The following is a 55,815-nucleotide window of genomic DNA, read 5'->3' as shown; positions in this document are numbered from 1 at the left end:
GAAGAACGGACCCGCGCCCAGCGAGAGCCAATATGCCAGTGCGGCGTCATAATCGGCGGGGCAGTAGGAAAGCTGCATGATCGGCCCCAGCGCGGCGAGGCTGTCCGACTGCGTGGGGATCATGCCCGGCCCTCCGGCACCCAGGCGGCCTGCACGCCGAAGACCACCGTTTCGCGCTCGATCGCGGCGGCAAGTTGCTGGGCGATGTCAGCAAATCGCGCGTGGCTGCGCAGGGCGGCCAGGCCGCGCTGATAGGCGCCGAGATCGGGCAGGGTCCATACATCGATGGCGGTATGAAGTCGTCCGCTGATCTGCTGGATGGCGGTGACGAGATGCCAGCCCTCGGCCTCGACGATGCCGACCAGTTCGGTCATCGCGGCTTCGAAATGGGTGGTATCGATCGCGCGGAGTTCCAGCGTCGATTGCATATAGACAGTCATGCTTGTTCTTCTCCGTGGTCCAGCCGCAGGAGCTGCTTGCCGACGTTCGCGCCGGAAAACAGGCGCATCAGCGTGCGCGGTGCGTTGTCGAAGCCGTGCTGCACATCCTCGCGCGCGATCAGACGCCCTTCGGCCAGCCAGCCGGCCATGCGCCGGCGCCCCTCGTCGAACAGCGCTTCGTGATCGTGGAGGATGAAGCCGCGCATCGTGGCGCGCTTGAACACAAGGTTGAAGTAGTTTTCCGGCCCGACCGGCATGCCCCCGGTTTTCGAACGCGAGATCCCACCGCAGATCACCACGCGCGCGCGCATCGCCAGATGGCCTAGCAGGGTGTTGAGGATCGTGCCGCCAACATTGTCCCACACCACATCGATGCCGTTGGGGGCATGGGCCGCGACCTGCGCCGCGAAGTCCGCCGCGCGGTAGTCGATCGCGGCGTCCAACCCGTATTCCTCGACCAGCATCCGGCACTTTTCCGGGCCACCGGCCACGCCGATCACCTGGCAGCCGCCTATCCGCGCAATTTGCGCCACGACCGATCCGACCGCGCCCGCGGCACCGGTGATCATCACCGTGTCGCCGGGAAATGGCTGCCCGATGGCCTTGAACCCGCAGTAGGCGGTCAGCCCGACGAGACCGAGCACGCCGAGATCATCCGAAGGCCGTGCGGGGTTGCTGACCGGCCGCAGGTCCGAAGCGGGGAGGGCGGCATAGTCCTGCCAGCCGAGCGGTCCGACGACCTGCATTCCCGGCGAAAAGCCGTCCGCACGGCTTTCGATGACCGTGCCCACGGCGGTGCCGCGCATCACATCGCCGATCTCTGTCCGCGCGACATAGCCGCCGATGTTCTCCATCCAGCCCTTCATCGCCGGCTCGAATGCCAGCAGGTCCACGCGCACCAGCACTTCGCCCGCCTCCGGTGCGCGCGCCGGAACCTCGTCACTGGCGAAGTCGGCCTCGGTAACGTCGCGCCCCACCGGACGTCCGGCGATTTTCCACTGCCGGTTACGCAGTTGCATTGGCTGTCTTTCCTTCGCTCATCGTCAGATCCTCTGTCCGTGCGGCGGCTTCGCGCCCGGCGACCCGTCCGAAGAACGATCCCGGTCCAAGGCTCAGCCCGCTGGCGTATTCCTTGCCCGAGCGCGGGATGTGCGCGGCGCAAGCCCCTGCCGCATAGAGACCGGGGATCGGCCGGCCATCCGCATCGAGCACGCGCGCGTGGGCGTCGGTGTCGATCCCGCCAAGCGAGATGTAGCGATAGGTCGACCGGTCGAACGAGATGTCGAACACGGCATAAGGCGCCTTGTCGAGCGGCTTCAGCCACGGCGGCTGCTTGTGGAAGGCGCTGTCCTCGCCTTGTGCGGTATCGTGGTTGTACTGCGCTATCGTCCGGTCCAACGCCCCTTCGGGCAGGCCCAGCGCAGGACCGATGTCCCCGATCGTCTCGAAACCGTCGACAAGGGTGTGGCCTGTGCTTTCGCCGGGGTAGGCGAAGATCTCGCTGTCGACGATCAGCCACGCCTTCTGGTCGGGCTGTTCCATGATGAAGCCTGCGAGCCGGCCATGATAGGAATCCTCAGCCACGAAACGCTCTCCGCGCGCATTGACCACGATGCCCTTGATGAGGTCCTCTGGCGGGTAGAGCGACGCGGTGGCGATCACGCCGTCCATCGCCGCCAGCGCGCCGCCCACCGCTTCCGCCAGCGCCAGCCCCGCGCCATCGTTGGAGGGAATGCCGAGCGGCTCGCTCGTTGCACTTAGCCGCGTGAGCCACCGGCGGACCAACGCGGGATTGTTGGTGAAGCTGCCGGTGGCGACGATCACGCCGCGCCGCGCGGCAATGCGCTGTTTCGGTGCGTCGGCTGCCTTGGCTACCACGCCCACGACAGTGCCCGATGCGTCGGTGATGAGTTCGCTCACCGCGGTATCGAACTCTGCTGCAATGCCTTCAGCCTCGCACTGCGCCAGCAGCGCGCGCATAGCGGACAGGCCGCCGTTGACCTCGTCGCTGCGCGCCTGGTGACCGCGCGGCACGGGCTTTGCCTCGTCCTTGAACGGCCAGATCTTCTCGTTGCCGGTGGTCAGCAGGCAATCGGCGTTCTGGAGATAGACGGCCTTGCCCGAAAATCCGGTGCGGGTGAAAGGCACGCCCTGCGCCTCTAGCCAGTCGAAATGGTCGCGTGCGCCCTCGGCGAACGTGCGGATCACGGCATCGTCGGGGTGCGAGGTGCTGGCCCTGAGGAAGCGATACAGGTTCTCGGCGGTGTCGGTATACCCGCACGCCTCCTGCACCGGCGTGCTGCCGCCAAGGTAGAAGATTCCCTGCGATAGGGCGCTCGCCCCGCCGCCGGCGGACGCACGCTCCAACACCAGAACATCGGCGCCCGCACGCTTTGCCTCGAGCGCGGCGCAAGCGCCAGCAATGCCCAGGCCGATGACGATGACATCGACCTGCCTATCCCAATTGGCCATGGTTCTCTCCCGGTTGGCCCGGCGATTGTTGCCGTTGTGGTATGGCTGCGGTGGCCCGATAAGGCCCCCGCGCGCCGTTCATTCCGCGGCGTGTTCCAGGGCCATTTCCTCGAGCCGCGGATCATTGGGCATGATCCATTCGGGGCCGATGGCAGGCGCCACGCGCAGTTCGGGAGGGATGTTCTCGCTACCGATCAGCGCGTCTGCCGCCTGGTGCCAGTGATAGATGCGCGCTTCCTGGTAGCTCAGCGGTACGCCGGCGAAACCATAGGATTCCTGGCTCTTCTGGATCCACACGCCAAACTCGGTGTCCTCGCGCAGGACGCTGTCGAGATAGGTGATGGTCTTGTCCCAGTAGTCCGGCCGTGGTCCTTCGCCCCAATCGGGGCCGAACCACCAGACTTCCATTTTCGAGCGGTTCAGACCGTTGGGCCAGAAGTTGAGCACGAAATACCCGGTGGGGGAAAGGGGCGAAACCCAGTTCGGAAACAGATTGTAGGACTGCGTGCAGGTCCGGCCGATCTCGCCCACGCTGTCGAATTGCAGCTTCTCGACGCCGTCGACCTTCGCGGCCTTGTAGCTCGATCCTTCGCTGCCGTCCCAGCCCGGCGCCACCATGCGGCCATGGCCGTGCGGGTAGAACGAATTGACATTGCGGCGATGATCGAGGCCCACCGCGACCGTCGTGGGATGGATGTTGGGAACATGGTACACTTCCATGTTCGCCTCCATTGCGATCTTCCAGTTGCAGTCCAGGTCCCACACCTGGCGATCGACCAGGCGGATCGCATCGAAGCGGAACTCTTCCCATTCGCCGGCAATCGTGCCGATCCATTCTGCAAGGCTTGGTCCGTCTTCGGAGAAGTTGACGAAAACCAGCTTGCCGAAGCGTTCGCAGCGCACGCGCCGCAGCGAGCGGCACGACATGTCGAGGTCGGCGAAATCCTCGGGATCGCGTATCGAGCGCAGCTCGCCTTCGTCGTCATAGACCCAGCCGTGGTACTTGCACGCCAACCGCGCGCTGCGCCCACTTTCCTTGGTGACGACGGGCGCGCCGCGATGGCTGCACGTGTTGTAGAAGGCGTTGATCTCGCCCGAGCGGGCGTGGACGAGCACGATCGGCTGGCCGGCCATTTCCCACAGCTTGAAGCAGCCGTGGCGTGGGATTTCGTCCATGTGCGCGGCCAGCAACCAGCTCTTGCGCCAGAGATGCTCGCGTTCCAGCGCGGCAAAGCGCGGGTCGGTGTAACGGCCACCGGGAAGGTCGGGCAGGGCGGGAAAGTCGCGGGGCGGCGCCTTGCGCCCCGCTTCATATTCCATCAGCGCCCTGAGCTTGGCGATTTCGGCGTGCTCCATGGACTTTCCCCCTTGCGATCAGGCGACGGCTTCGGCGCGGGCCGGGAACAGCGAGGACAATTCGTCGTCAGAGGCGGCAATGATCCGGTCGGTCCACTTGTGGAAGGCCTGCGCGCCGCCCTCGTTGCGGCCGAACAGGACATGGTCGAGCGTGCCGTGGTCGAGTGCTCGCTGCTGGCGCAGGCCGGTGTCGTAGTCCTCATCGCGGACCACGACTTCGAGGAAGGCGAACTGCTCGTGCGCGGCGGCTTCCTGTTCGGCGCTCGGCTTCTTCTCCATCAGGTAGATCTGCCGGGTCCAGGATTCGCCCACCGTTTCGCCCGGCAGCAGTTGGGAGATCATCACCCCGCGGCCACCGCCGTTGAAGCTGGCGATCGAGATGCAGGGGAAGATCGTCCAGACCCCGTTGAGCACAAGGTCGTCGGTCCATTGCTCCTCGGGCTTCGAGCCCAGTTCGCGCGCGGCGCGATCGGGCGCGACAAGGCGCTGGTGCGGACCCCAGGCGTGATAGTGCGCGCGGTTGCCAAGCTGGCCCGACGCATTGAGCGTGTCCTTGTGCAGCACCGGCAGGTGATAGAAATCGAGATAGCCGTCGTAGGCGATCTTCCAGTTGGGACCGCGCAGGACCCGGCTGGAAAACAAATGCCAGTCCTTGAAGTTGAAAGCTTCGAGAAGGGCATCGTAGCCGCACAGGAAGTCATCGATGTCGAGCTTGAGATCGGGATCGACGCTTCCGAAGATCAGCCCGGCGCGCTCGGCCACCGGCAGGGCCTTGAGGCTGAGGCAGGACTTGTCGACCTCGCCGAAGTCTGCCGCGCTGGCAATGGCGAGCAGTTCGCCGTTCTGGCCGAACGTCCACCCATGATACGGGCAGGTGAAGCGCCGTGCGTTGCCGGTGGGGGCGGTGGCGACGTTGGTGCCGCGATGGGTGCAGCTGTTGATGAACGAGCGCACCTTTCCATCCTGGCCGCGCGTCAGCAGCACGGGCACGCCGGCCACATCCATGGTCTTGAAATCGCCGGGGTTGGGCAGTTCGCACGAAGGCGCGAGCATCAGCGGCAGCCGGTGGAAGATGCGGTCCACCTCAAGCTTGAATCGTCCCGGGTCGGTATAGTTGGATGCGGGTACCTTCAGAACCTCGTCGACGAGTTCGTAGGTGTTATCGCGCGCGTGCTGCACACTGTGACGCATGATCCGCGCGATGTCGGGGTTTGCCATGGCTGTCATCGCTATCTCCCAAAAGTAGTTCGCGTGATACGTTGTTTGCCGACGGGCCGTCAATGGATTCTTGGCGCGGGCAGTGATGAGCGACTCCGTGTCAATTTTGGGGATTGCAGCCGTGGTGAATGTCGGCGGGGGGCAGGCCTTCGATCAGCAGGCCATGCCGCTGGCGGGCTGACAATGCGATCAGCGCGACATGAGAGGGTGGGCACCGGAACTGTGTGCAAGACAGAGCCGAGCCGCCATCCTCGTGCAATTCAAAAGCAATAGTATTGCCTGCGGGCACCTAAGGCGGCGGCGCCCTTCGATGGGCGCTGTTGTCCGCTCGTTGGCAGTCGGAGGCAGGATACCTGCCGAGGCTGGAATGGGTATCTACCCGCAACGGGGGGCGTTTCACCTGCCTTGGGCAGGCACGTGATAAGGGGGCGAGGCAAATGCGCCCAGCCTGATCTTCCGCGTGAAAGCCGCGGGATCGCCAATAAAAAACCCCGCCGAAGCGGGGTTTTCGATGGTGGGCGTAGCAAGGATTGAACTTGCGACCCCTACGATGTCAACATAGTGCTCTACCACTGAGCTATACGCCCGCACCATCGAACGTCCCGATCGGGAAGGTTGCCCTTTCCGCTGCGGGAGGCAGCCCATTAGCCGGGGCTTGCCCCCTCCGCAAGAGGGCTTTTTCGGTTTTTATGCTGTCGGCTTTCGCGCGTTCAAACCAGCGGCCGGCCGCCCCCGGCCATCGGCGTGTCGGCGAAGACGCGCTCCACTTCCAGCACCAGGTCGCGCAGGTGGAATGGCTTCGACAGGACGCGGGCCTGCGGGGCCTCGCGATTCGCCTTGAGCGTCACCGCGGCAAAGCCGGTGATGAACATGACTTTGGTGCGGGGGCTGATTTCGGCGCAACGCTGGGCCAGTTCGATGCCGTCCATCTCGGGCATCACGATGTCGGACAGAAGCAGGTCGAAATGCTGCGATTCGAGCAGCGGAATCGCAGCCGTACCGCGATCGACCGAGGCCACCTCGTAACCCGCATTTTCAAGCGCGCGCGCGAGGTAGGTGCGCATCGCCTCTTCGTCTTCGGCCAGCAGGATCCGGATCATGGTCACCTTCAGTTGTGCATCTTGCGGTTCGTCCGCCCGGTCGGGGGCGGATGGCTCGAACGGCAGTCCATACACTGCATCCGGTTAAGAATCTTCGGCGATTCCCGTTCCCACTTTCCTGCCGGGTGACGCATTTTTGACATGGCGGGCAAACCCATGCAGCGTGAGCGGATGCACGAGGCGGGAGCACCATCGGCTGATTCGATGATCGTCGAGGGGGGCGAAGTCCCCGGCCACCCCGGCACTCCGGCGTTCACGCTGACCCGGCCGGAACCCACGGCCATTCCCGTGGTGATTGCGGTGCCGCACGCGGGCCGTGCCTATGCCAACACGCTGCTGGAACGGATGCGCCACCCCACGTTTGCCGCGCCGAGGCTGGAGGATCGCTACGTCGATCTGCTGGCGACCGACGCCGCGCGGCGGACCGGGGCAGCGCTGCTGATCGCCCACGCGCCGCGCGCGATGATCGACCTCAACCGCGCGCCTGACGATGTCGACTGGGAGATGGTGGGCAGCCCCCCGCCGGACGCCTCGGCCCATCGTGGCGGCGGTGTGATGCGCCGCGCGCGCAGCGGGCTGGGACTGGTGCCGCGGCGCCTGCCGGGCCTTGGCGAGCTGTGGAAGCGCCGGCTGGAGCGACACGAACTCGACGACCGCATCGCCTCGGTCCACGTTCCCTATCATGCGATGCTCGCGCAGACGCTGGCCGACGTGCGTGACCGGTGGGGTGTGGCGCTGCTGATCGACCTGCACTCGATGCCGCCGCTCTCCGCACGCAGCGCGGGGGAAGTGCCGCCCGAATACGTGATCGGCGACCGCTTCGGCGCGGCGTGCGACGGTGGGCTGGTTTCCACCGTGTTTTCCTATTTCGCGCAGTGCGGGCGGCAGGCGGCGCACAACCGGCCCTATGCCGGCGGCTATGTGCTGGAACGCCACGCGCGCCGCTCGGACGGCATCCATTGCCTCCAGATCGAGATCGACCGCACCAGCTATCTCGATTCGCGCATGGCCGAGCCGGGACCGGGCTTTGGCGCGACGGCGGACATCGTCACCGGGCTTGTCCGGCGCATAGCCGACGATGTTGCGGAGATGGGGCGCGACCGCCAGCGCTGGCGCGCGGCCGCCGAATAACCGCCCTTTTCCGGGCGATTGCCTCAGGCCCAAGAAAAAACCACCTGGAGACGAACTCCAGGTGGCCAAGGTTCAGGGAGGAGGTGCACGAAGTGCACCAGTCACACCGGGCCATGAGGGGAGCACCGGCGCAACAAACAAAAGATAGGTTAGCCTCTGAAACCGCGCAAGAGGTTTCGCATGAAATTTGCGACACCTGCTCTTAAGGTCAGCGCATATGGAAAAGGGCGCCCCGGCATGGCCGGAGCGCCCTTTTCGATAGTTGGCAGCGGGGTTCGATCAGGCCGGGGTCGGGATCGGACCCTTGCCCTGCTCAACCTGCATCCCGAACACGACGCTCATCAGGTCGAGCGAGAAGATGTGCGCATAGAGTAGCGGCAGCAACCCGCTCTGCGCCCAGCCGCGCAGCACGTCGCCGCGCACGTCGCGCAGCTTGTTCTGGTCGATCATCTGGAAACCGCGATAGACATACGGCTGCTCGACGCCGGGCTGCTGGATGGCAGCTTCGCCTTCCATCAGCAGGCCGTGCTTGACGATTTCGTCGATGAACTGCTGGGTGCGCTGGCCGGCCTGCTCGAACTGCTCGCAGAACTGCAGCACGCCCTTGGTGGTCTCGGTCGGCTGGTCTTCGGCGAACAGCGGGCCGCCTTCCTCGAACTCACCGATCAGCTCGCTCGACGGATCGAAGCACAGCGAAAGCTCTTCGCTCTGCGGGTTGAGCTTGGCCAGCATGAACGGATAGCGGCGTGCGTAGGCGGGCAGGTACACGGTCGGCGAGACATTGCCTTCCGCATCGACGAACACGTTGATGCCCTCGTTCAGGCCCATCAGCGCCAGCGGCACGGGGTTTTCGCCGGAGGCGAACACGATCGGGTAGTGGCGCGCCGCCTGCGGGAATTCCTCGGCGGTCAGCGGAACTGCGTGCTGGCGCGAAAGCCACGGCGCCTTGCCGGTGCCGCGCACGTGCCAGCCGGCATGATCGCGCGTGTTGAGCGGCATCAGGTCGTTGTAGAACAGGGGCAGGTTGGCTTGCGGCGCGCTGGCCATTGTCACTCTCCGAAAAACTGGGTCGCATCAGCGCGCGCTGGGCGTGCTTTCCACGGGAACCGCGGCTTTAGGGATTCGGCAAAAGGGTGGCAAGGCCACCTGCAACACGGCTGTCACACTGGAGGCAATCTTCTTGCCCGTTCCGGTCAGATCCTTTTGCGGGTGCCGGTCAGATCAGCTTTCCGGGATTCAGCAGCCCCTGGGGATCGAGCGCGTGCTTGACCGTGCGCAGGATGCCCAGCGCCACCGGATCGCCCAGCCGTGCCAGTTCGTCGCGCTTCAGCTGGCCGATGCCGTGTTCGGCCGAGATCGAGCCGCCCCACTGCGTGACGAGATCGTGGACCATGCGGCTGATCGCCTTGCCGTCGCCTTCCTGCCAGGCCTGCGCATCCACGCCTTGGGGCGCGATGACGTGGAAATGGATGTTGCCGTCGCCCAGGTGGCCGAAGCCGACTGCGCTGGTGCCGGGCCACGCGGCCTCGATCACGGGCACGCTGGTTTCGACGAAATCGGGCATCTTCTCGACCGCGACCGAAATGTCGTGCTGCACGGCAGGGCCGCGCGCGCGTTCGGCCGACGGGACCGTCTCGCGGATCTGCCAGAACTTTTCGGCCTGCGCCTCACTCGCGGCGATTGCGGCATCTGCGACAAGGCTCTGCTCAAACGCACTTTCCAGCAGTTCCTGCGCGAGGCCGGGCAGGGCCTCCGCTCCGCAAGCATCGGCGACCAGTTCGATCAGCACATGCCAGGGATGAGTGCCTTCCACCGGCACGCGGATGCTGGGCAGGTAGTCGCGCGTGGCCGTCACTGCGTGATGAGGCATCACCTCGAAGCCCTCCAGCGCTTCACCCGCGACCCGCTCGGCATGGAGCAGCAGCGCGCGCGCGGCATGGAGCGAGGCGACGCCCGCCCACAGCACCTGGCGCGCCGCCACCGCCGGTTCCAGCTTGAGCGTGGCGCCGGTGACGACGCCGATGGTGCCTTCCGATCCGATCAGCAACTGCTTGAGATCGAAGCCCCGGTTGTCTTTCTTCAGCGGGGTGAGCTGGTTCAGCACCTGCCCGTTGGCCATCACCGCTTCCAGCCCCAGCACCAGCGCGCGCATGGATCCGTGGCGCAGCACCTGCGTGCCGCCGGCATTGGTGGAGATCAGCCCGCCGATGGTGGCCGAACCCTTGCCTCCGAGTGACAGGGGGAAGCGCAAGGCCTCGCGCTCGGCCGCCTCATGAAGCACTTGCAGGATCACGCCGGCCTCGCAGGTGGCGGTGCGGCCTTCGGCGTCGATGCGGCGAATCGCGTTCATCCGGCGGAGCGTGAGCAGCACGGCGTCACCGCTTTCATCGGGCGTGGCGCCGCCCGACATCCCGCTGTTGCCGCCCTGCGGCACGATCGGCACCCCATGCTGGCTGCAGAGCTTCACCAGTGCTGCGACTTCGGCCGTGCTGGCCGGCGACGCCATCGCCAGCGCGCGGCCGGTAAAGCGCCCGCGCCAGTCTGTGAGCCACGGTGCCATCGTGTCCGTGTCGCTTGTCAGTCCCTTGGAGCCAAGGATGTCGGCGGCGGCGGCGAGGAAGGCGGAGCGGTCGATCGGCATGGTGTTTCGGCTATGCCCCGCCACGGCCCAGGGCAATTCATTTTTACGCAAAGTCGGGTTAAGCGGGCGTTCAACCGCTGCCGCTAACGGGAGAGGGGACTGGCGGTCGTGTCTGGCGCACGGGGCGGGCAGGCGGCATCAGGGATAGGACAAGCAGGCATTCGCGTGTGATGAGCAACCTTGCCACATTCCTGACCGCGATCGCGCTGGCCATGCCGGGGGCGGTGCCGCCGGCCGCGTCTCCGCTATTGCCGGGCGCCGCGCAGGATGAGCTGTGGCAAGCCGCCGTCGAGCCCGAGGGCGTGCCCCTGCTGCCCAAGATGATGGGCGAGGGCGCTTTGGCCGATATGAGCGACCCGCTGTCGGACGATACCTGGAATCAGGTGCGGATCGAGCAGCGGCTCGTCATCCGCATTCTGCCGCCGCGCCCCGCGGGGCGGGATACCCTGCAGATCCCTCCGCAGCCGAACACCATCCGGTTCCGCGAACGGAAGATGGCCAACTGCCTGCCGGTGCTGGGCATCGCCGGGGTCCAGCCCACCACCGACAGCCGCCTGCTGCTGTTCATGCGCGACCGGCGGATCGTGGGTGCCAGCCTCGACAAGCAATGCAGCCCGCGCGATTTCTACATGGGTTTCTATGTTCAGCAGACGCAGGACGGGATGCTCTGCGTGGGGCGCGATTCGATCCATTCCCGCTCCGGATCGACCTGCACCGTCAGCCGCATGCGTGAACTGATCCCCGGCGAGTAGATTCGCTGCGCGGTGAGTGCGGATCCTGCGCGCATTCCTTGACTTGGCGGCCCATTCGGCATAGCGGCTGCGCGGTAGCCAGCGCGCCAAATGTGCCGGCAGTTGTGCGCGATCGTTTTTAGCGTCGCCTATTTCGGAACAAGCCCTGCATGAAGTTTGCCGACCTCGGCCTCTCTGACGAATTGCTGAAGTCGGTGACGGATGCTGGCTACGATGAGCCGACTCCGATCCAGGCGCAGGCAATTCCCTCGGTTCTGATGATGCGCGACCTGATCGGCATCGCCCAGACCGGCACCGGCAAGACCGCCGGCTTCGTGCTCCCGATGATCGACATTCTCGCGCACGGCCGCCGCCGTGCGCTGATGCCGCGCTCGCTGATCCTCGAACCGACGCGCGAACTCGCGGCGCAGGTGGCCGAGAACTTCGAGAAGTACGGCAAGAACCACGACCTCAAGATGGCGCTGCTGATCGGCGGCGTGCAGATGGGCGACCAGATCAAGGCGCTGCAGGACGGCGTCGACGTGCTGATCGCCACGCCGGGCCGGCTGATGGACCTGTTCGAGCGGGGCAAGATCCTGCTCACGGGTTGCGAACTGCTGGTGATCGACGAGGCCGACCGGATGCTCGACATGGGGTTCATCCCCGATATCGAGACGATCTGTTCCAAGCTGCCCACCACGCGCCAGACGCTGCTGTTTTCGGCGACGATGCCGGCGCCGATCAAGAAGCTGGCCGACCGCTTCCTGTCGAACCCGAAGTACATCGAGGTGGCGCGTCCGGCTTCGGCCAACATCAATATCGTGCAGCACAAGGTGCGCGTCCCCAGCCGCGCCAAGCGCGAGATGCTGCGCCATCTGCTGCGCACCGACAACGTGACCACCGCCATCGTCTTCGCCAACCGCAAGACGACCGTGCGCGAGCTGGCCAAGAGCCTGAAGAGCCACGGCTTCTCGGCGGGCGAAATCCATGGCGACATGGACCAGTCGGCCCGCAACGCCGAACTGCAGAAGTTCAAGGACGGCGAAATCAACATCCTTTGCGCTTCCGACGTCGCCGCGCGCGGCCTCGACGTGAAGGGCGTCAGCCACGTGTTCAACTTCGACACGCCGTGGCACCCGGATGACTACGTCCACCGCATCGGCCGTACCGGCCGCGGCGGGGCGACCGGCCGTGCTTTCACGCTGGTGTCCGACGAGGACGCCGAGGCGATCTCCAATGTCGAGAAGCTTACCGGCGGCAAGATCCCCGAGTTGAAGGTCGATCTCGACTCGCGCGACGATCGTCCCAAGCGCGGCAGCCCGCGCAGGGATGAAGCCGGCGAAGAAGATCAGGCCGAGCGCAAGCCCCGCGCCCGGAGACAATCGCGCGAGGAGCCGGCACCCCGCAAGGAGCGCGCTCCGCGCAAGCCTCGCGAGGAACAGGCTCCCCGCGACGAGCAGGCTCCGCAGGAGGAGCAGGCACCGCGTGAGGAACGTGCCCCGCGTGAGGCGCGCGCACCCCGCGAGCCGCGTGCCCCCCGTGAGGAACGCGCTCCGCGTGAAGAACGCACGCCTCGTGAAGAACGTGCTCCGCGTGAAGAACGTGCTCCGCGTGAAGAGCGTGCTCCGCGCGAGGAACGTGCGCCGCGTGAAGATCGCCGGCCGCGTCCGGAGCGTTTTGTGGAAACCCACAGCGAGCTTCCCGCCGAACCAGGCGCGTGGAATGGTCCCATTCCAGGGTTCCTCCACGTTTCCGCCCTGGTCGACTGACGCCGTGGGCGCGGTCGCGCCCTAGGCCGGATAGAGCGCCGCGTGCTGCTCGGCGTAGAGCGGGTATGATTCCTTCATGATCGCCGAGTTGAGCAGCATTTCCGCGACGGCGGCGGTGCTGCCGGGGCGATAGACGCGGCTCTTGACCCACATCGATTCGGTACGCCGGCTTCCCGAAAGTCCCACGATCTCGCGCTCGATCTCGTAATCGGCGCCAACTTCCAGCGGGCCGTCGATAAGGCGGATTTCCTGGTCGGCGAACAGCCCCACGTGCGGCCCGCGCACCGCAAATCGATCCTCGCCCGCCTTGTGCTGGATCAGCACGCTGATCATTTCGAGCGGGATCGCCGTCTCGAAGCGCGGTGATGGCTCGGTCATCCGCAAGCGCTTCTGGGCCAGCGTGAAGGGGTAATACTGCCCCATGTGATCGTCCGCGGCCATGCGCACCGGGATGCGCGGGGACACCATGCCAACGTGGACATCGCGCAGGATCACGGGGTCGGCCAGCCGGGAAAGGCCGGCAAGGCGCGCTTCGAGCGCCGTCGGTCCGTTGTCCCGGCCCACCTCGATGCTGCCGACGAGGATCTCGGTGCCGTCCTCGCGCTCCATCCGCACGGCGGCGCGGTCCGGCGTGGCCGGATCTGTCACGATGAGTGCGCGCACCTGCTCTCCCTCGAACACCGGCGCGCGGAAATGGACCGAGATGCAGCCCTCGCGGAACCAGCGCTCGCCCCACAGTTCGTAGGCGAGCGGCTCGAACTGGGTGAAATGGGTGGGGCCTTCGATCGTGCCGCCCTTGAAGCCCAGTTTCTGCGCGGTGGCGTCGTCATGGATCGAGGCGTGGCCGTCGTAGCTCTGTTCCGAGAGCATCTGGCGCGGTGACCGCCATGGCCCCGCGAGCGTGGCGCCGTCGCGCGTGACGGGCGTGTCGAAAGGGTGGGTCATCGCTAGCCTCTCCATCTTTCGGGAGAGGCTAGGGCGCGGATGCGATGTTGGGAAGGGGGCGGTTCAGCCCGCCGCGCGCAGCAGGGTGATCCGCGCCTTGCCCACCTTGCGGTCGGCATCGACGTCGCAGGTGCGCACCTGCGGCACCTCGTTGGCGGCCGTTTCGAGGCAGATCCAGGTCGCCGGGCCGATCCAGCCGAGGCGCATCAGCTTCTCGATGGCGACGGCACCCGCCCCGGTCAGGTAGGGCGGGTCGAGGAACACGAGATCGAGCGCTTCCTTCACCGGTCCCAGCGACAGCACCGACGAGGCGCGCACGTCGCAGCGGTCCTGCGCCTGCAGTGCCGCGATGTTGGCGCGGATGGCGCGCACCGCTGCCGGATCCTGTTCGACGAACATGGCGCTCGCCGCCCCGCGTGACAGCGCTTCAAGGCCGAGCGCGCCCGATCCTGCGAACAGATCGGCCACTTTCAGCCCCTCGAAGCTGCCAAGCCGGCTGACCAGCATCGAGAACAGCGTCTCGCGCGTGCGATCGGCGGTGGGGCGCGTCGTGTCACCCTGGGGCGCCTGCAACTTGCGGCCGCGCCATTCGCCAGCGATGATCCGCAGCATCAGGCGGGCTTCCTCGGCTTGCGCGGGCCGGTCGGTTTGCCCGGACCCGTCGGCTTGCGAGGCCCTGTGGGCCGCGCACCGGCTGGCTTGCGACCTTCGGGCCGTGTGCCACCGGGCCTCCCGTGATCGGGTCTATCGCCGCGTGGCCTGTCGCCATCGGGCTTGCGGGCGTCCGATCGCGGACCACCGGCGCGAGGCGTGCTCGGCCGCTCGTCGGGCCGGCCACCGCGTCCCCGGCGACCGCCGGGCCGGCGGGTATCCAGTTCCTCGCGTTCCTCGCGGATGCGGGTCGCAGGCTTCCGCGGACCCGCCTTGTGGGGAGCGGCGTTGCTGCCGGGCGTTTCGGCGCGGGCCGGGCGCGGGGCACCCGTTCGGGAAGAATCCGCGCGGCCAGTGTCCCGTGAGGTGGGGGCGCGGCGGCCGGTATCCCGAAAACCGGCATCACGGCGGCTCGCTTCCGGTCGGCCGGCGGCCTCTGGGCGATCACCCTCGGGGCGAGCGGTGCGCACCGCGGTGGTGCGAGGCGCCTTCGGCACCACCGGCTTGTCCAGCTTGAAGTCCTTGAGGAAACGCTCGACGATCTTGTGCGGCACTTCCTCGGCCGCGCCGCGCGGCAGTTCGCCAAGGTGGAACGGGCCGTAGGCGAGGCGCAGCAGGCGCGAGACCTGCAAGCCGAGGTGTTCGAGCACGCGACGCACTTCGCGGTTCTTGCCCTCGGTCAGGCTCATTTCGATCCACTGGTTGCGCCCGGTGCGGCGCTCCATGTTGGCGTTGATCGAACCGTAGCGGATGCCCTCGATCTCGATGCCCTCGCTCAGCGCTTCAAGCCGGTCCTGCGAGATGTCGCCGAAGGTGCGCGCGCGGTAGGTGCGCGGGATGCCGGTGGAAGGCAGCTCCAGCGCGCGCTTCAGCTCGCCATCGTTGGTCAGCAGCAGCAGGCCCTCGGTGTTGAGGTCGAGCCGGCCGACGGGCATCATCCGGGGCGTGCCTTCGGGCAGCGCATTGCGCAGCGCGGTGTAGATCGTGGGGCGGCCCGTGGGATCGCGCTCTGCTGTGATCAGGCCGGAAGGCTTGTGGAACATGAAGATGCGCGTGGCCTGCGCTGCGCCGATGGGCTTGCCGTCCACGGTCACGCCGGCCAGCGTTGTCAGCACCGTGGCGGGGGTGGTGAGCACCTCGCCGTTCAGGGAGACGCGGCCCTCTTCGATCAGGCGTTCGACTTCACGGCGCGAGGCGACGCCTGCGCGCGCGAGAAGCTTGGCAATGCGGTCGCCTTCGCGGGGGCTGTCGGTGGTGTTTTCGGGGGGCATTCCTGGGCCTTTACGCGAGGGCGGGGCATCCGTCACCCCACCATGTCAGGCGCTTTCGGCCATCTGTTCCGCGCAGATTTCATGGAAGGCGCGGATGCCCGCTTCCAGGGTGCCGAGCGTGAGATCGTGGACCGCGCCGCTGGCAAGGCCCTGCTGCCCCAGCGCCGCCGCGCGGAAGTCCTCCGTGCCGAACACGCGGCCGTCCAGAAGATCCCAGCTGCGCTGCCAGTGATCGCGTGCCTTGTCGTCCGCCGGTGCTTCGGGGATCAGCATGAAATCCTCGACCAGCGTGTGGTCGACCGCGCGCGGCATGATCGTCATCAGGTTCACGTAATCCGGGCTGACCACCACCACCGTCGCCGGAAACAGCTGGTAGGCGAACGTACCCAGCCGGCGCAGCTGGGCCCAATCCGTCAGGTCTACGCCTTCGAGTTCGGCGGCGCGGCAGACCAGCGAGCGTTGATGCGGGCCGATGCGGTCGCCGGCGGTCACCCCGTCCTTGAAGAACGGGCCGATCGACCCCGCGTGAAGGCGCGCGACGTGGTAGCTTTCCAGGAAGGCGTCCATGATCAGCTTCCAGTTCGCGGCCACGGTGTGCGTGCGGCGCGCGAACAGGTGATGACCGGCAAGGCCGATGGCGGCGAAGTCCTTGCCCACCGCGGTCGCATCGGTGAAATCGGCGGCGATGGGAGAAAACCAGATCAGCCCGCCCGATTCGTGGCTGGGCAGCTCCATCAGATTGTGCGCTTCCTTGTGGAGTCCGGGGAAAGTCTCGGGCCGGGGAAGGGCGAGCAGGCGTCCGTCGGTGGCATATGTCCAGGCGTGATAGGGGCAGACCATGCGCGGAGCGCACACCATGTCCGCGCCTTCGACCAGTCGCGTGCCGCGATGGCGGCACGCGTTCATGAATACATGGGCCTTGCCCTCGCTGTCGCGCGTGAGCAGAAGCGGGCGGCCACTGGCATCGTGCGGCAGCACCATGTTGCATTCCGGAAGCAAGGCTGACGGCGCAATCACCTGCGGCAACCTGTCGAACAAGCACGATTTCTCGCGCGCCCAGTGCAGCGGATCGACATAGGCTGCGGCCGGCACATGCGTTATCGTCGTGGTCTCGCGCACTTCGCCATTGGCGATCCGCTGCGCGAGCGCGAGCTGCCCCTTCGTGGGGTGGGAGGCGATGGTGCCAGACATCGGGCGATCCTCTCGATCTTGTTTTCTTGGGGCTAGGCATACCCCAAAAGACCGCTACTCTCATCGGTTAATTGGACGAAGGAAGGGTTCGCATGGGATCGACCGCCAGCGCCGGGGCAGAGCCACCGGTGCGCCCGAAGGGCTGGCGTCTGCTGAAACTGGCGTTGCAGACGCGCAAATCGGCGACCATGCTGGGCTTCGGGTTCTCGTCCGGCCTGCCTTATGCGCTGCTGATCGGCACGCTCAACGCCTGGCTGGGCGAGGAGAAGATCGATCTTGCCACCATCGGCGTGCTGTCGTGGATCGGTCTCAGCTACTCGTTCAAGTTCCTGTGGTCGCCGCTTGTGGACCGCCTGCCGCTGCCGGGGCTGGACAGGCTGGGCCGGCGCAAAAGCTGGATCCTGCTGTGCCAGGCGGTGCTCGTGCTGGGCTTCGGCGGGCTGGCCGCGACCGATCCTGCGACATCCATCGGCACGTTCGCCCTGTTCGCCTTCGTCGCCGCGCTCGCCTCTGCGACGCAGGACGTGGCGGTGGATGCCTGGCGGATCGAAGTGGCGGACGAGCGTACGCCGGTCGAGCTGCTCTCCTCGATCTACCAGTTCGGTTACCGCATCGCCTCGATCGTGGGCGGTGCGCTGGCGCTGGTCATGGCCGGCCGGATGAGCTGGCCGCTGGTCTACCTGTGCATGGCCGGCGGGATCGTGCTGATCATGCTGGCAACGCTGCGCGCGCCCGATACGCCGCGCCCTGAGCAGGGCGCACTGCACGCCGCGTTGGCGCAGCCGGGCGAACTGGCGCCCGCCGCGCGCTGGACCGCGCTGGCGGTGGTCGGGGTCAGCTGGGCCTGGGCGATCGGCACCATCGGGCATTTCATGGTGGGGATGCTGGCACCGGCTCTCCCGAACCAGCCGCACCCCTCGGTCGGCGATTTTACCCGCACCTACGGGCCATGGATCGTGGCGGCGACGGTGGTGGTGCCGCTGTTCGTCGCGGCGATGACGAACTGGCTGAAGGCGCACGCGCATTCGGTGCTGACCGCGCCGGACACGCGCGTCTCGCCGCTGCGCACGGCGGCGAACCATCTCTACGTTGCGCTTGTCTCACCGCTGGCGGAGCTTTCGGCGCGGCTGCGCTGGGGCGTGCTCGTGGTGATCGGCATGATCCTGACCTACACGCTCTGCTACAATATCTGGTCCAGCTTCGCTTTCCCGTTCTACCTCGAATACCTGCACTACACGAAGGACGAGGTCGCTTTCGCGTCCAAGCTGTTCGGCATCTTCATGACGATTTTCGGCATCAGTCTGGGCGGCTACCTGTTCCTGCGGCTGGGGCGGATGCCCACCATCCTGATCGGGGCGATCCTGCCGATCTTCGGCAATTTCGTGTATGCCGACCTCGCCGAAGGTGCCCGCCACATCGATGCTGTAGGCAATGCCACAGGGCTCAATGCGCTGTTCGGGCTGTTCGGCTTCGACGCGCGCATGGTGCGGCTGCTGCTGGCGATCAGCTTCGAGAACGTGTCCACCGGCATCGCCGGGGCGGCTTTCGTCGCCTATATGTCTGGCATCGTCAGCAAGAGCTACACCGCCGTGCAATACGCGCTGCTGTCCTCGCTCACGTTCCTGATCGGCTCACTGGGGCGCGGCATCGCGGGCGAGGCGTTCGACACCTATGGCTATGCCACGGTTTTCCGCTGGACGGCGGCGGCGGGCGGCGCGGCCGTGGTGTTCGTGCTGCTGGAATGGGCTCGGGTAAGCCGCGAGGCCCGCATCGCCGCGCGCGAGGTTCAGGGCTAGTCCGGAATCTCGTTGTTCAGCCGCAGCACTTCGCCGGCAAGGTAAAGCGAGCCGGCGACCAGCACGTCGCCGTCGGCCGGCAGCGCGGCGAGGGCGGCGGGCACATCGGCGAAGCTGCGCACGGGCAGGGTGGTGAAGGGCGCGAAGTCCTCCGGCCGGTGCGCGTCATGGCCGGGGGCGGGGACGATGGACACCGACAGCACCCGGTCGGCCAGCGGCCGCAGCAGCGCGGCGGGGTCCTTGCTCGCCAGCATTCCCATCACGAGGTGGACCGGCGGCTGGCCGGCGAGGTGGCGCGCGATGGCGGCGCCCGCATCGGGGTTGTGGCCCCCGTCGAGCCACACCGTGCGGTTTTGCACCACGTCGGTCAGCGGGCCGTGGCCCAGCCGCTGCAGCCGCGCGGGCCAGCGGGCATCGACGATGCCCTTGCCCATCGCGACGTGACTGACCGGCACCTGGCTCTGGTGGCGCAGCATGGCCACGGCGAGCGCGGCGTTGTCCACCTGGTGCGCGCCAAGCAGCGCAGGGAGCGGCAGCGCCAGCTCGCCCTGTTCGTCGCGGTAGGCGATCGATCCTTCGGCACTGGCATCCCACGCCCGCCCGCGCATTAGCAGCGGGGCGCCATGGCGGGCGGCGGTCGCTTCGACTTCGGCTGCGGCCAGCGCGGGATAGGCCTGCGTCACCAGCGGCACGCCCGGCTTGGCGATGCTGGCCTTCTCGAACGCGATCCGCGCCAGCGGCTCCGCCGGCACCCCGTCCTCGGGCGCGAGCAGGAACGCCTCGTGGTCGAGGCCCAGCGTTGCGATCCCGCAGGCAGCGGCGGTGGTGAGCACGTTGGTCGCATCGAGACGGCCGCCAAGGCCGGTCTCGATCACGCAGGCGTCGGCCGGTTCGCGGTGGAAGGCGAGGAAGGTTGCGACGGTGGTCACCTCGAAGAACGAGGGCGCGAGATCCTCGCCCGCATCGAGCACTTCCTTGAGCAGTTCGGCCAGCAGCTCGTTCGCGATCAGGCGTCCGGCGATGCGGATGCGTTCGTTGTAGCGCACCAGATGCGGCTTGGTCGCGGTGTGGACGCGGTATCCTTCCGCTTCCAGCATGGCGCGCAGGAATGTGCAGGTCGATCCCTTGCCGTTGGTGCCGGCGACGTGGAACACGGGCGGCAAGGCGTCCTGAGGGTTGCCCACGCGGGCGAGCAGGGCGCGCACGGTGTCCAGTCCGAACCGGCCCTGCGGCAGCGATAGAGCGCCAAGGCGGTCAAGCTGGGCCTGGACCGCCGGATCGTCGGAAATCGCGAAGTCGCGCACCTTCAGGTCGCTTTCGGTGCCGTTCAGGCCGCCTTCGCTGCCGTCAGGTAATCGATCACCTTGGCAAGCTGCGCCCGAAGATCGCGGCGATGGACGACCATGTCGAGCATTCCGTGATCGTGCAGGTATTCGGCGCGCTGGAAGCCTTCGGGCAGCTGTTCACGGATCGTATCCTGGATCACGCGCTGGCCGGCAAAGCCGATAAGCGCGGCCGGCTCGGCGATCTGCACGTCGCCCAGCATGGCGTAGCTGGCCGTGACGCCGCCCGTGGTGGGATCGGTGAGGACGACGATATACGGCTGCCCCGCCGCGTGCAGCCGGGCGATGCCCACGGTGGTGCGCGGCATCTGCATCAGGCTGAGGATGCCTTCCTGCATCCGCGCGCCGCCGGCTGCGGTCACGGCCACATAGGGGCACTTTTCCTTCACTGCGCGTTCGATGCCGGCAATGAAGGCATTGCCCACGGCCATGCCCATCGACCCGCCCATGAAGGCGAATTCCTGCACGCCGACCACGGCCTTATGCCCCTCGATCGTACCGAAGGCGTTGGTCAGCGCATCGGGATGCGGGTTAGCGGCTCGGGCCGCCTTGATCCGGTCGGTGTACTTCTTGCTGTCGCGGAACTTGAGCGGGTCTTCCTTGACCTTGGGCGCGGGCAGCAGTTCGAAGCCGGGATCGAGCAACTGGCCCAGCCGCGCGTCGGCGCCGATGCGGCCGTGATGCTCGCAGCGCGGGCAGACCGAGAGGTTTTCCTCATACTCCTTCGTGAACAGCATCTCACTGCACGAAGGGCACTTGATCCACAGGTTGTCGGGCGTGTCGCGCTTGGGCGCGAAGGGCAGCGAGTTGCGGACGCGGTTCAGCCAGCTCATGCCACTTCCTTTCGCGCCGAATGGACCGCCTCGGCAAGGGCGGAAACGAGCTTGCGCACAGGTTCGGCGGCATTGACGCCATGCTCTGCGACAAGATCTACCAGCGCGGAGCCGACCACGACGCCATCGGCGACGCGCGCGATCGGGCCGGCCTGTTCGGGCGTGCGGACGCCGAAGCCGACCGCGACGGGGATCGTCGCGGTGGCCTTGATCCGGGTCATCGCCTGCTCGATCGAATCGAGCGCGGCGGACTGCTTGCCCGTGATACCCGCGACCGAGACGTAATAGAGGAAGCCCGACGAACCATCGAGCACTGCGGGAAGCCGCGCGGCATCGGTGGTGGGGGTGGCGAGGCGGATCGGCGAAATGCCCTTGGCGCGCAGCCACGGGCCGAGTTCGGCGTCTTCTTCCGGCGGAATGTCGACGCAGATGACACCGTCGATCCCGGCGTCGGCGCAGGCATCAGCGAACCATTCGGGCCCGCGCGTGGTCATCGGGTTGGCATAGCCCATCAGCACCAGCGGGGTATCCGGGTGGCGCGCGCGGAAGTCCTTGGCAATGCGCAGGATGTCCGCCGTCCTGGTGCCCGCGCCCAAGCTGCGCAGGTTGGCCAGCTGGATCGCCGGGCCATCGGCCATCGGATCGGTGAAGGGCATGCCCAGCTCGATCACGTCGGCCCCGCCTTCGACCAGCGCATCAAGGATGGCGGACGTGGCGTCGGGCGTGGGATCGCCCGCGGTGACAAAACAGACGAGAGCGGCGTGGCCCTTGGCGAAGGCGGCGGAAAGGCGGGCGCTCACAGCGAGACTCCCAGATGTTCCGCCACCGCGAAGATGTCCTTGTCGCCCCGGCCGCAGAGGTTGGCGAGGAGGATCGCATCCTTCGGCATGGTCGGCGCGATCTTCTTGACCGCGGCGATGGCATGGCTGGGCTCCAGCGCGGGGATGATGCCTTCGGTGCGGCACAGCAGCTGGAAGGCGTCGAGCGCCTCGGTATCGGTTACCGAGGTGTATTCCACCCGGCCCGATTCCTTGAGCCACGCGTGCTCGGGGCCGATGCCGGGATAGTCGAGGCCAGCCGAGATCGAGTGGCCTTCGAGAATCTGGCCGTCCTCGTCCTGCAGCAGGTAGGTCTTGTTGCCGTGGAGAATGCCGGGACGCCCGCCCGCGAGCGAAGCGGCGTGTTCCTTGTCCAGCCCGTGGCCGGCTGCTTCCACGCCCAGCATCTTCACGCTGGGATCATCGAGGAAGGGATGGAACAGGCCGATGGCGTTGGACCCGCCACCGATCGCGGCGACCAGCAGGTCAGGCAGGCGGCCGGTGCGCGACAGCATCTGCGCGCGCGCTTCCTTGCCGATCACGCTCTGGAAATCGCGGACGAGTTCCGGATAGGGGTGCGGACCAGCGGCGGTGCCGATGATGTAGAACGTGTCGTGCACGTTGGCGACCCAGTCGCGCAGCGCCTCGTTCATCGCGTCCTTGAGCGTGGCGGCCCCGGCGGTGACCGGCACGACTTCCGCGCCCAGCAGCTTCATGCGGAACACGTTGGGCGCCTGGCGCGCCACGTCGGTCGCGCCCATGAAGATCACGCAGGGCAGGCCGAAGCGCGCGCAGACCGTGGCCGTGGCGACGCCATGCTGGCCCGCGCCGGTTTCCGCGATGATCCGCGTCTTGCCCATGCGGATGGCGAGCAGGATCTGGCCGATGCAGTTGTTGATCTTGTGCGCGCCGGTGTGGTTGAGCTCGTCGCGCTTGAACCAGACCTGTGCGCCGCCCAGTTCTTCCGTCAGCCGCGGCGCGAAATAGAGCGGGCTGGGACGGCCGACATAGTGTTCGAGCAAATCGTCGAATTCGGCCTGGAATGCCGGGTCGGCTTTCGCCCTGCGGTATTCCTGCTCGAGATCGAGGATCAGCGGCATCAGCGTTTCCGCCACGTAGCGCCCGCCGAACTGGCCGAAGTGGCCGCGGTCGTCGGGCTGGTTGCGGTAGCTGTTGGGGTTCTGCGCGGTCATCGGGCGCGCTTGGCAGAGGGCGCGGCGAATGTCCAGATTCGCGCTTTTTCCCCTTGGAGCGATCCGTTCATGTGAGTGAAATGTGAGCGGGCTAAATCAGCCCCGCAACGTCGTGAAGGCGGCTCCGCTCGCCGGGGTCGCCTTTTCGCTTTCCCGGGTCTCGATATCCTGCAGTTGCAATTTTCAAACAACCTGTTGGCGTTTTGTGCAACTATGTGTTGCACAACAGACACAAGCATTCAAAAGTTTGCATTTTTGTGACGGCGAAGCGTTGCGCGCCCTCCGGCGCAGGCCTAGCTCCCGCCTCGCCCCCGCTCAAGAAGGGGCCTCAAGTCAGGAGTTTACATCATGCGTACCATCATTCTCGCCGCTGCGGCCTCGCTCGTCGCCGCCACCCCGGCTCTCGCCAACGAAGCGCGCATCGAAGCGCGTGGCGGCGTCTACTGGACCGATGGCTACACCAAGGGCACCGCCGGTCTCGCCGCGGGCTACGACTACGACCTCGGCAGCCAGGCTTTCGTCGGCGCCGAAGTTTCGGGCGACAAGATCCTCGCTTCGGGCACCAAGGTTGCCTTCGGCTTCACCGGCCGTGGCGGCGCCAAGCTCGGCGGCGGCAAGCTCTACGTCGACGGCGGCTACACCACCAAGCCCTGCGACCTGTGCGACGGTTCGTGGCACGCTGGTGCCGGCTACGAGCGCACCATCGTCGGCCAGACCTACGGCAAGCTGGCCTACCGCCACTACTTCACCAAGAACGGCGCGCCCGACGCGAACGCCGTTGTGGTTGGCGTTGGCTACAAGTTCTGATCCTGCGCGGGGCTTCCCCGCACAGGCTTGAACACGGGGCGGCCTCCTTCGGGAGGCCGCCTTTTTTTCGATGTCAGCCGGGGAGGCCGCGCACGGCCAGCGCAAAGGCGGCAATGCGGGCTTCGTCCTTGACGCCGGGCGTGGATTCGACGCCCGAGGACACATCGACCAGCGGGGCGCCTGTTTCGCGGATCGCCTCCGCAACGTTCTCAGGCGCGAGGCCGCCGGCAAGGCCCCATGCGATCAGCGCGCGAAAGCCGGACAGCAGCGACCAGTCGAACGTGAGGCCAAGTCCGCCCGGCAGGTTTGCCCCCTTGGGCGCCTTGGCATCGAACAGCACGAGATCGGCCGCGCCGGCATAGATGGCCGCGCGCGCGACATCCTCGCGGCTGGCCACGGACAGCGCCTTCCACACCGGCAGACCGAAGCGCGCGCGCAGCGCGGCGGCACGCTCGGGCGTTTCCTTGCCGTGGAGTTGCAGGACATCCAGTTTCGCAGCCGCGACCGCCTCGGCGATTACCGCATCGTCGGCATCCACAAACAGGCCCACCGCTTTCGCCCGCCCGGCCAGCCGGGCACTCAGTGCGGCGGCATCCGCCGGACTGACGTTGCGGGGCGATTTCGCGAAGAACACGAAGCCGAGATAGTCGGTGCGGTGCCGCACGGCGGCATCGAGCGCGGCCGGGGTGTTGACGCCGCAGATCTTGATTTCGGGAATGGCCATGGCCGCAGCCGATAAGCTGGCTGCGGCCATCACGTCAAATCGGTCGGCTGGTCAAATCACGGCGCGAGTTCGTAGGTCACAGTCACATTGGCGCGGATTTCCAGTTCGCCTGCGGCAACCGGGCTGGGCGCGGGCGGGGCAGCGTCCATCATCTTTTCGGCGCGGGCGAACATTACCGGCTGCGGGCTCCAGCCACCGCTCTCGCTGATGGTCAGCACGCGCACCACGCGCAGGCCGGCAGCGCGGGCATAGAGATCGGCGCGGGCGCGGACCTTCTTCATCGCCTCGACGCGGGCTTCGTCCATCGCGGCGTCGCTGTCGTCCAACTGGAACGAGGGGCCATTGACCTGATTCGCACCAGAGGTGACGAGCGTGTCGATCACCTTGCCGTACTGGTCGAGCTTGCGCTGGCGCACCTGCACCTGGTTGGTCGCCTGATAGCCGATGATGACCGGCTCGTTCTCCACCGAGCCATCGGGCAGGCGGCGGGGCTGGCCATAGACCGGGTTCACCGACAGGTTGCTCGTCTGGATGTCGCGGTCGGCGATACCGGCCTTCTTCAGTGCGACGATCACTGCGTTCATCTTGGCGGCATTCTCGGTCAACGCGGCGCTGGCGGTCTTGGCCTGGGTGGTGACGCCCCCGTTGAACACGGCAAGATCGGGCGCGCGGGTGGAGCGGCCATCGGCGGACACGGTCAGCATGGCATTGCCGGCTGCGACCACCGGGCCGGACGAAGCCTGCTGGGCGTGGGCGGTGAACGGCAGGGCAGCAAGTGGCAGCGCGGCGAGCGCGGAGGCAAGGATCAGGCGCTTCATGGACGGTCTCCCTCAGATCGTGCCGCCGGTGTGGCTGGAACGAGCTTACGGCGCGATGAACCGTTCAGACGAGCAAGCGTTCCAGAACGACCATGTGGAAAGGGAAGTCGCCGGGGACCGGGAAGGGGCGGGTCTCGCTGGTCAGGCGGTAGCCGCGGCGCTGATACCATGCGATCAGCTCTGCGCGGCGGTCGATGACAGTCATTTCCATCGTGGTGGCTGCGAAATCGCGCATGGCGCAGGATTCAGCTGCCTCGATCAGCGCGCGGCCCAGTCCTCCGGCCTGAATCGACGGATCGACGCACAGCATCCCTAGATAGGCTCGGCTCTGTTCAAGGCTGGCGACGGTGACGGTTCCGGTCAGGATGCCATCCGCCTCGCTGACCAGCACGCGCTTGTCCGTCGCGGCGATGGCGGCGGCAAGCTCGGCCTCGCTGGTGCGCTCGTCGCCGAGCAGGTCCGCCTCGTGCGTCCAGCCACCGCGCGCGCTGTCACCGCGATAGGCGGCTTCGACCAGTGCGCGCAGGGCAGGGACATCGGCGAGGGTTGCGCGCCGGACCCGGGACATAAAGCTCAGAGCGTGCCTTCGATCGCGCGCGCGGCAGCGACCGGATCTTCGGCGCGGCTGATCGGACGGCCGATCACCAGCACGCTGGCGCCGGCATCGCGCGCGGCGCGCGGCGTCACTGCGCGCTTCTGGTCGCCCAGCGCAGCATCGGCGGGGCGCAGCCCCGGCACGACGAAGTAGCCGTTCTTCCAGCGCTTGTGCACGTCGCCCACCTCGTGCCCCGAACAGACGATGCCGTCCAGACCGGCTTCCTGCGCCAAGTCGGCAAGGCGCAGCACCTGGTCGTGCGGGCTGCCCGCGACGCCGGCAGAGGCGAGGTCGCCCCCGTCGAGGCTGGTCAGCACGGTCACCGCGACCACCTTGCAGTGTTCGCCCGCCGCGGCCTTGGCATCTTCCATCATCGCGCGCCCGCCGGCGGCGTGGATGGTGACGATCGACGGCTGGAGCACGTGGATCGACTGCATCGCCGCGGCGACCGTGTTCGGAATGTCATGCAGCTTGAGGTCGAGGAAGATCGGCAGGCCGATCTTCGCCACTTCGTGCACGCCGTGGTGACCGTGGGCGCAGAAGAATTCCAGCCCCAGCTTCAGGCCGCCGACGTGGCCGCGCACCTTCTGGGCAAGTGCCACCGCAGCGTCGAGGCGGGGAAGGTCGAGGGCGAGATAGATCGGGTTGCTCACGGTGTCTCTGTCACAGGAGGGGGGGCGGCAGCATCGAGCTGCGTGGAAGTGAGGGACGCGCCCGAACGGCCGGCCAGCGTTGTTTCAAGCGCGACGAGCCGCTTGGCCATGCGCCAGCGGCTGGTGCGATAGACCAGCCACGTCGGCAGAAAGCCGAGCAGGAAGGCGCCGAGCACGAGTGCGGGCAGCTTCGTGTCGAGCACGAGTCCTTCCCAGATGCGGACTTCCACCGGCTGCCAGTTGGCGACCGTGAAGGCGGCGAGCAGTGCCACCACCAGCACCCAGAATATCGTGCGCAGGACCTTCATCCTCGTCCTTCCCCGGTCACCCTTCCGTCCGACGCAACACTATGTCGCTTCGGCGCGGAAGGCGAGTCCCGGTTGGCGGAGCGTGTCCGGCTTATTCGCCGAAGACGCGGGCGAAGATCGTGTCGATCGCCTTGAAGTGATAATCGAGGTTGAACTTGTCCTCGATCTGCTCCGTCGTCAGCGCCGCGGCCACTTCGGGATCGGCCTTGAGCAGTTCCATGAGATTGAGCTGCCCGTCGCTTTCCCAAACCTTCATCGCGTTGCGCTGGACAAGGCGGTAGGCGGTGTCGCGCTCCAGCCCGGCCTGCGTCAGCGCCAGCAGCACGCGCTGCGAGTGGACAAGGCCGCCCATCTTGTCGAGGTTCTTCTGCATCCGCTCCGGATAGACGAGCAGCTTGTCGACCACCGAGGTGAGGCGGGCGAGCGCAAAGTCGAGAGTGATCGTGGCGTCGGGGCCGATGAAGCGTTCGACCGACGAGTGCGAGATGTCGCGCTCGTGCCACAGCGCCACGTTTTCCAGCGCCGGGGTGACGGCCGAGCGGACCATGCGGGCCAGGCCCGTGAGGTTCTCGGTCAGCACCGGGTTGCGCTTGTGCGGCATCGCCGACGAGCCCTTCTGGCCCGGCGCGAAGTATTCCTCGGCTTCGAGCACTTCGGTGCGCTGAAGGTGGCGCACTTCGACGGCGAGGCGCTCGATCGAGCTGGCGATCACGCCCAGCGTGGCGAAGAACATCGCGTGGCGATCGCGCGGGATCACCTGCGTGCTCACCGGCTCGACCGCGAGGCCCAGCTTCTCGGCGACGTATTCCTCCACCGACGGGTCGATGTTGGCGAACGTGCCCACCGCGCCCGAGATGGCGCAAGTGGCGATTTCGGCGCGCGCGGCCAGCAGGCGCGTCTTGCAGCGGCTGAACTCGGCATAGGCTTCGGCGAGCTTCTTGCCGAAGGTGGTCGGCTCGGCGTGGATGCCGTGGCTGCGACCGATGGTGGGGGTGTACTTGTGCTCCACCGCGCGGCGCTTGATCGCGGCGAGCAGCTGGTCGAGATCTTCGAGCAGGAGGTCCGCCGCGCGGGCGAGCTGCACCGCGAACGTGGTATCCAGCACGTCGGAGCTGGTCATGCCCTGGTGCATGAAGCGCGCTTCGGGGCCAACCTGCTGCGCCACCCAGTCAAGGAAAGCGATCACGTCGTGCTTGGTCACCGCCTCGATCGCATCGATGGCGGCGACGTCGATGGTGGGGTTCGTCGCCCACCAGTCCCACAGCGCCTTGGCGCCCGAGGGGGGGACGACGCCCAGCTCGCCGAGCTTCTCGGTGGCGTGCGCTTCGATCTCGAACCAGATGCGATAGCGGGCTTCAGGTTCCCAGATCGCGGTCATCGCGGGGCGGGCGTAACGGGGGACCATGGTTCGACTCCGATTGCTGCTTTGCCCGCGCCGCTACGGGCAGGGGGCGCAGGATGCAAGCGGTTGGGGTGCGGCGGTTGATAACGGACGCGTCAGTTATCCGCGTGTGGAGGCTTTAATAACGGGCGCGTCAGTTATTTTGCCGATCCCGCCCGCCAAGGAAGCGCTCTTTCCGGCGTCACCATCGTTCCCTAGTCGAGCAACCACTCTTCCGTCATCGCACCACGGCGGCGGACAATCTCGCCCGCCTGTCTGCGCCGCGAAACTGAAGCACGTTCGCGGGCTTTGGGCGAGTGGAAATCGACGGGCGCGTAATACATGTCGCAGGCTTGGCAGTTCGAGTTCAGCGACGGAGTGCCGAACGACTGGCGCAGGGCCTGCAGCCGCTCGCCTTGCCAGATTTCCGCCAAACTTGATTCGAGGATGTGTCCCACCACAAGTGCCTCGTCCGCGTTGACGGCGGATTCGCAGCCGCAGACCTGCACATCGCCGTTGGAGCGCACGACGAGGCCGGCGTAAATCTGGAAACAGGGCTTGCGCTTGGGGCCCGGGTAGGGGGGCTCGAAAACCATTCCGGGCGGCAGGTCCTTGATGAGGCCGCCGGAGTTCGCATAGGTATAGTTGAAGCTGATGGCCGGATTGTGCGTGCGCAGCGGCGCGAAATCCGGGTCGGCGAGAACCTGCTCCAGCGGCTTGTCCGCACGGATCGCCAGCACGAGTTGGACCGGATCTGCGCGCAAGGCATTCGCCTCGTAGAGCGCGTAGATATTGTCGCGCACTTTCCGATACATCGCATTGCGGTAGATGCGCCGGTACATGGCCTCTTCAAAACCGGCGGTGCTGATGTTGATGCGCGAAAAGCCGGCATCGAGCACCGCGTCGATCCCTTCCCGGGCGAGGAGGATGCCATTTGTCGTCATCGCGATGCGGTCGACTTGCGGTGTCGCACGCAAGCGCCTGACCCATTCCAGCGCCTTGGGATGGATCAAGGCATCGCCGACCACCGGCGTTATATCGACCGGGCCGCCACCCACCGCGACAAAATCCGACAGGGATTTTGCAAATATCTCGTCCGTCATGAAGGCGTGCGGACGGTTTTGTTGACTGTAAGGGCAAAATACACAGTCCGCGTTGCACAGATTGGTAAATTCGAGATGCAACTCGTACGGCCGCTCGGAAAATATCGCCGGGTCCGATCCCGGCAGGATCTTCCAGAATCCATCTTGGCAGGACTGGATCGCGGCACGAATGGTTTTCTTCAAGGGCATTCGTTACCTGCGCAATGAGGGCGGGCCGCTCTTATCGTAGGCGCCCGGCAGTGTCGATACGACCACGCCGCCCTTTCACGCCGCCCCTTCCGGCAGTCATGCCGCGTCGACCAAAGGCATGGGGCTGCAACGGGATTTTCAGCGTCGCAGAGCACGATCCTGCGTCGACAGTATGGCCGTGGCCGCGGCCAGTGCGGGCGGTACCATGGCGAACAGGCCGGCGATCAGGCTGGCCTCGGCAATGTCGGCGACAAGAAAGTTGCGGCCGGCCACGTTGGCCATGCCGCCGGGGCCGCGCAGCAGGTCGATCGCGAATTGCAGGCCGATCAGCGCCCATGCAAGCGCGGGGACAAGGCGCAGCGCGGTCGAAGGGTGCGCCCTCCGCTCGGCCCGCAGCACCAGCGCCTCCACCAGCGCATAGGCCTGAATCATCGTCCACGAAGTGACGATCCAGCCCAGGAAATTGCTCAGCGGCACGCCGAAGTAACCCGATGGATGGGCGTAGCTCCATGTGTGGGCGACGGTGGCGCCCATGGGATCGACGACCAGGTCGAAGCCGGGGATGACGAACGCTGCCAGCAGCGGCGCGCCCAGCAGGCGCAGCGCCGAAGGGCCGGCGTCCTCGCAGCGCAGGATTGCGCAGGCCACGCGCCATCCCAGATAGCCATGGACCGCATAGCTCGGTGGGACGATCAGCGGGACGCCCAGGGGGCGGGGCATGGCCATATGGTGGACGAACAGGCCGAAGGGGAACCCGGTGGCGATGCTCAGCGCCTCAAGCAGGAACGAGACCAGCATGGTGACCACGAAGAAGGTGGCGATGCCGCGCAGGCCCAGCGTGGCCGTGCCGTGGACGACCACCGCGAGCAGCAGGATGAAGAACGACGGGCCCGCGCTGCCGGTCGATTTCTCGATCACGAAAGCCAGCGCCCACAAGGCTGCCAGCGACACAGCGATGGCGCTGGTTCTGCTCGTTCCCGGTGAATGTCTGACGTCGTCCAGTCGTGTCATGGTATGTTGCCCCTCCTGCCCGGCAGGGGTCATGCCCGGGGCGTGAGGGGCTGTCCACCGCCGCTTTCAGATCAGGCCCTGGGCCTTGAGCGAGACATGCCCTTCACGGCCGATGATGACGTGATCGTGGACGACCACGCCCAGCAGCCGTCCTGCCTCGATGATCTTCTGCGTAATCTGGATGTCCGCGCGGCTTGGCTGGGGGGACCCCGACGGATGGTTGTGGACAAGGATCAGCGCTGCGGCGCCGATGTCCATCGCCTTGTGGATGACGCGGCGCGGGTGGATGGCGGCTTCGTCGATATCGCCGTCGGCCACCTTTTCGTCCAGTATCAGGCGATTCTGGGTGTTGAGATAGAGCACGCGCACCCGCTCGTGATTGAGGTGCGCCATGTCGATGGTCAGATAGTCGATCAGCGCCTGCCAGCTGCCGAGGACGGGCAACTGTTGAACCCCTGTCCGCGCGAGGCGGCGCGCGGTGACGCCCACGATCTTCAGCGCGGCGGCGGCGGTTTCCTTGATGCCGGGGGTTTCGATCAGCGCCCGCCAGTCCGCATTGAGCACCCCGGCCAGCGAGCCGAAGCGCTGGAGCAGCATCCGCGCCTGCGGCTTCACGTCCTTCTGGGGGATTGCGGTCATCAGCAGGTATTCGACCAGTTCGTGGTCAGCGAGCGAGTCCTCGCCGCCGTCGAGCAGGCGCTTGCGCAGGCGCGCGCGGTGGCCGGACGGATCGTTCCCCATTTCGCGCACCCGGTCCCGCGCAGTGCGGTCCGGATTCCGTTCAGGAAAGAGACGGGGTTCGTCCTGCATCAGGTTCCAAGGCGCGGGCACCAACCCGGGGTTCGTGCGTTCATGGGCACTGTGCATTGCCTATGCCGGGGCAGTGCGCAAGAAGGGGGCCGATGGGTGACAATACCGATTTGGCAGAAGATGCAGGCGATCCCGGTTCCCTTGGTGGGCCGGCGCCCGGCGAATCGCGTCCGCGGCGCAGGCGCAGGCGCACGCGCTCCGTTCTGCTGGGCACCGGCTTGGTCCTCGTCGCCGCGCTCGGCGGGGTGTGGTTGGCACGCGACCGCATTGCCGACCGCGTCATCAACAGCGAACTGGCCCGGCTGGGCCTGCCAGCGACGTATGAGATCGAGACGATCGGTCCGGGCGTGCAAGTCCTGCGCAACATCGTCATCGGGGATCCGAAGAAGCCCGACCTGACCATCGAGCGTGCCGAACTGCGCGTGGTCTATGCCTTGGGTGCGCCGGAAATCGGCGAGATTAGGATCTTTAAACCAAGGCTTTACGGATCTTATCTCAACCACAAGCTGAGCTTTGGCGCGCTGGACAAGCTGCTGTTCCCGGCCACGCCGAGCCAGAAGCCATTCCGCCTGCCCGACTACCGGCTGACGCTGGTGGACGGGCGCGGGATGCTCGATACCGACATGGGGCGGGTCGGCTTCAAGGCCGAGGGCAGGGGCCGGCTGCGCGATGGCTTTGCCGGGACTGTCGCCGCGATCGCCCCGGAATTGCAGGCCAACGGCTGCGTCGTCCGCAAGGCCAGCGCCTGGGGCAAAGTCACGATCAGTGCCGAGAAGCCCCGCTTCGCCGGGCCGCTGCGGCTCGGGCAACTGGACTGCTCCGATAGCGGCGTGCGGCTGGCCGAAGCGGTGATGGATCTCGATCTGACCTCAGATAAGGACTTCAAGGGTCTGACATCGAAGGGGAATATTCGATCATCTGAAGTGTCGTTCGGGCAGCTGAGCGCCGAATCGCTCGCTCTGGATACCGCGCTGGCGTGGCGCGATGGTGTGCTGGGTGGACGAGTGGCGGCCAATGCCGGCGGGGTCCATGCCGGGGGCGCGACGGTGGCCCTCCTTGGCCTCGACGGCCGCATCGCGGCGCGCGGCGGACTGTCTGCGGTGGAGTTCCGAGGCAGCGTGGACGGGCAGGGACTGCGCCGCGGCCCCACGTTCGACCGTGCGCTGGCCTCCACCGAAACCGCCGTGAGCGGTACCCTGCTGGCACCGATGGTGGCGCAAGTGCGCCGTGCGCTGGCCCGCGAGGAGCGCGGCAGCCGAATGGGCGGCGATCTCAGCTTTCGTCGGCAGCCGGCGGGATGGAGCTTCGTCGTGCCCAACGCGATCTTGCGCGGCGGCAGCGGGCAGACGCTACTGACCCTCTCGCGCTTCCAGATGTCCGGCGATGGCAAGGGAACGCCGCATATGGCCGGCGCCTTTGGCACTGGCGGCGAGGGACTGCCGCGCATCAACGGCCGGATGGAGCAGTCCACGCCGGGACGCGCGGTGTTCCGCGTCACCATGGCCGGCTATCGGGCTGGCGGCGGCGCGCTCGCCATCCCCGACATGATGGTTGCGCAGGTGGGCGACGGCTCGCTCGGTTTCTCAGGGATGGCGCATCTTTCCGGTTCAATTCCAGGTGGTTCTGTCCAGAACCTCAGACTTCCTCTGCAAGGGGCTTACGCCTCGAACGGGGAACTGGCACTCTGGCGGCGCTGCGTCACCCCGCAGTTCGACCGGCTCGCGCTGGGCCAAGTCACGCTGGATGCGCAGCGGCTGACGATCTGCCCGGCGGGTGGCGGCGCCATCGTCCGCAATGGCGCGGGCGGCCTGCGCGTTGCGGCGGGGGCGTCGGCGCTCGCGCTGTCGGGCAAGCTGGGCGAAACGCCGATCCACCTCGACAGCGGGCCAGTCGGCTTTGCCTGGCCGGGCACGCTGACCGCCAAGGCGATGAACGTGGCGCTCGGGCCGGACAGCGCGCCGGCGCGCTTCCGGCTGGAGGATCTGGTCGCGCGGCTGGGCAAGGATTTTTCGGGCACGTTCGGCGGGGTGGAGGCCCGGCTTGCCGCCGTTCCGCTCGACGTGACGAAGGCGAGCGGCGAATGGCGCTATACCGAAGGCCGGCTGTCGCTGAGCGGCGCACGCTTCGACCTGACCGACCGGATGAACCCCGCGCGATTTGAGCTGCTCGCCGCGCAGGATGCCACGCTGACGCTGGCGGACAACCGCATCGACGCGGAAGCGCTGCTGCGCCATCCGGCTTCGGGGCGCGAGGTTGCAAGGGCCACGATCCGCCACGATCTTTCCAGCGGCGCCGGCCATGCCGACCTCGCCGTGCCGGGGCTGCGCTTCGACAAGGATCTCCAGCCTGACGAACTCACCCGTCTCGCACTCGGCGTCGTCGCCAATGCAGCGGGCACCGTGAAGGGCGATGGCCGGATCGACTGGAGCCAACGCGGCGTGACCAGCAGCGGCACGTTCGGCACCGACAGCCTCGATCTCGCGGCGGCGTTCGGGCCGGTGAAGGGCCTTTCCGGCAAGCTGGCGTTCACCGACCTGCTCGGGATGGTCACTGCGCCGCACCAGACCCTGCGCGTCGCGTCGGTCAATCCGGGGATCGAGGTCAACGATGGCACGATCGACATCCAGCTGCTGCCCGATCAGGTCCTGCGCCTGAACGGTGCGAGCTGGCCGTTCCTGGGGGGCACGCTGGCGATGGAGCCGACCGACCTCAGGCTGGGCATCGCGGAGACGCGGCGCTACACGTTGCTGGTGTCGGGCCTCGATGCGGCCAAGTTCCTCGAGCGGATGCAACTTGGCAATCTTTCGGCGAGCGGCATCTTCGATGGCCGCCTGCCCCTGGTGTTCGATGCCGAAGGCGGCAAGATCGTTGGCGGCGCGCTCGTCTCGCGGCCTCCGGGGGGCAACGTTTCCTACGTCGGCGCGCTGACCTACAAGGACCTGTCGCCCATGGCGAACTTCGCGTTCGATGCGCTGAAGTCGCTCGACTACCGGACCATGACCATCGCGATGAACGGCGATCTGGAGGGCGAGATCGTCACCAACGTCAGTTTCGGCGGGGTCAAGCAGGGCACGGGGACGAAGCGCAATTTCATCACGAAGCAGGTGGCGAACCTGCCGATTCAGTTCAACGTCAACATCCGCGCGCCGTTCTACCAGCTGATCACCTCGGTGAAGGCGATGTACGATCCCGCGTTCATCAAGGACCCGCGCACGCTGGGCCTTGTCGATGCGAAGGGGCGTCCGATCTCACGCCTGACGAACGGTGTGCGGCCCGGCGGGACGCCCGTCATCGTCCTGCCCGGCATTCAGCCTCCAGCAAGCGGAACCATGCCATGAGGAGCCTCGAATTGACCCGAACCGCGAACCCTGCGAACCTTTGTCTCATGAGGGAACGCGAAAAACGGTCGATGTTCGATATCGGGTGGCGCCTGCTGCGGGCGCTGCCGCTGGTGGGAGGCGCGATGATGCTGCCCGGCTGCATTTCGGTGAAAGCGCCGGACAAGCCGATCGTCATCGAGCTGAACATCAACATCAAGCAGGAAGTGGTCTATCGCCTCGCGGCCGACGCCGCGCAGACGATCGACAAGAACGCGGAGATTTTCTGATCATGGGCCGCACTTTCACCAAGGCTGTCGCCGCTGCGGCGCTCGCCAGCCTCGTTCTTCCGGCCGCTGCCTTCGCGCAGCGCGACCCGGCCTATGCCGCGGCGCGCTCGGCCGGGCAGGTGGGCGAGAAGATGGACGGCTACCTCGGCTATGTCTCCACGCCCAGCCCGGCGCTGCGCGCAGTGGTCGAGGACATCAACATCAAGCGGAAGGCCGTCTATGCCGACAAGGCGAAGGCCAACAGCGCCACGGTGGAAGAATATGCGCTCACATCCGGCTGTCTGCTGATCGCGCAGACCAAGCCCGGGGAAAAGTATCAGGCGCCCGACGGTTCCTGGCAGACGCGCACCAGCGCGCCGCCGCTGCGCGATGCGCGTTGCCCCTGAGTTGGGCCTATGCCGCGCAAACCCGCGCATACGTAACACCGACGTATTTCTGCCCCTCTCCGTCAACCGGGGAGGGGCTTTCCATTTCGGTTCGTCCTGCCGCTGTAGCGGTTGACTCGAAGAATACCCCCGCCTAAGGGGCAGGCGCTCCCGGCGGACAGCCGTTGGTCGCGCTGCTCTTCCGGTCGGGTTTTTCGATCTGGGGAAATAGGCATGGCCGACGAAAAGTCCGACTTGGCGCCCATCGGCGAAGACTCGCGGATCACCACGCTCGATGAGCGGCTCATGGCCGCCCGCAAGCGCGAGGATGAGCGGGTCAACAAGCCGGCACCGGACGGGTCCGACGCGAATTACCGCTTGGGCAACCGTGTGCTGGCAGAGCTGGTCGGCGGCATGGTGGGTGGGGCTTTCCTGGGCTGGGTTATTGACCAGTTCGCGAAGACCTCGCCCTGGGGGCTGTTGGTGATGCTGTTTGTGGGGGTGGGTGTCGCCTTCCGCAACATCATCAGGATTTCGAACCGGCGTCCCGAGTAGGGGCGCTGTTGTCATATTCGAGTGTGACGGGGACAAACGCGTGGCCGAAGGCAAGGTCGATCCGGTACACCAGTTCACGATCGAGCCGTTGTTCGGCACCGATCACTGGAATATCGCCGGTTACAACGTGGCGTTCACCAATTCGGCGCTGTGGATGGCGATCACCGCTGTCGTGCTGATGGTTTTCGTGGCGGGTGGCGCCCGGCGGGCAGTTGTGCCCGGCCGCTGGCAAATGGCGGTCGAAGGCTTCACCGGCTTCGTCGACAACCTGCTGAAGTCGAACATTGGCGAGTCAGGTCGCAAGTACCTGCCGTATATCTTCTCGCTGTTCATGTTCATTCTTTTCTCCAACCTGCTCGGTCTGCTGCCGCTGGCGCTCGTCGGCCTGCATCCGTTCACCGCAACCAGCCACTTCACCGTGACCGGCGTGCTGGCGGTGATGAGCTTTGCGATCGTGCTGATCGTCGGCTTCGCCAAGCATGGCCTGCACTTCTTCTCGCTGTTCGTGCCGCACGGTACGCCGGTGCCGATGATCCCGATCATCTTCCCGATCGAGCTGATCTCGTTCCTGGTGCGTCCGTTCTCGCTCGGCCTGCGTCTGTTCGTTGCCATGATGGCCGGCCACGTGCTGCTCGAAGTGCTTTCGGGCTTCGTCATCTCGGGCACCAATGCCGGTGTCGGCATCTTCTTCCTCGCCGGCGTTCCCAGCTTCCTGCTGATGATCGGCATCTGCGCTCTGGAACTGCTGGTTGCCGGCATCCAGGCCTATGTGTTTGCACTGTTGACCTGCGTCTATCTGAACGACGCGGAAAACCTGCACTGATTTCCGTAAAACCTGTTTCAACCGATTATATACGAAGGAGTTTTTGACATGGACGCAGAAAGCGCAAAGCTGCTCGGTGCCGGCCTCGCTGCTATCGGTGCGGGTCTTGCCTCGCTCGGCGTGGGCAACGTCTTCGCCAAGTTCCTCGAAGGCGCGCTGCGCAACCCCGGCGCTGCCGACGGCCAGCAGGGCCGCCTGTTCATCGGCTTCGCGGCCGCAGAACTTCTGGGCCTGCTCTCGTTCGTCGTCGCGATGATCCTGATCTTCGTCGCCTGAACGAACGCCCGGGCCTTGTGCCCGGGATTTACTGGAATGCCCGGCCGGGGTTTGTCCCCGGCCGCATGACGCGCGGATTACCCCGATGCCTCAGATAGAACAGCTTGCCACCACCTATGCCAGCCAGGTCTTCTGGCTGCTGGTGTGCTTCGGCCTGGTCTTCTTCGTGGTCGGCCTGGGCCTTCTGCCCAAGGTTACCTCGACTGTAGACCTGCGCGACAGGCAGATCGCCGACGACCTCGCCGCGGCGGAAGCCGCCCGGGCCGCCGCCGATGCCGAGGAAGAGGCATGGCGGGTCACCGCCAACAAGCAGCGCGCCGAGGCTCAGGCCCTGATCGCTGCGGCCAAGGTCGGTGCCGCCAAGGCCACGGAAGCGTCGCTTGCCGTTGCCGCGGCCAAGGTCGACGAAACCCTCGCCGCCGCGGAAGCGCGGATCGGTGCTGCCCGCCAGGCAGCGCTCGGCGAGATCGAAAGCGTAGCCGTCGAGGCTGCGCAGGACATCGTCAGCCGCCTTGCTGGCCTCTCGGTTTCGACCGAACAGGCGCAGGGTGCGGTCAAGGGAGCGCTCGCCAATGGCTAACGCCGCAGAAACGACCGCGCACGAGATGAAGGCCGGCGTCGAACAGCCTCACGGGGCGGTGCACGAAGTCGAGCCTTCCGCGCTCGGCCTCAACCCCGGCATGTGGGTTGCCGCCGCGATGCTGGTGTTCCTTCTTGTCCTCGTGGCGAAGAAGGTTCCCGGCACGATCGTGGGCGGACTCGACAAGCAGATCGACGCGATCCGCAAGCAGCTCGATGAAGCCAAGGCGCTGCGCGCCGAAGCGGAGAAGCTGCGCGCCGAATATGCCGCCAAGATCGCGAATGCCGAGAAGGACGCGGCCGCTATGCTCGATCATGCGCGCCACGAAGCGGACCTGATCGTCGCAAAGGCTGCCGCGGACACGCAGGACGTGATCGGCCGCCGCGAAAAGATGGCTTCGGACAAGATCGCTGCCGCCGAGCGCGGTGCGGTTGATGATCTGCGTGCCAAGGCAGCCGCTGCTGCTGCGGCCGCTGCCGGACAGCTTATCGCCAGCAATCACGGCGCCACCGCCGACAAGGCGCTGGTGGACGGAGCGATCGCCGGCCTCGCACACTGAGCTTTGGCCGGACGTTCCGGCAGGGATCAGCGCGGCGCCATGGCTGTACAGAAGACCCCGCCCGCAAGGGCGGGGTTTTTCGTTGTGCGCGGTGCGTGTCTTTAGAGCGCCTGGTGCATCACCAGCGCATCGCCCATGCCAAGCGTGGGGTGGGCAAATGCCAGCGGAAGGCGGCCAACTATCGCGAATCCGCAGGACTGCCACAGCGCCACGGCGCGGGTGTTGCTGCTGACCACGAAATTGAACTGCATCGCTCTGAACCCGCGTTGGCGAGCGCGGTCGAGGGAATGGTTGCACATCGCGCGGGCGATGCCCCGGCCCGTCGCCGTCGATGCGGTCATATAGCCGCAGTTGGCGACATGGCTGCCCCCGCCGGATTGGTTGGCGCGCAGATAGTAGGTGCCGAGCAGCGCGCCGTCCTCGCCCTCCGCCACGAAGGTCTCCTTGTCGCCGCCCACCCAGTAGGCGAGCGCTGCCGTACGGGGCATGGCCCGGTCGAGCGCATAGGTCTCCCCCGCGCGGATCACCGGCTCAAGGATCGACCAGATCGCCGCGCTGTCTTCAGGATGGGCGCGGCGGATGCGCAGCATCAGTCGCGGGTGGAGCCGCGTACCACGAGCCGCACCGGCACGCGGCGGGGGGAGGGGGCATCGCCGCCGATGGTGGCGATCAGCCGGTCGACCAACAGCGATCCGGCGACCTCGAAGTCCGATTCCACGGTGGTCAGCGGCGGCACCGACCATGCGCCCGCGCGTACCCCGTCGAAGCCTACCACACCGATTTCATCGGGCACCTTGTAACCGCGCGCGGTCAGTTCCTTCAGGGCGCCCAGAGCGATTTCGTCGCTGACGCCGAAGACTGCATCGAACGGCTGTCCGCTGTCGATCAGTGCGGCAGCGGCGCGGCGGCCCTGCTCCTCCCGCTGGAGACCGCGTTCGATCCGCTGGAGTACCGGTTCCAGCCCCGCCTCGCGCATTGCGGTGGCATAGCCGTCGAAACGTTCCTTAAATTGCCGCTGGGGCGATGTTTCCGAGCCGAGGCAGACGATCTGGCGATAGCCGCGCACCAGCATGTGGCGCGTCGCCAGCGTGGCGCCGGCAGCGTTGTCGCTGCGCACCCAGGGGAAGTTGTCGCTCGGCGCGCCCCAGCACACCCAGTTGGTGCCTTCGGGCAGCGCGGCAAAGTAGTCCCACGCGGCGGTGTTCTCGCTGGTGCCGATCACGATCATGCCGTCGGCCTTGCGGCGTTCCTGATAGTGCCCCCAGAAGTTCTCCGGGCTGTCCTGGAACGCGACCAGCACTTCATAGCCGCGTGCGGACGCAGCGGCGCAGGTGCTGCCCAGCAAGGCGAAATAGAACGGGTTGAGATCCTTGCGGTCCTGTCCCGGCCGGCAGATCATCACCAGCGCCAGCGTGCCGGTCTTGCCCCGGCGCAGACGGGCGGCGTTCTCGTCCACCTGGTAGTTTAGCTTCTGTGCAGCTTCGAGCACGCGCTTGCGTGTCGGCTCGCTGATCGACGTGTCACCGGCCAACGCGCGGCTGACGGTGGACTGGCTGACCCCGGCCGCCTCGGCGACGTCGAACGAGGTAACGCGGGCGACGCGCTTTTCGGGCATCTGGACTGGCTTCCCCTCTTGCGGTCCCGGCATCAGCGGAACGTATCCTTGGCCGCGCGCAGGGCGGCGAACGTCGCCACCGCATCGCCCGGCCTGCCGCCGCTGCCTGCCCAACGCTGCTGCATGGCAGGATCGTCGGCGCGAAGGAAGGGGTTGGTGGCCAGCTCGCGGTCAAGGATGGTCGGCACGGTCCATGCGCCGCGCGCGCGCTTGTCGTCGATTTCGGCAGCATAGGCGGCCAGTGCGGCGTTGTCCGGATCGGCATGGAGCGCGAACCGCGCGTTCGACGCCGTGTATTCGTGCGCGCAGTAAAGCGCGGTGTCGCCCGGCAGCGCCTTGAGCCGCACGAGGCTGGCCCAGAACTGTTCGGGCGTGCCTTCGAACATCCGCCCGCAGCCAAGCGCGAACAAGGCATCGCCAACGAAGGCGAGGTGCGCCTGGGGAAGGTGATAGGCGACGTGGCCCAGCGTGTGCCCGCCCACGTCGATCACTTGCGCGGAGAAGGCGCCGAGCGTGACGGTGCCGCCCTGCATCACGGTGCGGTCGATCGCGGCGATGCGGGGGGCATCCACTGCGGGTGCGGTCACCGTGCAGCCGGTGGCCGCCTTGATCGCCTCGTTCCCGCCGGCGTGATCGGGGTGCCAGTGCGTGTTCCAGATCTGGGTGATGCGCCATCCCTTGCCCTCGGCCTCGCGCAGGTAGGCGTCGGCATCGGGCGTGTCGATGCACACGGTTTCGCCGCTGGCGGGATCGTGCAGCAGGTAGCCGTAGTTGTCGGACAGGCAGGGGAACTGGTGGACCTGAAGGGACATCGTCTTCTTCCCGTAAGCTTTGATCGCTGGCCTAGCGGCACTGGCGCGAGAAAGCAAAACACGGGGAGGTGGCGGCGCGGGCGGGCGCCCAGCAAAAAACCCGCCCGGATCGCTCCGGACGGGCTTTTGGATGCTTGTGGAGGCAGGGCCGGGGCCCTGCCGCCGGACAAGGCTTACTGCTTGGCCTTCAGCGCGGCGCCGAGGATGTCGCCCAGCGAAGCGCCGGCATCCGACGAACCGTACTGTTCCACGGCTTCCTTCTCTTCGGCCAGCTGGCGGGCCTTGACCGAGAAGTTCGGCTTCTTCGAACGATCGAAGCCGGTGACCATCGCGTCGAGCTTCTGGCCAACCTGGAAGCGGTCGGGACGCTGCTCGTCGCGGTCGCGGCCGAGGTCCGAACGCTTGATGAAGCCGGTCGCGCCGTCTTCGCCGGCCTGCACTTCGAGGCCGCCATCGCGGACTTCGAGAACAGTGACGGTGGTGACTTCGCCGCGACGCAGCGAACCCGAGGAAGCAACGCCGCCGGCCGCCGGAGCGCCCTTTTCAAGCTGCTTCATGCCGAGGCTGATGCGTTCCTTCTCGACGTCGACGTCGAGAACCACGGCCGAAACTTCCTCGCCCTTGCGGTGCAGGGCAAGCGCGTCTTCGCCCGAGATGCCCCAAGCGATGTCCGACATGTGAACCATGCCGTCCACGTCGCCGTCGAGGCCGATGAACAGGCCGAACTCGGTCGCGTTCTTGACTTCGCCTTCCACGGTCGAACCGACCGGGTGCTTCTCGGCGAAGGCTTCCCAAGGGTTCTGCTGGGCCTGCTTGAGGCCGAGGCTGATGCGGCGCTTGTCGCTGTCGACTTCCAGCACCATGACGTCGACTTCCTGCGAGGTCGAAACGATCTTGCCGGGGTGGACGTTCTTCTTGGTCCAGGACATTTCGGACACGTGGACAAGGCCCTCGATGCCCGGCTCCAGCTCCACGAAGGCGCCGTATTCGGTGATGTTGGTGACGGTACCGTGCAGCTTCGCGCCGACCGGGTACTTGGCGGCAACGCCATCCCACGGATCGCTTTCCAGCTGCTTCATGCCCAGCGAGATGCGCTGCGTGTCCTGGTTGATACGGATGATCTGCACCTTGACCGTGTCACCGATGGCGATGACTTCGCTCGGGTGGTTGACGCGCTTGTAGCTCATGTCGGTGACATGGAGCAGGCCGTCGATTCCGCCGAGGTCGACGAACGCACCGTAGTCGGTGATGTTCTTGACGACGCCGTCGATGATCTGGCCTTCCTTGAGGTTCTGGATCAGGCCCGAGCGCTGTTCGGCGCGGGTTTCTTCCAGCACCGCACGGCGCGAGACGACGATGTTGCCGCGGCGGCGGTCCATCTTCAGGATCTGGAACGGCTGCGGCATGTCCATCAGCGGGGTCACGTCGCGGACCGGGCGGATATCGACCTGCGAGCCGGGCAGGAACGCCACGGCGCCGTCGAGGTCGACGGTGAAGCCGCCCTTCACGCGGCCGAAGATCACGCCTTCAACGCGCTTGCCTTCGCCGAATTCGCTCTCGAGCTTGTCCCAGGCGGCTTCGCGGCGGGCGCGGTCGCGCGACAGCATCGCTTCGCCGTCGGCGTTCTCGACGCGGTCGACATAGACTTCGACTTCGTCGCCGACCTTGAGGCCGTGCGGCTGGCCGGCCATCGCGAATTCGCGCAGCGGCACGCGGCCTTCGCTCTTGAGGCCGACGTCGATCACGGCCTTGTCGTTTTCGATGGCGGTAACGGTGCCCTTGACGACGCGGCCTTCAAAACCGCCATTTGCGGCTGCGCCCAGCGTCTCGTCGAGCAGCGCGGCGAAATCGTCGCGCGAGGGATTGGTAGCCATGGTGTGCTTCCTGGTATCGATGTTTCCGGCCAGGCGGTTGTTTCCGCCGGTCTTTCCTCCGCGAACCGCCCCATGCGGATGCGCGGGCCAAAAAGGGCCGAGCTGCCCGCCGGACCGTATGCCGCGACAGGCATCCACGCGGGGCAAAAGCCTCTCGCAGACCGCGCGCCCTTATGCCGGTTGGGCGCAAAACGCAAGCAAAACTCACGTTTTTGCAAGGGGCCGATTGCGCTGGATCAAGGCCGCTCATGCTGCGTTTGCTAACTGCCCGGGCATCCACCGAATGTCCGGAGATTTCCGTGATGACCACCACCACTCTGGCGGAGCTTGCCCCCATGACCGAGATGACCACCCGCGACGGCACCGTGCTCACCGTACGCGCTGCCTATGCCGAGGACGAAGGCGTGCTGGCGGACTTTTTCGACAAGGTCAGCGCGGAGGACCGCCGGTTCCGCTTCCTCACCGCGATCAACCATCTGGGGCATGACCAGCTCCAGCCGCTGACCCACGTCGATCACTGGCGCACCGAGAGCTTTCTCGCGCTCGATGCCGCCACCGGCGAGCTCGTCGGTTCGGCCATGCTCGCCTGCGACGGGGAGATGGATACCGGCGAAGTCGCGGTCTCTGTCCGCAGCGACTATCGCGGACGCGGGGTGGGCTGGACCCTGCTCGATCTTCTGGCCGAGGAAGCTCGCAAGCGCGGGCTCAAGCGGGTGATCTCGATCGAGGACCGCGAGAATCACGCGGCGATCGAACTGGAGCGCGAGAAGGGTTTCGAGGCGCGGGGCGTGGACGGCGACCCGCACCTCGTGCTGCTGGAAAAGCGCTTCGACTGACCTCGTCAGGCGGCGCGGCGAACCTCGATGGGGGCCGCGCCGCTGTGGGCGGATGTGCGGAACTGCGCGACGAGCCGGGACAATTCGCTTGCTTCCTGCGCCAGCGAGCGGGCGGCAGCGGTGCTCTCCTCCACCATCGCGGCGTTCTGCTGCGTCATCCGGTCCATGTCGATGACCGCGGTATTGACCTGTTCGAGGCTGCCCGCCTGATCCTGCGCGGCATCGGCGATTTCGGCGACAAGGCCGGCGATGCCGCTGACGCGGCTCACCATGGCGGTCAGGGCGGTGCCGGTCTTGCCCACCAGCACCACGCCGCCCGACACTTCGCGCGCGCTTGATGCGATCAGCCGTCGGATGTCGCTGGCAGCGTTGGCAGACCGCTGGGCGAGGGCACGCACTTCCGTGGCGACCACGGCGAAACCCTTGCCGGCATCGCCGGCGCGCGCGGCTTCCACGCCGGCATTCAGCGCCAGAAGGTTGGTCTGGAACGCGATCGAATCGATCAGGTCCACGATCTGGCCGATTTCGCTGGACGAACGCTCGATCGCGGTCATCGCGTCCATCGCCTCGGCCACCAGGCTGCCGCCCGCCGTGGCTTCGCGCGTGGCGTCGTCGATCACGGCCTGCACGTCGCGGGTGCGGCTCGCGGTTGCGTTGACCAGCCCGGTGACCTGCCGCATCGCGGCGCTCGATTCCTCGATGCTGGCGGCCTGGGCCTGGTTGCGCTGGGCCAGGTTGTCGGACGCGATCCGGATTTCCCCGGCCCCGCCGGTAACATCGGTGGCGGAGCGTGCGACGCGCCCCAGCGCTTCGTCCAGCCGCAACGCGGCGCCGTTGTAGGCAGTGCGCAAGGTTTCGTATTCCTCTGCGAAAGCGGCGTCGATGCGGTAGAGGAGATCCCCTTCCGACAGGCGGGCCAGCGCCGTGTCCATCGCCGCCACCACCTGTTCCTGCTTGATCGCGGCTTCGCGCTGTTCGCGCGCGGCGGCACGAAACACTTCGATCGAAGCGGTCATTTCGCCGATCTCGTCCGCGCGGTGTTCGTCGCACAGCCCTGCGTCGAGGTCCCCGCCGGCCATGGCGGTCATCGTCTCGGCGGTGTCCGCAAGCGGAGCCAGAACGTTGCGCAGCAGAAAGCGTACGCCGATAGTCAGGATGCCAAGCGCCAGTGCGCCAAGCAGCGCGATGCCCAGCATCAGCGTCCAGACGATGGTGCTGCTTTGTGTGAACAGGTCGTTCGCCTTGGCCTGTGCGGCCAGCGTCAGGGTGTGGACCTCGGTCCTGTGCCTGGCGAAGATCGCTTCTATCCGGCCATAGCTGCTTTCGGCGGAGGCCCGGTCACCGGCGGCAAGCGCGGGAAGCAAGGTCTGGTCGACTTCCTGCCAGAAATGGTCCGCCTCGCGGCTGCCGCCGGCGAGGGAGCGGCGCAGGTCGGCATCGAAGTCCGGCTGGGCGAAACGGGTACGGCTGGCGCGATAGGCGGTCTCCAGGCGCACCAGTTCGGGGCGGATCTCGTTCACCAGTTCGGGCTTGCGCACCAGCCGTGTCACCTCGAGCATGGGCTGGACCAGATAGAGCGAGGGCGGCATGACATCGGCGATGAAGCCGTCGGCGCTTTCAGCCTGCGCATCGAGTGGCCCGCCGACGCGAATATATTGAACGCTCGCTCCCGTGAGCAGCAGCGTTCCTGCGACAATGGCGATGATCGCCCGTCCGCCCACCGTGCCCTTGCGCTTGATCGTCATGTCGGCCCCGTATCCTGATGTTGGAACGGGGTGGCTCTAGTCGGCAACTCAGGCCGGTGTGATTGGGGAAGATTTCGCACGTCGGCGGCGGCACGCGGTTAACCAGCCATCCGCATGATTTCATGGCATTCAGGCCATGCTGGAAAGCAGCTCCCGAGCGAAAATCGAAAGGGTGTCGTCGCGCGCGCCCATGATCACCACCCGGTCGCCAGGGTGGGCCAGCGCCGCGATCCGGCGTCCGCAATCGGCGCGGTCGGGCACGTATTCCGCATGGCCGCCATGCTGCGCGATCAGGGCGGCGATACGCTCGCTGCCGACCGAGCGATCGACCGTGCCGCCGAAATAGACCGGATCGCACAGGATCGTCACGTCGTCCTGGCCCAGCCGGGTCGCCAGCACTTCGGCCAGTTCAGCGCCCATCTGGCGCAAGGGGCCATAACCGTGGGGCTGGAAGAACGCGATCACGCGGCCCGGATGCGCCTTGAGCGTGGCCAGCGTGGCCGCCACCTTTTCCGGGTTATGGCCGAAATCGTCGATCACCGTCACGCCCGACGGACTGGTGCCGAGGATGTCGAAGCGGCGGGCGAGGCCGGCGAACGTGCCCAGTGCGGCCACTGCGTCGGCCACTGTGACACCCGCCGCACTGGCTGCGGCGATGGCGGCCAGCGCGTTGGCGAGGTTGTGCCGCCCCGGCACGCGCAGCGCCAGCGCGTGGGCCGAACCGTCGCGGCGGTCCAGCACGGTGGCGGCGATCCCGGTCGGGCCTTCGACCACGCTGCCCGGATCGACCGACACTTGCGCGCCGGGCGCGAAACCGAACGTGAGCGAGGCATGGGCGCGCGGCAGCAGTGCCATGCTTTCCGGATCGTCGGCGTTGACCACGCCCACGGCGGCGCGGGCGAGGAAATCGCCAAACAGATCGCGCAGTTCCTCAAGGCTCTTGTGATCGAGGCTGACGTTGTTGAGCACCGCGACCGAAGGCGTGTAGAGTGCGATGGAGCCGTCGCTCTCGTCCACTTCCGACACGAACAGATCGCCCTGTCCCACGCGGGCGGAGGCGAAGGGCGCATCGGGCGAGGCGAAGTTCTTCATCACCGCGCCGTTCATGATCGTGGGGTCGCGGCCCGCCTCGGTCATGATCCAGCCGATCATTCCGGTGACCGTCGACTTGCCGCTGGTGCCGCCCACCGCGATGCCGGTGCGCGCCGCGTTGAACAGGCGGGCCAGAAGCTCGGCGCGGCTCATTCGCGCGCAGCCCAGTTCGCGTGCGCGCACCATCTCGGGCACGGTGTCCTCCACTGCGGCCGAGGCGACGAGCACCTGGTCGGCCGATGTCACGCCGCTGCCGTCCTGCGGGAACAGCGTGAAGCCCAGGCTTTCCAGCCAGGCGAACTTTTCGGGCGTGCGCCCCTGGTCGCGGCTGCGGTCCGACCCGGCCACCCGCGCCCCCTGACCCTTCAGGATCAGCGCCAGCGGCAGCATTCCCGATCCGCCGATGCCGCAGAAGAACCACGGGTGGGAGGTGAGCGAGGCGGGCGTTGCGGAAGTTTCGGCGGTCATCCTTGCGTCGCTATGCGCGGTTCGGCCGCAACTCAACACGTCATTCGGGCCGGCTTTGAATTCCATCGGATGGCCGGGGCGGGTGGCCGAATGGATTTCCGGCCTTCGCCCGCATGACGAAAGTGGCTAGGAGGGGAATATGATGCGTGTCGCCATCTGCGCCCCCTCCACCCCGTTCACCCGCGAGGACGCCGCGCGCGTGGTGCAACTGGCGGCCACCGAATTTCCCGACATCGCGCTCGATTTCCATGACCAGTGCTTTGCGGTCCACGGCCATTTCGCCGGGCCGGACGAGGCCAGGCTCGCTGCCTTCCTGGAATGTGCCAACGATCCCGCGTTCGATGCGGTGTGGTTCGTGCGCGGCGGCTACGGCGCCAACCGCATTGCTGCCGATGCGCTGCCCCGGCTGGGCGAGGCGGCGCGCGGCAAGACCTATCTCGGTTATTCCGATGGCGGGACGCTGCTGGGCGCGCTGTATCTCGCAGGCATCGGCCGGCAGGTCCACGCGCCGATGCCCACCGACATCCGCCGGACCAGCGGCGAAGCGGCGGTGCGGCGCACGCTGGGCTGGCTTGGCGGCGACCGGACAGGCGAGGAGCCCTCACTTGATGGCCGCATCCCGGCCGCCGCTTTCAACCTGATGACGCTCGCCATGCTGTCGGGCACGCCGCTCATGCCCGATCTGGCGGGACACGTCGTGATGGTGGAGGAAGTGGCCGAATACCACTACGCGGTCGACCGCCTGCTGTTTCACGTTGCCCATGCGCTCGCGGCGCAAGGCGCGGCGGGGCTGCGGCTCGGACGGGTCAGCGACATTCCCGTCAACGACCGCCCCTTCGGCGCAGAGCCGGAGGACATGGCGCGCCACTGGTGCGCCAAGGCCGGCCTTTCATGGCTTGGGCGGGCGGACATCGGCCATGATATCGACAACAGGATCGTCCCGTTCGGACTTGCCCCGTGCGCGTGACGGCAATAGGGCGCGCGCCCAAAGGAGCTAGGATATGAGAGCTTTCGTTTTTCCGGGCCAGGGCAGCCAGAAGGTCGGCATGGGCGTCGAACTGGCTGAAACCAGCGCCGCTGCGCGCGAAGTATTCCAGGAAGTGGACGACGCGCTCGGCCAGAAGCTGTTCCAGATCATGAAGGACGGTCCGGAAGATGTGCTGACCCTGACCGAGAACGCCCAGCCCGCGATCATGGCCAACGCCATCGCCGTGCTGCGCGTGCTGGAAAAGGAAGGCGGCATCCAGCTGGCCGACAAGGCCGATTTCGTCGCCGGCCACAGCCTCGGTGAATATACCGCGCTCTGCGCTGCCGGCGCTTTCAGCCTTGCCGACACGGCGCGCCTGCTCAAGCTGCGCGGGCAATCGATGCAGGCGGCAGTCCCGGTGGGCGTGGGCGCGATGTGCGCGCTGCTCGGCGCCGACCTTGAGCGCGCGACCGCGCTGGCCGAAGCCGCGGCCGAAGGCGAGGTCTGCACCGTCGCCAACAACAACGATCCCACGCAGGTCGTCCTCTCGGGCCACAAGGCCGCGATCGAGCGCGCAGTGGCACTGGTCAAGGAACACGGCATCAAGCGCGGCGTGCTGCTGCCCGTCTCCGCGCCGTTCCACTGCCCGCTGATGCAGCCGGCGGCAGACGCGATGGCCGAAGCCTTTGAAAAGACCCCGCCGGGCGCGCTGCGCATCGCGCTGTTCGCCAACGTCACCGCCGCGATCGTGACCGACCCGGTGGAGGTGAAGCGCCTGCTCGTCGAACAGGTTACCGGCCGCGTGCGCTGGCGCGAAAGCGTGATCGCGATGACGGCAGCCGGGACCGAGCAGTTCATCGAACTGGGCGGCAAGGTGCTCGGCCCGATGATCGGCCGCACCGTGGCCGACGTCTCGATCACCAGCGTGGTCGGCATGGCCGACATCGAAGCCCTCGCCAAGGAACTCTGAAGCCATGGAAAACCGCCTCTTCGACCTCACCGGCATGACCGCCCTCGTCACCGGTGCCGCCGGCGGCATCGGCTCGGCGATCTGCCATGCGCTCGCGCAGCAGGGCGCGCGGCTCGCGCTGTCCGGCACGAACCCGGCCAAGCTGCGCTCCTTCCGCGAGGAACTGAACGACGCCTATGGTCACGACCATGTCGAGATCACCTGCGACCTGTCGAACACCGAGCAGGTGGAGCATCTCGTCCCCGCCGCGATCGACACGCTGGGCAAGATCGACATCCTGGTGAACAACGCCGGCATCACGCGCGACAATCTGGCCATGCGGATGAAGGACGAGGAATGGGACGCGGTGATCCGCGTCAATCTCGAAGCCGCGTTCCGCCTGATGCGCGCCGCTGCCAAGCCGATGATGAAGGCGCGCTTCGGCCGCATCGTGAGCATCACCAGCGTGGTGGGCGCGACCGGCAATCCGGGGCAGGTCAACTATGCCGCGGCCAAGGCCGGCCTTGTCGGCATGTCGAAGTCGCTGGGGCAGGAACTCGCCAGCCGCAACATCACCGTCAATTGCGTGGCACCGGGCTTCATCCGCACCGCGATGACCGACGTGCTGCCCGATGCGCAGAAGGACGCGCTGAACGCCCGCATCCCGATGGGCCGCATGGGTGAAGGCAGTGATATCGGCGCGGCGGTGGCCTATCTCGCCAGCAAGGAAGCAGGCTACGTCACCGGCCAGACGCTGCACGTCAACGGCGGCATGGCGATGCTTTCGTGACCCGGAGGGCGGGCAGGGGGCTGTTGTTGGCGTGGGCGCTCGTCGCCGGCGCGGCGGTTGCCCATGCCCGCCCGCCAGAGGCGCTGGCCTGCGCGGTGATGAACGCGCCGCACGGCCTCGATGCGCGCGTGGCCGACGTGATCGTCAGCCAGGATCCCGAACGCGGCCGCCCGGTGCTGGATGAACTGCGCGCGGTGGTCGATGCCTGCGGCCGCGACCAGTTCCTCGATGACAAGCAGCGGGACGCCTATTTCGACTACACGCTGGGCCGGATGGGCCGTGACGTGCTCGATGCCCGGCTGGGCGAACAGGGCATTGCCGCCGGGCTGATCGACGATGCGCTGGATATTGGGCCGGGCAAGGCCAACAATCCCGCCGAGAAGGTGACGCAGGGCGACCTGAACCGCGTCTCCGCAGCCCTGCGCGATGCCGGGCACGATCCCGCCAAAGTCACGCCCGATGGCTGGCGGCTCGTCACCGCGTGGATCTCGGCCACAGCCAACATGTTCGAAGCGCTGCGCCGGATGGATTGAGAATTTGGGTTGGGAATCGCCGTTTCGAGCGCACTTCCGGCAATTTATGCACAGCTTCGCGTGGATGAGGGCGGCAAGCGCTTGAAGCCCTTGCCGCACCGGGTAAGGAAGATGGTCCGAACCGCAACCATGTTTTGCGCGATTCCGCGCGAAACGACCGCTGACACGGCCTGCCTTCCTTGTGGAAGCCTGCCGGGGGGATCGAGACGAGAATGAAGGCGACGATCGAACGCGCGACCCTGCTGCGCTGCCTGTCCCACGTCCAATCGGTGGTCGAACGGCGCAACACCATTCCCATTCTTTCCAACGTGCTGATCGAGGCTTCGCCCGACAACACGGTGCGGCTGATGGCCACCGACCTTGATCTCCAGATCATCGAGTCGATGCCCGCCGTTTCGGTCGAGGGGCCGGGCGCGATCACCGTCTCGGCGCATCTGCTGTTCGACATCGCGCGCAAGCTGCCCGACGGATCGCAGGTCAGCCTCGAAACCGTCGACAATCGCATGGTGGTGAAGGCCGGGCGCAGCCGTTTCCAGCTGCCGACGCTCCCGCGTGACGATTTCCCGGTGATCGTCGAGGGCGACCTGCCCACCAGCTTCGAACTTCCGGCGCGCACGCTGGCCGAACTGATCGACCGCACGCGCTTCGCGATCAGCACTGAGGAAACCCGTTACTACCTCAACGGCATCTTCTTCCACGTCGCCGACGACGTGCTGAAGGCTGCTGCCACCGATGGTCATCGCCTCGCTCGCTACACGCTGGCACGTCCAGACGGGGCCGAGGGCATGCCGGATGTGATCGTGCCGCGCAAATGCGTGGGCGAGCTGCGCAAGCTGCTCGAAGAAGTGCTTGATACGGCGGTGCTGATCGACCTTTCCGCCAGCAAGGTGCGCTTCACGCTGGGCGGCGAGCACGGCGTGGTGCTGACCAGCAAGCTGATCGACGGCACGTTCCCGGACTACAGCCGCGTGATCCCCACCGGGAATGACAAGCTGCTCAAGCTCGATCCGCGCTCGTTCTTCGAAGGCGTGGACCGCGTTGCCACGATCGCCACCGAAAAGACCCGTGCGGTCAAGATGGCGCTCGAAACCGACCGCGTCACATTGTCCGTCACCAGCCCGGACAACGGCACCGCTGCCGAAGAACTGCCGGCGGACTATACGGCACCGGGCTTCGAGATTGGCTTCAACGCCAATTATCTCAAGGACATCCTCAGCCAGATCGATGGCGACACGGTTGAACTGCACCTCGCGGACGCCGGCGCACCCACGCTGATCCGCAAGGACGACAAGTCACCAGCGCTTTACGTTCTGATGCCGATGCGGGTCTGATCGGCGCGGGGAAGGGCGGCTGTCCGTCCTTCCCTCGTCTTGCGCTTAATTGATCGGTTAATCGGCTGAATACTGTCGTATTTATGCGTATCCCGAATTGAAACGGTTTTGATCGCGTCTCGGTAACGTCGCCTCCTGCTGCAACAGGACTGCTGACATGACCGCCGAAAATTCCAGCGTCGACCACACCCTGCGCTTCTTCAACATCGACGAGCGCGACTATGCGCGCTTCGGCCGGATCGCGCGAGCGATGACCAAGCACGCCCCCGGCGCGCTCGACCGGCTATATGAAAAGATCGCAGCGACGCCTGAAACGGCTACGTTCTTCTCCTCGCGCAGCGTGATGACCCACGCGCGTGAGAAGCAGGTCGAGCACTGGCAGACCATGTTCCGGGGGCAGCCTGACGGAACCTATCTCGACAGCGCGCGCACCATCGGGCGGGTCCACGCTCGCATCGGTCTCTCGCCGGAATGGTATATCGGCGCCTATGCCAGCGTGCTCGACGAAGTCCTGGTCGGGTTGCTCGGCTCGGGCCTCGGTCTGGGAAGCGGCAAGGCGCGCGTCGCTGGCACGGTTATCAAGATGGCGCTGCTCGACATGACCATCGCGCTCTCGACCTATTTCGAGATGGAAGAGGCCTCGCGCGTCGAAGTGATCGACCAGGTGGGTGGCGCGCTGCAGAAGCTGACGGCCGGCGACTTCACGTCTGAACTCTCCGGGCTTCCCAAGGAATTCGCCTCGATTCAGAATGATTTCGAGACAATGCGCGGGCAGGTCAGCGCCGCGCTTTCGGACGTGGCCGAAACTTCCACCAGCGTCGACACGGGCGCGCAGGAGATCCGCCAGGCCTCGGACGATCTTGCTCGCCGTACCGAACAGCAGGCGGCTTCGCTGGAGGAAGCCTCGGCGGCGATGACCTCGCTTGCCGGCAGCGTCCGCAACACCGCCGACGATGCCGAGCACATGCACGAATCGGTCCGCCAGGCGCACGGCGATGCGCGCGAAGGCGGCGCCGTGGTGGGTGAGGCCGTGCAGGCGATGACCGACATCCAGCGCTCCGCGCAGGAAATCGGCAAGATCATCGCGGTGATCGATGGCATCGCCTTCCAGACCAATCTGCTGGCGCTGAACGCCGGGGTCGAGGCGGCCCGTGCCGGCGATGCCGGTCGCGGCTTCGCGGTCGTCGCCAATGAAGTGCGCGCGCTCGCCCAGCGCTCGGCCGAGGCCGCGCTCGATATCAAGAAGCTCATCGGTGAAAGCTCGGCGCAGGTCGATCGCGGCGTCGCCATCGTCGGCCAGACCGGCGAGACGTTTGGCCGTATCGTCAGCCGCGTGGGCGAGATCGCCGAACTTGCCAGCAGCATCGCCGCTTCGGCGCGCGGACAGGCGACCAACATCGGGCAGATCCGAGAGACGGTGCGCGAACTGGACATGATGACCCAGCAGAATGCCGCCATGGTCGAGGAAGCGACCGCAGCCGCGCGCAACCTGGCGGGCCAGGCTGACCGGATGGCCGAACTGGTCGACCGCTTCGATCTGGGCGAACAGCAGCGCGCCAGCCGTCGCCGTTTGCGCCGCGCGGCCTGAGCTGGCCTTGATCCAACAGGCATGCGGGCCGGTTCATCCGGCCCGCATGCCTGCTCAGATATCGACCACGATCTTGCCGAAGTGCGCGCCGCTCGCCTGATGGCGGAAGGCGTCGCCCAGCTGATCGAGCGGGAAGTGCCGGTCGATCACGGGTTTGATCCCGTTGGCCTCGATCCCGGCGATCATGGCCAGCTGGTCCGCACGCGCGCCAACGGTCAAGCCCTGCACGCGCAAGTTGCGGGTCATCAGCACCCCGGTGTTCACCGGCCCGGCAAAGCCCGCCAGCACGCCGATCAAGGCGATGTGGCCGCCGATCCTTGCCGCCGCCATCGACTGCTCGAGCGTGCCCGCACCGCCGATCTCCACCACCGTGTCGACGCCGCGCCCGCCGGTCAGTTCGGCGGCTTTCGCGCCCCAAGCCGGGGTCTGCCGATAGTTGATCAGCTCGTCCGCACCCATTGCGTGCAGCCGTTCCAGCTTCTCGTCCGACGAACTGGTGGCGATGACGCGCGCGCCGGCCGCCTTGGCGAATTGCAGCGCGAAGATCGAAACGCCCCCGGTGCCCTGGATCAGCACGGTCGAGCCGGGCTTGGTCACCCCGTCAACGAACAGCGCACGCCACGCAGTCAGTCCGGCGCAAGTCAGCGTGGCTGCCTCGGCATGGCTGAAGCCCTTGGGCGCGCGGGTGAACCACGCGGCCGGCGCCACGACCTCTTCGCGCGCGTAGCCGTCGATGCTGTCGCCCGGCACGTTGACGAAGGCGTGCGGCGGCGGCGTGCCATCGGGCCAAAGCGGGAAGAACACCGAGACGACCGCGTCGCCCACGATGTAGTCGCGCACGCCGTCGCCCACGGCCACGACTTCGCCCGCGCCGTCCGACATCGGAATGCGCGTGGCCGGAGCGGGGATCATGCCCGTCACCACCGCGAAATCGTGGAAATTGAGCGACGAGGCGCGCAGGCGTACGCGGATCTCGCCGGGTCCGGGCGCGCCCGGGGCGGGCAAGGCCACCACGTGCAGGTTGTCCAGCGACGCCGGTGCGCCGAGGTTGATCGCGCGAATGCCACTCATTCTGCTGCCTCCAGAGCTTCGGCGCGCTGCGGTCCACGGATCAGCCCGCCCGGCACTGCGCCCGTCCACGCGCCGTCCTGGAACGTCACTTCGCCGGACTTGATCGTGTAGAGATAGCCCTCGGCCTTCTGGAGCAGGCGCTTGCCGCCCGCCGGAAGGTCGAACGCCAGCCATGGCTTGCCCAGTTTGAGCCGTTCCATGTCGATCACGTTGATGTCAGCCAGCGCACCGGGGAGCAGCACACCGCGATCGTCGAGGCCATAAAGCCGCGCCGTGTCGTGACACTGGCGCTTTACCGCCGTCTCCAGCGAGATGCGGGCGCCGCGCTGGCGGTCGCGCACCCAGTGCTGGAGCATGAATGTGGGCGAGGCGGCGTCGCAGATCGTGCCGCAATGCGCCCCGCCGTCCGACAGCGAGTTCACGCAGTCGTCGCGCTCTTGCAAGGCTTCGAGAAAATCGAGATTGCCATCGGCATAGTTGAGGATCGGCAGGTAAATGAAGCCGGTGCCGTCCTCTGCGGTGAGCAAGTCGTAGGCATATTCGTCGGGCGAGACGCCCTTCGCCGCCGCGCGCACTGCGATGCTCGCCCCGGCCTGCGGCTCGTAGTCGAAATCGTCGTCCATTTCGAATTGCATGGTCCAGCCTTCGGCCACGGTGCGCAGCACGCCCACCACTTCGCTTTCGGGCAACACGCTCGGCTCGGCCAGAAGCTTTGCCTTGAACGCCGGGTCCTTCAGCTGCGCGAGCTGTTGTTCCCACGGCAGCAGGGCCAGTTCGGCCCAGCTCGGGCGGAACAGGAAGGGGTGGACGGTGCCACGCCATGCCATGACGATGCCGTTGCCGCGCAATGCGATCTGGGCGACGATGTTGGCCCCGTGCGCGTTGTGCCGCTCCATCTCGGCGATCTGTTCCTCCATCGGCAGGTCCTTGGCGATGGACTGGAGCATCGCGAACGTCACGGGCAGGCCGGTCTCGCGGCTCATCGCGCCCATCCACTCGAACTCGTTCCACTCGCGCTTCATGTCCGAGGCGATCTCGAACACGCCGTGGCCGACGCGGCCCATGGCGCGGCCGATCTCCACCAGTTCCTCTGCGGTGGCGGTGGTTCCGGGCACCACCTCGCCGTCGGCGGCGCGGTGCAGCACGGTGCGGCTGGTGGAAAAGCCCAGCGCCCCGGCCCGCACGCCGTCCGCCACGATCTCCGCCATCTTCGCAATGTCGTCGCTTGTGGGCACCGCGCCCGGCTTCTCGCGATCCCCCAGCACATAAGCGCGGACCGCGCCGTGGGGCACGTGCGTGCCGACATCGACGGTGCGCGGCATTGCCTCCAGCGCGTCGAGATATTCGGGGAAGGTTTCCCAGTTCCACTTCATCCCCTCGGCGAGCGCCGTGCCGGGGATGTCCTCCACGCCTTCCATCAGATTGATCAGCCATTCGTGGCGGGCGGGGGCGGCGGGCGCGAAGCCGACGCCGCAGTTGCCCATCACCACGGTGGTCACTCCGTGCCACGAGGACGGTGCCATTTCCGCGTCCCACGTTGCCTGACCGTCATAATGGGTGTGGATGTCGACCCAGCCCGGCGCCACGATCATGCCCTTGGCGTCGATCTGGTGCGCGGCATCGCCGGAAACTGTTCCGACGGCGGAAATCAGGCCGTCCTTCACCGCGACGTCGCCGGTGAAACGCGGCCGTCCGGTGCCGTCGACAATGGTGCCGTTGCGGATGATCAGGTCGTGGCTGGGCATGGTGGGCATCCTTTCCCCCGCGCGGCCGACTCGTGATTTGTGGCGGCAGCCGTCGCGTTGTTAATTACTTGATTAGGTCAGAGGGCGCGCACGCGGTCAACCGGCATCACACCTCCGAATCCGAGCAATAACCGCGCCGAAGTCGAGCAGACACAAGGTGGGGCGAGCATCTTGGCGCTTAGGAAGGCGGTGCCGGTCTGCTATCCTTGTCGCTCAATCTCTTAAGGGAAACGGCGATGGCGCTGCTGGGAAGAGTCCCCTGCCTGTTTGGCCGGCATCTGATCAATCGGCGCAAGGTGCGTGACAACGGCGCCTTGCGGATCGTGCATTGCGCGC

Annotated in this window: 55 protein-coding genes and 1 tRNA gene (2 of these 56 running past the window's edge); 21 read left to right on the top strand and 35 right to left on the bottom strand. The window is 66.7% G+C overall.

Annotated elements, in window-relative coordinates:
- From OLX02_RS16790 to cpdR, 8 genes are all read right to left on the bottom strand, one after another.
- Window positions 1-123, bottom strand: partial view of a VOC family protein gene (locus tag OLX02_RS16790; protein ID WP_264424727.1) — the 5' end (the start) only. It extends 420 nt beyond the left edge of the window; the window shows 123 of its 543 coding nt (coding positions 1-123); its start codon is at window positions 121-123; its stop codon lies beyond the left edge, outside the window.
- Entirely contained in the window at window positions 120-440 is a 321-nt protein-coding gene (locus tag OLX02_RS16785; RefSeq protein ID WP_264424725.1) for a hypothetical protein, read from the bottom strand. The genes OLX02_RS16790 and OLX02_RS16785 overlap by 4 nt, the downstream gene beginning before the upstream one ends.
- Window positions 437-1,459, bottom strand: a complete 1,023-nt coding sequence (locus tag OLX02_RS16780; protein WP_264424723.1) for an NADP-dependent oxidoreductase — start codon at window positions 1,457-1,459, stop codon at window positions 437-439. Before OLX02_RS16780 ends, OLX02_RS16785 begins: the two co-directional genes overlap by 4 nt.
- Entirely contained in the window at window positions 1,446-2,912 is a 1,467-nt protein-coding gene (locus OLX02_RS16775) for an FAD-dependent oxidoreductase (protein WP_264424721.1), read from the bottom strand. The genes OLX02_RS16780 and OLX02_RS16775 overlap by 14 nt, the downstream gene beginning before the upstream one ends.
- 78 nt (window positions 2,913-2,990) lie before the next feature.
- Complete coding sequence (locus OLX02_RS16770; RefSeq protein WP_264424720.1) at window positions 2,991-4,268, bottom strand: aromatic ring-hydroxylating oxygenase subunit alpha; 1,278 nt, start codon at window positions 4,266-4,268, stop codon at window positions 2,991-2,993.
- Between the two features lie 18 nt (window positions 4,269-4,286).
- Window positions 4,287-5,495 (bottom strand): aromatic ring-hydroxylating oxygenase subunit alpha, encoded by a 1,209-nt coding sequence (locus tag OLX02_RS16765; protein ID WP_264424718.1) that lies wholly within the window; start codon window positions 5,493-5,495, stop codon window positions 4,287-4,289.
- Window positions 5,496-5,998: 503 nt separating this feature from the next.
- Window positions 5,999-6,073 (bottom strand) — tRNA-Val (locus OLX02_RS16760).
- A gap of 123 nt (window positions 6,074-6,196) precedes the next feature.
- Complete coding sequence (cpdR, locus tag OLX02_RS16755; RefSeq protein ID WP_264424756.1) at window positions 6,197-6,586, bottom strand: cell cycle two-component system response regulator CpdR; 390 nt, start codon at window positions 6,584-6,586, stop codon at window positions 6,197-6,199.
- Window positions 6,587-6,727: 141 nt separating this feature from the next.
- Between cpdR and OLX02_RS16750 the strand changes: the two genes are divergently transcribed.
- Entirely contained in the window at window positions 6,728-7,717 is a 990-nt protein-coding gene (locus tag OLX02_RS16750) for an N-formylglutamate amidohydrolase (protein WP_413630357.1), read from the top strand.
- 279 nt (window positions 7,718-7,996) lie between these two features.
- On the opposite strand, the gene OLX02_RS16745 is transcribed toward OLX02_RS16750, so the two are convergent.
- Together OLX02_RS16745 and OLX02_RS16740 are read right to left on the bottom strand one after the other, a co-directional pair.
- Window positions 7,997-8,764 (bottom strand): SapC family protein, encoded by a 768-nt coding sequence (locus OLX02_RS16745; RefSeq protein ID WP_264424717.1) that lies wholly within the window; start codon window positions 8,762-8,764, stop codon window positions 7,997-7,999.
- 169 nt (window positions 8,765-8,933) lie between these two features.
- Window positions 8,934-10,358 (bottom strand): FAD-binding oxidoreductase, encoded by a 1,425-nt coding sequence (locus OLX02_RS16740; protein ID WP_264424715.1) that lies wholly within the window; start codon window positions 10,356-10,358, stop codon window positions 8,934-8,936.
- A gap of 170 nt (window positions 10,359-10,528) precedes the next feature.
- Between OLX02_RS16740 and OLX02_RS16735 the strand changes: the two genes are divergently transcribed.
- Together OLX02_RS16735 and OLX02_RS16730 are read left to right on the top strand one after the other, a co-directional pair.
- Window positions 10,529-11,110, top strand: coding sequence for a hypothetical protein (locus OLX02_RS16735; RefSeq protein WP_264424713.1), 582 nt, complete (start codon window positions 10,529-10,531; stop codon window positions 11,108-11,110).
- A 149-nt stretch (window positions 11,111-11,259) separates the two neighbouring features.
- Window positions 11,260-12,858: a DEAD/DEAH box helicase gene (locus OLX02_RS16730; RefSeq protein WP_264424711.1), complete on the top strand. Its 1,599-nt coding sequence runs from the start codon at window positions 11,260-11,262 to the stop codon at window positions 12,856-12,858.
- 21 nt (window positions 12,859-12,879) lie between these two features.
- Here OLX02_RS16730 and OLX02_RS16725 read toward each other — a convergent pair whose 3' ends face one another.
- From OLX02_RS16725 to OLX02_RS16710, 4 genes are all read right to left on the bottom strand, one after another.
- Window positions 12,880-13,803: a hypothetical protein gene (locus OLX02_RS16725; protein WP_264424709.1), complete on the bottom strand. Its 924-nt coding sequence runs from the start codon at window positions 13,801-13,803 to the stop codon at window positions 12,880-12,882.
- Between the two features lie 63 nt (window positions 13,804-13,866).
- Window positions 13,867-14,415, bottom strand: coding sequence for a 16S rRNA (guanine(966)-N(2))-methyltransferase RsmD (gene rsmD / locus OLX02_RS16720; protein ID WP_264424706.1), 549 nt, complete (start codon window positions 14,413-14,415; stop codon window positions 13,867-13,869).
- Window positions 14,415-15,725 carry a pseudouridine synthase gene (locus OLX02_RS16715; protein ID WP_264424705.1) on the bottom strand — a complete coding sequence of 437 codons (1,311 nt, stop codon included), beginning with the start codon at window positions 15,723-15,725 and terminating at the stop codon, window positions 14,415-14,417. Before OLX02_RS16715 ends, rsmD begins: the two co-directional genes overlap by 1 nt.
- Before the next feature lie 45 nt (window positions 15,726-15,770).
- Window positions 15,771-16,916, bottom strand: coding sequence for an aromatic ring-hydroxylating oxygenase subunit alpha (locus OLX02_RS16710; RefSeq protein WP_264424703.1), 1,146 nt, complete (start codon window positions 16,914-16,916; stop codon window positions 15,771-15,773).
- Window positions 16,917-17,008: 92 nt separating this feature from the next.
- Between OLX02_RS16710 and OLX02_RS16705 the strand changes: the two genes are divergently transcribed.
- Complete coding sequence (locus tag OLX02_RS16705) at window positions 17,009-18,712, top strand: AmpG family muropeptide MFS transporter (protein WP_264424702.1); 1,704 nt, start codon at window positions 17,009-17,011, stop codon at window positions 18,710-18,712.
- On the opposite strand, the gene OLX02_RS16700 is transcribed toward OLX02_RS16705, so the two are convergent.
- Genes OLX02_RS16700 through trpB form a run of 4 tightly spaced genes read right to left on the bottom strand, consistent with a single transcriptional unit; the run spans window position 18,709 to window position 22,899 of the window.
- On the bottom strand, window positions 18,709-20,016 hold the full coding sequence (locus OLX02_RS16700; protein ID WP_264424700.1) for a bifunctional folylpolyglutamate synthase/dihydrofolate synthase: 1,308 nt from the start codon (window positions 20,014-20,016) through the stop codon (window positions 18,709-18,711). The genes OLX02_RS16705 and OLX02_RS16700 overlap by 4 nt on opposite strands.
- Window positions 20,017-20,039: 23 nt before the next feature.
- Window positions 20,040-20,888, bottom strand: a complete 849-nt coding sequence (accD, locus tag OLX02_RS16695) for an acetyl-CoA carboxylase, carboxyltransferase subunit beta (RefSeq protein ID WP_264424698.1) — start codon at window positions 20,886-20,888, stop codon at window positions 20,040-20,042.
- Window positions 20,885-21,688 carry a tryptophan synthase subunit alpha gene (trpA, locus tag OLX02_RS16690; RefSeq protein ID WP_264424697.1) on the bottom strand — a complete coding sequence of 268 codons (804 nt, stop codon included), beginning with the start codon at window positions 21,686-21,688 and terminating at the stop codon, window positions 20,885-20,887. The genes accD and trpA overlap by 4 nt, the downstream gene beginning before the upstream one ends.
- The gene (gene trpB / locus OLX02_RS16685; protein WP_264424695.1) at window positions 21,685-22,899 is read right to left on the bottom strand and encodes a tryptophan synthase subunit beta; all 1,215 of its coding nucleotides are present in this window, start codon (window positions 22,897-22,899) and stop codon (window positions 21,685-21,687) included. Before trpB ends, trpA begins: the two co-directional genes overlap by 4 nt.
- Window positions 22,900-23,247: 348 nt before the next feature.
- Between trpB and OLX02_RS16680 the strand changes: the two genes are divergently transcribed.
- A complete protein-coding gene (locus tag OLX02_RS16680) occupies window positions 23,248-23,706 on the top strand; it encodes a hypothetical protein (protein ID WP_264424694.1) in 459 nt (152 codons plus the stop codon).
- Between the two features lie 73 nt (window positions 23,707-23,779).
- On the opposite strand, the gene OLX02_RS16675 is transcribed toward OLX02_RS16680, so the two are convergent.
- The 9 genes from OLX02_RS16675 to radC all read right to left on the bottom strand — a co-directional run bounded on the left by OLX02_RS16675 (window position 23,780) and on the right by radC (window position 31,298).
- Window positions 23,780-24,430: a phosphoribosylanthranilate isomerase gene (locus OLX02_RS16675; protein WP_264424693.1), complete on the bottom strand. Its 651-nt coding sequence runs from the start codon at window positions 24,428-24,430 to the stop codon at window positions 23,780-23,782.
- Between the two features lie 56 nt (window positions 24,431-24,486).
- Complete coding sequence (locus OLX02_RS16670) at window positions 24,487-25,248, bottom strand: SIMPL domain-containing protein (protein ID WP_264424691.1); 762 nt, start codon at window positions 25,246-25,248, stop codon at window positions 24,487-24,489.
- Between the two features lie 64 nt (window positions 25,249-25,312).
- Window positions 25,313-25,816: a GNAT family N-acetyltransferase gene (locus tag OLX02_RS16665; RefSeq protein WP_264424689.1), complete on the bottom strand. Its 504-nt coding sequence runs from the start codon at window positions 25,814-25,816 to the stop codon at window positions 25,313-25,315.
- A gap of 5 nt (window positions 25,817-25,821) precedes the next feature.
- Complete coding sequence (gene pyrF, locus OLX02_RS16660) at window positions 25,822-26,496, bottom strand: orotidine-5'-phosphate decarboxylase (protein ID WP_264424687.1); 675 nt, start codon at window positions 26,494-26,496, stop codon at window positions 25,822-25,824.
- Window positions 26,493-26,804, bottom strand: coding sequence for a DUF1049 domain-containing protein (locus OLX02_RS16655; RefSeq protein ID WP_264424685.1), 312 nt, complete (start codon window positions 26,802-26,804; stop codon window positions 26,493-26,495). Before OLX02_RS16655 ends, pyrF begins: the two co-directional genes overlap by 4 nt.
- Window positions 26,805-26,895: 91 nt before the next feature.
- Complete coding sequence (purB, locus tag OLX02_RS16650; RefSeq protein ID WP_264424684.1) at window positions 26,896-28,209, bottom strand: adenylosuccinate lyase; 1,314 nt, start codon at window positions 28,207-28,209, stop codon at window positions 26,896-26,898.
- A gap of 191 nt (window positions 28,210-28,400) precedes the next feature.
- Window positions 28,401-29,471, bottom strand: coding sequence for a radical SAM protein (locus tag OLX02_RS16645; protein ID WP_264424682.1), 1,071 nt, complete (start codon window positions 29,469-29,471; stop codon window positions 28,401-28,403).
- 144 nt (window positions 29,472-29,615) lie between these two features.
- Window positions 29,616-30,488, bottom strand: coding sequence for a carotenoid biosynthesis protein (locus OLX02_RS16640; protein WP_264424680.1), 873 nt, complete (start codon window positions 30,486-30,488; stop codon window positions 29,616-29,618).
- Window positions 30,489-30,554: 66 nt separating this feature from the next.
- The gene (radC, locus tag OLX02_RS16635; protein WP_264424678.1) at window positions 30,555-31,298 is read right to left on the bottom strand and encodes a RadC family protein; all 744 of its coding nucleotides are present in this window, start codon (window positions 31,296-31,298) and stop codon (window positions 30,555-30,557) included.
- A 92-nt stretch (window positions 31,299-31,390) separates the two neighbouring features.
- Between radC and OLX02_RS16630 the strand changes: the two genes are divergently transcribed.
- The 8 genes from OLX02_RS16630 to OLX02_RS16595 all read left to right on the top strand — a co-directional run bounded on the left by OLX02_RS16630 (window position 31,391) and on the right by OLX02_RS16595 (window position 38,063).
- Window positions 31,391-34,636, top strand: coding sequence for a YdbH domain-containing protein (locus OLX02_RS16630; RefSeq protein ID WP_264424676.1), 3,246 nt, complete (start codon window positions 31,391-31,393; stop codon window positions 34,634-34,636).
- Window positions 34,637-34,707: 71 nt separating this feature from the next.
- Entirely contained in the window at window positions 34,708-34,905 is a 198-nt protein-coding gene (locus OLX02_RS16625; protein ID WP_264424674.1) for a YnbE family lipoprotein, read from the top strand.
- 2 nt (window positions 34,906-34,907) lie between these two features.
- Entirely contained in the window at window positions 34,908-35,291 is a 384-nt protein-coding gene (locus OLX02_RS16620) for a YdbL family protein (protein ID WP_264424672.1), read from the top strand.
- Window positions 35,292-35,504: 213 nt separating this feature from the next.
- A complete protein-coding gene (locus tag OLX02_RS16615; RefSeq protein ID WP_264424670.1) occupies window positions 35,505-35,825 on the top strand; it encodes an AtpZ/AtpI family protein in 321 nt (106 codons plus the stop codon).
- Between the two features lie 40 nt (window positions 35,826-35,865).
- Entirely contained in the window at window positions 35,866-36,648 is a 783-nt protein-coding gene (locus tag OLX02_RS16610) for a F0F1 ATP synthase subunit A (RefSeq protein WP_264424668.1), read from the top strand.
- A gap of 48 nt (window positions 36,649-36,696) precedes the next feature.
- Window positions 36,697-36,924 carry a F0F1 ATP synthase subunit C gene (locus tag OLX02_RS16605; protein ID WP_133719913.1) on the top strand — a complete coding sequence of 76 codons (228 nt, stop codon included), beginning with the start codon at window positions 36,697-36,699 and terminating at the stop codon, window positions 36,922-36,924.
- An 85-nt stretch (window positions 36,925-37,009) separates the two neighbouring features.
- On the top strand, window positions 37,010-37,504 hold the full coding sequence (locus tag OLX02_RS16600) for an ATPase (RefSeq protein WP_264424664.1): 495 nt from the start codon (window positions 37,010-37,012) through the stop codon (window positions 37,502-37,504).
- The gene (locus OLX02_RS16595) at window positions 37,497-38,063 is read left to right on the top strand and encodes a hypothetical protein (protein WP_413630352.1); all 567 of its coding nucleotides are present in this window, start codon (window positions 37,497-37,499) and stop codon (window positions 38,061-38,063) included. The genes OLX02_RS16600 and OLX02_RS16595 overlap by 8 nt, the downstream gene beginning before the upstream one ends.
- A 101-nt stretch (window positions 38,064-38,164) precedes the next feature.
- On the opposite strand, the gene OLX02_RS16590 is transcribed toward OLX02_RS16595, so the two are convergent.
- The 4 genes from OLX02_RS16590 to rpsA all read right to left on the bottom strand — a co-directional run bounded on the left by OLX02_RS16590 (window position 38,165) and on the right by rpsA (window position 42,364).
- On the bottom strand, window positions 38,165-38,653 hold the full coding sequence (locus OLX02_RS16590; protein ID WP_264424662.1) for a GNAT family N-acetyltransferase: 489 nt from the start codon (window positions 38,651-38,653) through the stop codon (window positions 38,165-38,167).
- Window positions 38,653-39,678, bottom strand: coding sequence for a LacI family DNA-binding transcriptional regulator (locus OLX02_RS16585; RefSeq protein WP_264424660.1), 1,026 nt, complete (start codon window positions 39,676-39,678; stop codon window positions 38,653-38,655). Before OLX02_RS16585 ends, OLX02_RS16590 begins: the two co-directional genes overlap by 1 nt.
- 32 nt (window positions 39,679-39,710) lie before the next feature.
- Complete coding sequence (gloB, locus tag OLX02_RS16580; RefSeq protein ID WP_264424658.1) at window positions 39,711-40,490, bottom strand: hydroxyacylglutathione hydrolase; 780 nt, start codon at window positions 40,488-40,490, stop codon at window positions 39,711-39,713.
- 173 nt (window positions 40,491-40,663) lie between these two features.
- The gene (rpsA, locus tag OLX02_RS16575; protein ID WP_264424657.1) at window positions 40,664-42,364 is read right to left on the bottom strand and encodes a 30S ribosomal protein S1; all 1,701 of its coding nucleotides are present in this window, start codon (window positions 42,362-42,364) and stop codon (window positions 40,664-40,666) included.
- A 302-nt stretch (window positions 42,365-42,666) separates the two neighbouring features.
- Between rpsA and OLX02_RS16570 the strand changes: the two genes are divergently transcribed.
- On the top strand, window positions 42,667-43,200 hold the full coding sequence (locus tag OLX02_RS16570; protein ID WP_264424656.1) for a GNAT family N-acetyltransferase: 534 nt from the start codon (window positions 42,667-42,669) through the stop codon (window positions 43,198-43,200).
- A 5-nt stretch (window positions 43,201-43,205) separates the two neighbouring features.
- On the opposite strand, the gene OLX02_RS16565 is transcribed toward OLX02_RS16570, so the two are convergent.
- Window positions 43,206-44,945: a methyl-accepting chemotaxis protein gene (locus OLX02_RS16565; RefSeq protein ID WP_264424655.1), complete on the bottom strand. Its 1,740-nt coding sequence runs from the start codon at window positions 44,943-44,945 to the stop codon at window positions 43,206-43,208.
- A gap of 129 nt (window positions 44,946-45,074) precedes the next feature.
- On the bottom strand, window positions 45,075-46,505 hold the full coding sequence (locus OLX02_RS16560) for a UDP-N-acetylmuramate--L-alanine ligase (protein ID WP_264424654.1): 1,431 nt from the start codon (window positions 46,503-46,505) through the stop codon (window positions 45,075-45,077).
- 139 nt (window positions 46,506-46,644) lie between these two features.
- Here OLX02_RS16560 and OLX02_RS16555 point away from each other — a divergent pair, with 139 nt between their 5' ends.
- The 6 genes from OLX02_RS16555 to OLX02_RS16530 all read left to right on the top strand — a co-directional run bounded on the left by OLX02_RS16555 (window position 46,645) and on the right by OLX02_RS16530 (window position 52,663).
- Window positions 46,645-47,472 (top strand): LD-carboxypeptidase, encoded by an 828-nt coding sequence (locus OLX02_RS16555; protein ID WP_264424652.1) that lies wholly within the window; start codon window positions 46,645-46,647, stop codon window positions 47,470-47,472.
- Window positions 47,473-47,506: 34 nt separating this feature from the next.
- The gene (gene fabD / locus OLX02_RS16550) at window positions 47,507-48,442 is read left to right on the top strand and encodes an ACP S-malonyltransferase (RefSeq protein WP_264424650.1); all 936 of its coding nucleotides are present in this window, start codon (window positions 47,507-47,509) and stop codon (window positions 48,440-48,442) included.
- Window positions 48,443-48,446: 4 nt separating this feature from the next.
- Entirely contained in the window at window positions 48,447-49,211 is a 765-nt protein-coding gene (gene fabG / locus OLX02_RS16545; protein ID WP_264424648.1) for a 3-oxoacyl-[acyl-carrier-protein] reductase, read from the top strand.
- A gap of 26 nt (window positions 49,212-49,237) precedes the next feature.
- The gene (locus OLX02_RS16540) at window positions 49,238-49,744 is read left to right on the top strand and encodes a hypothetical protein (protein ID WP_264424647.1); all 507 of its coding nucleotides are present in this window, start codon (window positions 49,238-49,240) and stop codon (window positions 49,742-49,744) included.
- 212 nt (window positions 49,745-49,956) lie between these two features.
- A complete protein-coding gene (gene dnaN, locus OLX02_RS16535; RefSeq protein WP_264424645.1) occupies window positions 49,957-51,075 on the top strand; it encodes a DNA polymerase III subunit beta in 1,119 nt (372 codons plus the stop codon).
- A 157-nt stretch (window positions 51,076-51,232) separates the two neighbouring features.
- Complete coding sequence (locus OLX02_RS16530) at window positions 51,233-52,663, top strand: globin-coupled sensor protein (protein ID WP_264424643.1); 1,431 nt, start codon at window positions 51,233-51,235, stop codon at window positions 52,661-52,663.
- A 54-nt stretch (window positions 52,664-52,717) separates the two neighbouring features.
- Here OLX02_RS16530 and OLX02_RS16525 read toward each other — a convergent pair whose 3' ends face one another.
- Both OLX02_RS16525 and OLX02_RS16520 read right to left on the bottom strand, forming a co-directional pair.
- Window positions 52,718-53,725, bottom strand: coding sequence for a zinc-dependent alcohol dehydrogenase family protein (locus OLX02_RS16525; RefSeq protein ID WP_264424750.1), 1,008 nt, complete (start codon window positions 53,723-53,725; stop codon window positions 52,718-52,720).
- A 5-nt stretch (window positions 53,726-53,730) separates the two neighbouring features.
- The gene (locus OLX02_RS16520; protein ID WP_264424642.1) at window positions 53,731-55,479 is read right to left on the bottom strand and encodes an N-acyl-D-amino-acid deacylase family protein; all 1,749 of its coding nucleotides are present in this window, start codon (window positions 55,477-55,479) and stop codon (window positions 53,731-53,733) included.
- A 236-nt stretch (window positions 55,480-55,715) separates the two neighbouring features.
- Between OLX02_RS16520 and OLX02_RS16515 the strand changes: the two genes are divergently transcribed.
- Window positions 55,716-55,815: the 5' portion of a hypothetical protein gene (locus tag OLX02_RS16515; protein WP_264424640.1), read on the top strand. 80 nt of this gene lie beyond the right edge of the window; only the first 100 of its 180 coding nucleotides appear in the window; it begins with the start codon at window positions 55,716-55,718; the stop codon falls past the right edge of the window.

The sequence above is a fragment of the Novosphingobium sp. KCTC 2891 genome (genome assembly GCF_025938155.1).
Classification (GTDB): Bacteria; Pseudomonadota; Alphaproteobacteria; order Sphingomonadales; family Sphingomonadaceae; genus Novosphingobium.
The sequence above is the reverse complement of the archived record's forward strand: the minus strand, read 5'-3'. Positions and strand labels throughout refer to the sequence as shown.

Coding starts and splice junctions, on each gene's coding strand:
- OLX02_RS16785 (WP_264424725.1), bottom strand. CDS start 440: ATGACTGTCTATATGCAATCGACGCTGGAACTCCGCGCGATCGATACC.
- OLX02_RS16780 (WP_264424723.1), bottom strand. CDS start 1,459: ATGCAACTGCGTAACCGGCAGTGGAAAATCGCCGGACGTCCGGTGGGG.
- OLX02_RS16775 (WP_264424721.1), bottom strand. CDS start 2,912: ATGGCCAATTGGGATAGGCAGGTCGATGTCATCGTCATCGGCCTGGGC.
- OLX02_RS16770 (WP_264424720.1), bottom strand. CDS start 4,268: ATGGAGCACGCCGAAATCGCCAAGCTCAGGGCGCTGATGGAATATGAA.
- OLX02_RS16765 (WP_264424718.1), bottom strand. CDS start 5,495: ATGACAGCCATGGCAAACCCCGACATCGCGCGGATCATGCGTCACAGT.
- cpdR (WP_264424756.1), bottom strand. CDS start 6,586: ATGATCCGGATCCTGCTGGCCGAAGACGAAGAGGCGATGCGCACCTAC.
- OLX02_RS16750 (WP_413630357.1), top strand. CDS start 6,728: ATGGCGGGCAAACCCATGCAGCGTGAGCGGATGCACGAGGCGGGAGCA.
- OLX02_RS16745 (WP_264424717.1), bottom strand. CDS start 8,764: ATGGCCAGCGCGCCGCAAGCCAACCTGCCCCTGTTCTACAACGACCTG.
- OLX02_RS16740 (WP_264424715.1), bottom strand. CDS start 10,358: ATGCCGATCGACCGCTCCGCCTTCCTCGCCGCCGCCGCCGACATCCTT.
- OLX02_RS16735 (WP_264424713.1), top strand. CDS start 10,529: ATGAGCAACCTTGCCACATTCCTGACCGCGATCGCGCTGGCCATGCCG.
- OLX02_RS16730 (WP_264424711.1), top strand. CDS start 11,260: ATGAAGTTTGCCGACCTCGGCCTCTCTGACGAATTGCTGAAGTCGGTG.
- OLX02_RS16725 (WP_264424709.1), bottom strand. CDS start 13,803: ATGACCCACCCTTTCGACACGCCCGTCACGCGCGACGGCGCCACGCTC.
- rsmD (WP_264424706.1), bottom strand. CDS start 14,415: ATGCTGCGGATCATCGCTGGCGAATGGCGCGGCCGCAAGTTGCAGGCG.
- OLX02_RS16715 (WP_264424705.1), bottom strand. CDS start 15,725: ATGCCCCCCGAAAACACCACCGACAGCCCCCGCGAAGGCGACCGCATT.
- OLX02_RS16710 (WP_264424703.1), bottom strand. CDS start 16,916: ATGTCTGGCACCATCGCCTCCCACCCCACGAAGGGGCAGCTCGCGCTC.
- OLX02_RS16705 (WP_264424702.1), top strand. CDS start 17,009: ATGGGATCGACCGCCAGCGCCGGGGCAGAGCCACCGGTGCGCCCGAAG.
- accD (WP_264424698.1), bottom strand. CDS start 20,888: ATGAGCTGGCTGAACCGCGTCCGCAACTCGCTGCCCTTCGCGCCCAAG.
- trpB (WP_264424695.1), bottom strand. CDS start 22,899: ATGACCGCGCAGAACCCCAACAGCTACCGCAACCAGCCCGACGACCGC.
- OLX02_RS16680 (WP_264424694.1), top strand. CDS start 23,248: ATGCGTACCATCATTCTCGCCGCTGCGGCCTCGCTCGTCGCCGCCACC.
- OLX02_RS16675 (WP_264424693.1), bottom strand. CDS start 24,430: ATGGCCATTCCCGAAATCAAGATCTGCGGCGTCAACACCCCGGCCGCG.
- OLX02_RS16670 (WP_264424691.1), bottom strand. CDS start 25,248: ATGAAGCGCCTGATCCTTGCCTCCGCGCTCGCCGCGCTGCCACTTGCT.
- OLX02_RS16665 (WP_264424689.1), bottom strand. CDS start 25,816: ATGTCCCGGGTCCGGCGCGCAACCCTCGCCGATGTCCCTGCCCTGCGC.
- OLX02_RS16655 (WP_264424685.1), bottom strand. CDS start 26,804: ATGAAGGTCCTGCGCACGATATTCTGGGTGCTGGTGGTGGCACTGCTC.
- purB (WP_264424684.1), bottom strand. CDS start 28,209: ATGGTCCCCCGTTACGCCCGCCCCGCGATGACCGCGATCTGGGAACCT.
- OLX02_RS16640 (WP_264424680.1), bottom strand. CDS start 30,488: ATGACACGACTGGACGACGTCAGACATTCACCGGGAACGAGCAGAACC.
- radC (WP_264424678.1), bottom strand. CDS start 31,298: ATGCAGGACGAACCCCGTCTCTTTCCTGAACGGAATCCGGACCGCACT.
- OLX02_RS16630 (WP_264424676.1), top strand. CDS start 31,391: ATGGGTGACAATACCGATTTGGCAGAAGATGCAGGCGATCCCGGTTCC.
- OLX02_RS16625 (WP_264424674.1), top strand. CDS start 34,708: ATGTTCGATATCGGGTGGCGCCTGCTGCGGGCGCTGCCGCTGGTGGGA.
- OLX02_RS16620 (WP_264424672.1), top strand. CDS start 34,908: ATGGGCCGCACTTTCACCAAGGCTGTCGCCGCTGCGGCGCTCGCCAGC.
- OLX02_RS16615 (WP_264424670.1), top strand. CDS start 35,505: ATGGCCGACGAAAAGTCCGACTTGGCGCCCATCGGCGAAGACTCGCGG.
- OLX02_RS16605 (WP_133719913.1), top strand. CDS start 36,697: ATGGACGCAGAAAGCGCAAAGCTGCTCGGTGCCGGCCTCGCTGCTATC.
- OLX02_RS16600 (WP_264424664.1), top strand. CDS start 37,010: ATGCCTCAGATAGAACAGCTTGCCACCACCTATGCCAGCCAGGTCTTC.
- OLX02_RS16595 (WP_413630352.1), top strand. CDS start 37,497: ATGGCTAACGCCGCAGAAACGACCGCGCACGAGATGAAGGCCGGCGTC.
- OLX02_RS16590 (WP_264424662.1), bottom strand. CDS start 38,653: ATGCTGCGCATCCGCCGCGCCCATCCTGAAGACAGCGCGGCGATCTGG.
- OLX02_RS16585 (WP_264424660.1), bottom strand. CDS start 39,678: ATGCCCGAAAAGCGCGTCGCCCGCGTTACCTCGTTCGACGTCGCCGAG.
- gloB (WP_264424658.1), bottom strand. CDS start 40,490: ATGTCCCTTCAGGTCCACCAGTTCCCCTGCCTGTCCGACAACTACGGC.
- rpsA (WP_264424657.1), bottom strand. CDS start 42,364: ATGGCTACCAATCCCTCGCGCGACGATTTCGCCGCGCTGCTCGACGAG.
- OLX02_RS16570 (WP_264424656.1), top strand. CDS start 42,667: ATGACCACCACCACTCTGGCGGAGCTTGCCCCCATGACCGAGATGACC.
- OLX02_RS16565 (WP_264424655.1), bottom strand. CDS start 44,945: ATGACGATCAAGCGCAAGGGCACGGTGGGCGGACGGGCGATCATCGCC.
- OLX02_RS16560 (WP_264424654.1), bottom strand. CDS start 46,505: ATGACCGCCGAAACTTCCGCAACGCCCGCCTCGCTCACCTCCCACCCG.
- OLX02_RS16555 (WP_264424652.1), top strand. CDS start 46,645: ATGATGCGTGTCGCCATCTGCGCCCCCTCCACCCCGTTCACCCGCGAG.
- fabD (WP_264424650.1), top strand. CDS start 47,507: ATGAGAGCTTTCGTTTTTCCGGGCCAGGGCAGCCAGAAGGTCGGCATG.
- fabG (WP_264424648.1), top strand. CDS start 48,447: ATGGAAAACCGCCTCTTCGACCTCACCGGCATGACCGCCCTCGTCACC.
- dnaN (WP_264424645.1), top strand. CDS start 49,957: ATGAAGGCGACGATCGAACGCGCGACCCTGCTGCGCTGCCTGTCCCAC.
- OLX02_RS16530 (WP_264424643.1), top strand. CDS start 51,233: ATGACCGCCGAAAATTCCAGCGTCGACCACACCCTGCGCTTCTTCAAC.
- OLX02_RS16520 (WP_264424642.1), bottom strand. CDS start 55,479: ATGCCCAGCCACGACCTGATCATCCGCAACGGCACCATTGTCGACGGC.